The sequence below is a fragment of the Macrococcus brunensis genome (assembly GCF_022343725.1).
Lineage (GTDB): Bacteria > Bacillota > Bacilli > Staphylococcales > Staphylococcaceae > Macrococcus > Macrococcus brunensis.
Window position 1 is genome coordinate 115,344 of sequence record NZ_CP092179.1, and the last position, 57,671, is coordinate 173,014.

General features: G+C 42.7%; 63 protein-coding genes (2 of these 63 cut by a window edge). 43 read left to right on the forward strand and 20 right to left on the reverse strand.

The genetic code is table 11. The features are described from left to right. The 5 genes from MGG13_RS00575 to lrgB all read left to right on the forward strand — a co-directional run. On the forward strand, positions 1-1,053 hold the 3' portion of the coding sequence (locus tag MGG13_RS00575; protein ID WP_239034998.1) for an MFS transporter. It extends 231 nt beyond the left edge of the window; 1,053 of the gene's 1,284 nt are visible here — the last part of the coding sequence; its start codon lies off the left edge, out of view; its stop codon occupies positions 1,051-1,053. Between the two features lie 50 nt (positions 1,054-1,103). Beyond that, positions 1,104-2,846: a sensor histidine kinase gene (locus MGG13_RS00580; RefSeq protein ID WP_239034999.1), complete on the forward strand. Its 1,743-nt coding sequence runs from the start codon at positions 1,104-1,106 to the stop codon at positions 2,844-2,846. Next, positions 2,847-3,536: a LytTR family transcriptional regulator DNA-binding domain-containing protein gene (locus MGG13_RS00585; RefSeq protein WP_239035000.1), complete on the forward strand. Its 690-nt coding sequence runs from the start codon at positions 2,847-2,849 to the stop codon at positions 3,534-3,536. Positions 3,537-3,652: 116 nt separating this feature from the next. Beyond that, entirely contained in the window at positions 3,653-4,048 is a 396-nt protein-coding gene (gene lrgA / locus MGG13_RS00590; protein ID WP_239035001.1) for an antiholin-like murein hydrolase modulator LrgA, read from the forward strand. A 1-nt stretch (position 4,049) separates the two neighbouring features. Then, positions 4,050-4,751 carry an antiholin-like protein LrgB gene (lrgB, locus tag MGG13_RS00595; protein ID WP_239035002.1) on the forward strand — a complete coding sequence of 234 codons (702 nt, stop codon included), beginning with the start codon at positions 4,050-4,052 and terminating at the stop codon, positions 4,749-4,751. 33 nt (positions 4,752-4,784) lie between these two features. On the opposite strand, the gene MGG13_RS00600 is transcribed toward lrgB, so the two are convergent. Further along, positions 4,785-5,210: a 6-pyruvoyl trahydropterin synthase family protein gene (locus MGG13_RS00600; RefSeq protein WP_133431330.1), complete on the reverse strand. Its 426-nt coding sequence runs from the start codon at positions 5,208-5,210 to the stop codon at positions 4,785-4,787. 90 nt (positions 5,211-5,300) lie between these two features. On the opposite strand from MGG13_RS00600, the gene MGG13_RS00605 reads away from it, so the two are divergent. Genes MGG13_RS00605 through MGG13_RS00615 form a run of 3 tightly spaced genes read left to right on the forward strand, consistent with a single transcriptional unit; the run spans position 5,301 to position 7,207 of the window. After that, entirely contained in the window at positions 5,301-6,164 is an 864-nt protein-coding gene (locus MGG13_RS00605) for a PPK2 family polyphosphate kinase (protein WP_239035003.1), read from the forward strand. Positions 6,165-6,176: 12 nt separating this feature from the next. Further along, entirely contained in the window at positions 6,177-6,542 is a 366-nt protein-coding gene (locus MGG13_RS00610; protein ID WP_239035004.1) for an iron chaperone, read from the forward strand. 50 nt (positions 6,543-6,592) lie between these two features. Further along, positions 6,593-7,207 carry a GNAT family N-acetyltransferase gene (locus MGG13_RS00615; protein WP_239035005.1) on the forward strand — a complete coding sequence of 205 codons (615 nt, stop codon included), beginning with the start codon at positions 6,593-6,595 and terminating at the stop codon, positions 7,205-7,207. Between the two features lie 10 nt (positions 7,208-7,217). On the opposite strand, the gene MGG13_RS00620 is transcribed toward MGG13_RS00615, so the two are convergent. Beyond that, positions 7,218-7,385, reverse strand: a complete 168-nt coding sequence (locus tag MGG13_RS00620) for a hypothetical protein (protein ID WP_239035006.1) — start codon at positions 7,383-7,385, stop codon at positions 7,218-7,220. A 29-nt stretch (positions 7,386-7,414) separates the two neighbouring features. Continuing rightward, positions 7,415-8,809, reverse strand: a complete 1,395-nt coding sequence (locus MGG13_RS00625; RefSeq protein WP_239035007.1) for a protein adenylyltransferase SelO — start codon at positions 8,807-8,809, stop codon at positions 7,415-7,417. 128 nt (positions 8,810-8,937) lie between these two features. Between MGG13_RS00625 and MGG13_RS00630 the strand changes: the two genes are divergently transcribed. The 6 genes from MGG13_RS00630 to MGG13_RS00655 are packed head-to-tail and all read left to right on the forward strand — an operon-like array spanning position 8,938 to position 15,349. Further along, a complete protein-coding gene (locus tag MGG13_RS00630; RefSeq protein ID WP_133431335.1) occupies positions 8,938-9,441 on the forward strand; it encodes a glycosyl-4,4'-diaponeurosporenoate acyltransferase CrtO family protein in 504 nt (167 codons plus the stop codon). Continuing rightward, positions 9,413-10,453: a type 2 isopentenyl-diphosphate Delta-isomerase gene (fni, locus tag MGG13_RS00635; protein WP_239035008.1), complete on the forward strand. Its 1,041-nt coding sequence runs from the start codon at positions 9,413-9,415 to the stop codon at positions 10,451-10,453. The genes MGG13_RS00630 and fni overlap by 29 nt, the downstream gene beginning before the upstream one ends. Beyond that, positions 10,450-11,946: a phytoene desaturase family protein gene (locus tag MGG13_RS00640; protein ID WP_239035009.1), complete on the forward strand. Its 1,497-nt coding sequence runs from the start codon at positions 10,450-10,452 to the stop codon at positions 11,944-11,946. Before fni ends, MGG13_RS00640 begins: the two co-directional genes overlap by 4 nt. Positions 11,947-11,958: 12 nt before the next feature. Then, positions 11,959-12,825, forward strand: a complete 867-nt coding sequence (locus MGG13_RS00645) for a phytoene/squalene synthase family protein (protein WP_133431338.1) — start codon at positions 11,959-11,961, stop codon at positions 12,823-12,825. Further along, the gene (locus tag MGG13_RS00650) at positions 12,822-14,300 is read left to right on the forward strand and encodes a phytoene desaturase family protein (RefSeq protein ID WP_239035010.1); all 1,479 of its coding nucleotides are present in this window, start codon (positions 12,822-12,824) and stop codon (positions 14,298-14,300) included. Before MGG13_RS00645 ends, MGG13_RS00650 begins: the two co-directional genes overlap by 4 nt. Further along, positions 14,297-15,349, forward strand: coding sequence for a glycosyltransferase family 2 protein (locus tag MGG13_RS00655; protein WP_239035011.1), 1,053 nt, complete (start codon positions 14,297-14,299; stop codon positions 15,347-15,349). The genes MGG13_RS00650 and MGG13_RS00655 overlap by 4 nt, the downstream gene beginning before the upstream one ends. Before the next feature lie 23 nt (positions 15,350-15,372). Here MGG13_RS00655 and MGG13_RS00660 read toward each other — a convergent pair whose 3' ends face one another. Continuing rightward, on the reverse strand, positions 15,373-15,864 hold the full coding sequence (locus tag MGG13_RS00660) for a pyridoxamine 5'-phosphate oxidase family protein (RefSeq protein WP_239035012.1): 492 nt from the start codon (positions 15,862-15,864) through the stop codon (positions 15,373-15,375). Positions 15,865-15,928: 64 nt separating this feature from the next. Further along, positions 15,929-17,689, reverse strand: coding sequence for an acyltransferase family protein (locus MGG13_RS00665; protein WP_239035013.1), 1,761 nt, complete (start codon positions 17,687-17,689; stop codon positions 15,929-15,931). 162 nt (positions 17,690-17,851) lie between these two features. Between MGG13_RS00665 and MGG13_RS00670 the strand changes: the two genes are divergently transcribed. After that, positions 17,852-18,097, forward strand: coding sequence for a hypothetical protein (locus MGG13_RS00670; protein WP_239035014.1), 246 nt, complete (start codon positions 17,852-17,854; stop codon positions 18,095-18,097). Here the strand turns inward: MGG13_RS00670 and MGG13_RS11300 are convergent. The 3 genes from MGG13_RS11300 to MGG13_RS00680 form a co-directional block, all read right to left on the reverse strand. Then, positions 18,081-18,212: a hypothetical protein gene (locus tag MGG13_RS11300; protein ID WP_275416124.1), complete on the reverse strand. Its 132-nt coding sequence runs from the start codon at positions 18,210-18,212 to the stop codon at positions 18,081-18,083. The genes MGG13_RS00670 and MGG13_RS11300 overlap by 17 nt on opposite strands. Beyond that, entirely contained in the window at positions 18,209-18,436 is a 228-nt protein-coding gene (locus MGG13_RS00675; RefSeq protein ID WP_239035015.1) for a hypothetical protein, read from the reverse strand. The genes MGG13_RS11300 and MGG13_RS00675 overlap by 4 nt, the downstream gene beginning before the upstream one ends. 318 nt (positions 18,437-18,754) lie before the next feature. Then, a complete protein-coding gene (locus MGG13_RS00680) occupies positions 18,755-19,543 on the reverse strand; it encodes a TerC family protein (protein ID WP_239035016.1) in 789 nt (262 codons plus the stop codon). A 331-nt stretch (positions 19,544-19,874) separates the two neighbouring features. Here MGG13_RS00680 and MGG13_RS00685 point away from each other — a divergent pair, with 331 nt between their 5' ends. Then, positions 19,875-21,875, forward strand: coding sequence for a catalase (locus MGG13_RS00685; protein ID WP_275416125.1), 2,001 nt, complete (start codon positions 19,875-19,877; stop codon positions 21,873-21,875). Between the two features lie 28 nt (positions 21,876-21,903). On the opposite strand, the gene MGG13_RS00690 is transcribed toward MGG13_RS00685, so the two are convergent. The 6 genes from MGG13_RS00690 to efeO form a co-directional block, all read right to left on the reverse strand. Next, complete coding sequence (locus MGG13_RS00690) at positions 21,904-22,989, reverse strand: hypothetical protein (protein WP_239035017.1); 1,086 nt, start codon at positions 22,987-22,989, stop codon at positions 21,904-21,906. A 96-nt stretch (positions 22,990-23,085) separates the two neighbouring features. After that, positions 23,086-24,267 carry an NAD(P)/FAD-dependent oxidoreductase gene (locus MGG13_RS00695; protein WP_239035018.1) on the reverse strand — a complete coding sequence of 394 codons (1,182 nt, stop codon included), beginning with the start codon at positions 24,265-24,267 and terminating at the stop codon, positions 23,086-23,088. After that, positions 24,267-24,884 carry a DedA family protein gene (locus MGG13_RS00700; RefSeq protein WP_239035019.1) on the reverse strand — a complete coding sequence of 206 codons (618 nt, stop codon included), beginning with the start codon at positions 24,882-24,884 and terminating at the stop codon, positions 24,267-24,269. The genes MGG13_RS00695 and MGG13_RS00700 overlap by 1 nt, the downstream gene beginning before the upstream one ends. A gap of 103 nt (positions 24,885-24,987) precedes the next feature. Next, complete coding sequence (locus MGG13_RS00705; protein ID WP_133431350.1) at positions 24,988-26,673, reverse strand: FTR1 family protein; 1,686 nt, start codon at positions 26,671-26,673, stop codon at positions 24,988-24,990. After that, positions 26,648-27,883, reverse strand: coding sequence for an iron uptake transporter deferrochelatase/peroxidase subunit (gene efeB, locus MGG13_RS00710; protein ID WP_239035020.1), 1,236 nt, complete (start codon positions 27,881-27,883; stop codon positions 26,648-26,650). Before efeB ends, MGG13_RS00705 begins: the two co-directional genes overlap by 26 nt. A 5-nt stretch (positions 27,884-27,888) precedes the next feature. Then, on the reverse strand, positions 27,889-28,740 hold the full coding sequence (gene efeO, locus MGG13_RS00715; protein ID WP_239035021.1) for an iron uptake system protein EfeO: 852 nt from the start codon (positions 28,738-28,740) through the stop codon (positions 27,889-27,891). A 142-nt stretch (positions 28,741-28,882) separates the two neighbouring features. On the opposite strand from efeO, the gene MGG13_RS00720 reads away from it, so the two are divergent. Beyond that, positions 28,883-29,212: a hypothetical protein gene (locus MGG13_RS00720; protein WP_239035022.1), complete on the forward strand. Its 330-nt coding sequence runs from the start codon at positions 28,883-28,885 to the stop codon at positions 29,210-29,212. Between the two features lie 22 nt (positions 29,213-29,234). Here MGG13_RS00720 and deoD read toward each other — a convergent pair whose 3' ends face one another. Beyond that, a complete protein-coding gene (gene deoD / locus MGG13_RS00725; RefSeq protein ID WP_239035023.1) occupies positions 29,235-29,951 on the reverse strand; it encodes a purine-nucleoside phosphorylase in 717 nt (238 codons plus the stop codon). Positions 29,952-30,084: 133 nt separating this feature from the next. Between deoD and MGG13_RS00730 the strand changes: the two genes are divergently transcribed. Further along, positions 30,085-30,966 (forward strand): SDR family oxidoreductase, encoded by an 882-nt coding sequence (locus MGG13_RS00730; RefSeq protein ID WP_420827900.1) that lies wholly within the window; start codon positions 30,085-30,087, stop codon positions 30,964-30,966. A 33-nt stretch (positions 30,967-30,999) separates the two neighbouring features. Here the strand turns inward: MGG13_RS00730 and modB are convergent, their stop codons facing one another. Further along, positions 31,000-31,653 carry a molybdate ABC transporter permease subunit gene (gene modB, locus MGG13_RS00735; RefSeq protein ID WP_239035024.1) on the reverse strand — a complete coding sequence of 218 codons (654 nt, stop codon included), beginning with the start codon at positions 31,651-31,653 and terminating at the stop codon, positions 31,000-31,002. Further along, entirely contained in the window at positions 31,634-32,365 is a 732-nt protein-coding gene (modA, locus tag MGG13_RS00740) for a molybdate ABC transporter substrate-binding protein (RefSeq protein WP_239035025.1), read from the reverse strand. The genes modB and modA overlap by 20 nt, the downstream gene beginning before the upstream one ends. A gap of 146 nt (positions 32,366-32,511) precedes the next feature. Between modA and MGG13_RS00745 the strand changes: the two genes are divergently transcribed. The 7 genes from MGG13_RS00745 (at position 32,512) to MGG13_RS00775 (ending at position 38,314) form a co-directional block, all read left to right on the forward strand. Next, complete coding sequence (locus MGG13_RS00745) at positions 32,512-33,660, forward strand: zinc-dependent alcohol dehydrogenase (RefSeq protein WP_133431356.1); 1,149 nt, start codon at positions 32,512-32,514, stop codon at positions 33,658-33,660. An 80-nt stretch (positions 33,661-33,740) separates the two neighbouring features. After that, on the forward strand, positions 33,741-34,883 hold the full coding sequence (locus tag MGG13_RS00750) for an acyl-CoA dehydrogenase family protein (RefSeq protein ID WP_239035026.1): 1,143 nt from the start codon (positions 33,741-33,743) through the stop codon (positions 34,881-34,883). Between the two features lie 139 nt (positions 34,884-35,022). Continuing rightward, positions 35,023-35,556, forward strand: a complete 534-nt coding sequence (locus MGG13_RS00755) for a DUF1361 domain-containing protein (RefSeq protein ID WP_239035027.1) — start codon at positions 35,023-35,025, stop codon at positions 35,554-35,556. Further along, a complete protein-coding gene (locus MGG13_RS00760) occupies positions 35,553-35,843 on the forward strand; it encodes a hypothetical protein (protein ID WP_239035028.1) in 291 nt (96 codons plus the stop codon). Before MGG13_RS00755 ends, MGG13_RS00760 begins: the two co-directional genes overlap by 4 nt. 127 nt (positions 35,844-35,970) lie before the next feature. After that, positions 35,971-36,891, forward strand: a complete 921-nt coding sequence (locus tag MGG13_RS00765) for an ABC transporter substrate-binding protein (RefSeq protein ID WP_239035029.1) — start codon at positions 35,971-35,973, stop codon at positions 36,889-36,891. Between the two features lie 108 nt (positions 36,892-36,999). Then, entirely contained in the window at positions 37,000-37,551 is a 552-nt protein-coding gene (locus MGG13_RS00770) for a biotin transporter BioY (protein WP_133431361.1), read from the forward strand. Positions 37,552-37,573: 22 nt separating this feature from the next. Further along, on the forward strand, positions 37,574-38,314 hold the full coding sequence (locus MGG13_RS00775) for a GNAT family N-acetyltransferase (protein ID WP_239035030.1): 741 nt from the start codon (positions 37,574-37,576) through the stop codon (positions 38,312-38,314). Between the two features lie 17 nt (positions 38,315-38,331). Here MGG13_RS00775 and fdhD read toward each other — a convergent pair whose 3' ends face one another. Then, on the reverse strand, positions 38,332-39,117 hold the full coding sequence (gene fdhD / locus MGG13_RS00780) for a formate dehydrogenase accessory sulfurtransferase FdhD (RefSeq protein ID WP_239035031.1): 786 nt from the start codon (positions 39,115-39,117) through the stop codon (positions 38,332-38,334). 92 nt (positions 39,118-39,209) lie between these two features. Then, the gene (locus MGG13_RS00785) at positions 39,210-40,133 is read right to left on the reverse strand and encodes a nuclease-related domain-containing protein (protein ID WP_133431364.1); all 924 of its coding nucleotides are present in this window, start codon (positions 40,131-40,133) and stop codon (positions 39,210-39,212) included. A gap of 263 nt (positions 40,134-40,396) precedes the next feature. Between MGG13_RS00785 and MGG13_RS00790 the strand changes: the two genes are divergently transcribed. From MGG13_RS00790 to MGG13_RS00840, 11 genes are all read left to right on the forward strand, one after another. Continuing rightward, the gene (locus MGG13_RS00790) at positions 40,397-44,071 is read left to right on the forward strand and encodes a nitrate reductase subunit alpha (protein ID WP_239035032.1); all 3,675 of its coding nucleotides are present in this window, start codon (positions 40,397-40,399) and stop codon (positions 44,069-44,071) included. Beyond that, positions 44,061-45,611: a nitrate reductase subunit beta gene (narH, locus tag MGG13_RS00795; RefSeq protein ID WP_133431366.1), complete on the forward strand. Its 1,551-nt coding sequence runs from the start codon at positions 44,061-44,063 to the stop codon at positions 45,609-45,611. Before MGG13_RS00790 ends, narH begins: the two co-directional genes overlap by 11 nt. After that, positions 45,604-46,173: a nitrate reductase molybdenum cofactor assembly chaperone gene (gene narJ / locus MGG13_RS00800; RefSeq protein ID WP_133431367.1), complete on the forward strand. Its 570-nt coding sequence runs from the start codon at positions 45,604-45,606 to the stop codon at positions 46,171-46,173. Before narH ends, narJ begins: the two co-directional genes overlap by 8 nt. Then, positions 46,166-46,843, forward strand: a complete 678-nt coding sequence (gene narI, locus MGG13_RS00805; RefSeq protein ID WP_133431368.1) for a respiratory nitrate reductase subunit gamma — start codon at positions 46,166-46,168, stop codon at positions 46,841-46,843. Before narJ ends, narI begins: the two co-directional genes overlap by 8 nt. Before the next feature lie 16 nt (positions 46,844-46,859). Beyond that, positions 46,860-47,330, forward strand: coding sequence for a GAF domain-containing protein (locus MGG13_RS00810; RefSeq protein ID WP_239035033.1), 471 nt, complete (start codon positions 46,860-46,862; stop codon positions 47,328-47,330). Between the two features lie 4 nt (positions 47,331-47,334). Further along, positions 47,335-48,342 (forward strand): sensor histidine kinase, encoded by a 1,008-nt coding sequence (locus MGG13_RS00815; RefSeq protein WP_239035034.1) that lies wholly within the window; start codon positions 47,335-47,337, stop codon positions 48,340-48,342. Next, on the forward strand, positions 48,339-48,986 hold the full coding sequence (gene nreC / locus MGG13_RS00820) for a nitrate respiration regulation response regulator NreC (RefSeq protein WP_133431370.1): 648 nt from the start codon (positions 48,339-48,341) through the stop codon (positions 48,984-48,986). The genes MGG13_RS00815 and nreC overlap by 4 nt, the downstream gene beginning before the upstream one ends. Positions 48,987-48,998: 12 nt before the next feature. Beyond that, a complete protein-coding gene (locus tag MGG13_RS00825) occupies positions 48,999-49,499 on the forward strand; it encodes a hemerythrin domain-containing protein (protein ID WP_239035035.1) in 501 nt (166 codons plus the stop codon). 152 nt (positions 49,500-49,651) lie between these two features. Next, positions 49,652-50,809, forward strand: coding sequence for a nitrate/nitrite transporter (locus MGG13_RS00830; protein WP_133431372.1), 1,158 nt, complete (start codon positions 49,652-49,654; stop codon positions 50,807-50,809). A gap of 2 nt (positions 50,810-50,811) precedes the next feature. Beyond that, the gene (locus MGG13_RS00835) at positions 50,812-51,807 is read left to right on the forward strand and encodes a ThiF family adenylyltransferase (RefSeq protein WP_239035036.1); all 996 of its coding nucleotides are present in this window, start codon (positions 50,812-50,814) and stop codon (positions 51,805-51,807) included. A gap of 10 nt (positions 51,808-51,817) precedes the next feature. Beyond that, positions 51,818-52,303, forward strand: a complete 486-nt coding sequence (locus MGG13_RS00840; RefSeq protein ID WP_239035037.1) for a MogA/MoaB family molybdenum cofactor biosynthesis protein — start codon at positions 51,818-51,820, stop codon at positions 52,301-52,303. On the opposite strand, the gene moaC is transcribed toward MGG13_RS00840, so the two are convergent. Next, entirely contained in the window at positions 52,304-52,783 is a 480-nt protein-coding gene (gene moaC, locus MGG13_RS00845; protein ID WP_239035038.1) for a cyclic pyranopterin monophosphate synthase MoaC, read from the reverse strand. It abuts the gene before it with no gap. A gap of 59 nt (positions 52,784-52,842) precedes the next feature. On the opposite strand from moaC, the gene MGG13_RS00850 reads away from it, so the two are divergent. From MGG13_RS00850 to desA, 7 genes are all read left to right on the forward strand, one after another. Then, positions 52,843-54,087, forward strand: a complete 1,245-nt coding sequence (locus tag MGG13_RS00850; protein ID WP_133431376.1) for a molybdopterin molybdotransferase MoeA — start codon at positions 52,843-52,845, stop codon at positions 54,085-54,087. Beyond that, positions 54,081-54,521, forward strand: a complete 441-nt coding sequence (gene mobB / locus MGG13_RS00855) for a molybdopterin-guanine dinucleotide biosynthesis protein B (RefSeq protein ID WP_133431377.1) — start codon at positions 54,081-54,083, stop codon at positions 54,519-54,521. The genes MGG13_RS00850 and mobB overlap by 7 nt, the downstream gene beginning before the upstream one ends. 12 nt (positions 54,522-54,533) lie before the next feature. Beyond that, positions 54,534-54,980, forward strand: coding sequence for a molybdenum cofactor biosynthesis protein MoaE (locus MGG13_RS00860; RefSeq protein WP_239035039.1), 447 nt, complete (start codon positions 54,534-54,536; stop codon positions 54,978-54,980). Then, a complete protein-coding gene (locus MGG13_RS00865; protein ID WP_133431467.1) occupies positions 54,980-55,213 on the forward strand; it encodes a MoaD/ThiS family protein in 234 nt (77 codons plus the stop codon). The genes MGG13_RS00860 and MGG13_RS00865 overlap by 1 nt, the downstream gene beginning before the upstream one ends. Beyond that, positions 55,210-55,761: a molybdenum cofactor guanylyltransferase MobA gene (mobA, locus tag MGG13_RS00870; protein WP_133431379.1), complete on the forward strand. Its 552-nt coding sequence runs from the start codon at positions 55,210-55,212 to the stop codon at positions 55,759-55,761. Before MGG13_RS00865 ends, mobA begins: the two co-directional genes overlap by 4 nt. Positions 55,762-55,765: 4 nt before the next feature. Further along, on the forward strand, positions 55,766-56,779 hold the full coding sequence (gene moaA, locus MGG13_RS00875; RefSeq protein WP_239035040.1) for a GTP 3',8-cyclase MoaA: 1,014 nt from the start codon (positions 55,766-55,768) through the stop codon (positions 56,777-56,779). Between the two features lie 239 nt (positions 56,780-57,018). Further along, on the forward strand, positions 57,019-57,671 hold the 5' portion of the coding sequence (gene desA, locus MGG13_RS00880) for a Delta(5) desaturase DesA (protein ID WP_133431381.1). The gene runs 346 nt beyond the window's last position; the window shows 653 of its 999 coding nt (coding positions 1-653); its start codon is at positions 57,019-57,021; the stop codon falls past the right edge of the window.

The window sequence follows — 57,671 nt, forward strand, 5'->3', positions numbered from 1 at the left end:
TACATAGACCGGACGAATAAAAAGAAAAAATGGGTCATTATCTTCACGCTCATTGTATTTGCCTGTACATATCTCATGGGCTATATCAACAGTATGGATTTAAAGCAATCAGTATTTGGACTTCCAGTCGCATTCTTAATTACCATCCTGCTTTTTACCATTGCCAAGTTCACTTATAACTCCAGCCTTGTCTTTTATGATGCCATGATGAGTAGTCTCGCACAGAAAGAAGACCATTCAGTGATTTCAGGGTTTGGGGTTGCCTTAGGTTATCTCGGGACGCTTGTCGGAGTATTGAGTGTTACATCGTTAGTAGGTAAAGGGCCGACAGCTGAAACGTTTATCCCGACGGCTATTCTTTTCCTGGTGTTCAGCCTGCCGATCTTCATTTTTGGTAAAGACGGTAACCGTGAAGTGAAAAGAGAGAAGTCAATCGGTGGTTACAGAGAAGTATGGGAGACATTTAAACTCGCTCGGAAAGAGCCTGCTATTTATGTGTTCCTGATTGTTTACTTTTTCTTAAATGATGCACTGGCAACAGCTATCAGTATGATGCAGCCTTATGCGACGACCGTTGTCGGTTTCTCGAACAGTCAGTTTATCAGCATCTTCATGATTGCGACAGTTTTCAGTGTAATCGGGGCTTTTATCTTCGGCTATATTGCGAAACATATCGGTTCAGCGAGAGCGTTACAGTGGGTCGCGCTTGTCCTGATGATTGCTTTAGTACTGGCAAGTCTGCCTCTAGCTAAAGAATGGTTTTATTTATGTGCGATTCTCTTTGGCATTGCGATGGGTTCTATCTGGGTGATTTCACGCACGCTTATCATCGAATTGTCACCTGCTGAACATGAAGGACAGTTCTTCGGTTTGTTCTCGATGAGCGGTAAATTATCAGCTGTTATGGGTCCCTTTATATATGGGACTATTACCTGGCTGCTGAGTGACTACGGTGCTACGGCAAGTCGGGTAGCCATTCTCTCATTATTTATTATGGCGCTTGGTGCCTTTATTCTGCATTTCAAAGTCATCAGACTTTTGGCAAAGGAGTAACTTCGGTTATTCCTTTTTTGCGTTATAATGGGAATGATAGGAGGCATTCTATGCTAAGTCTTTTTATATTGCTTCTGGAACGTGTCGGTCTGATTATTCTCATTGCCTATTTATTGATGAACGTGCCCTATTTTAAGAAAGTCATGACAAAGAGAGAAAAAGATTCGACACAGCTCCAGTTACTGCTGATCTTCGGTCTGTTCGCTGTTATTTCTAACTTTACAGGTGTGGAGATAAAGAATAATCAGATCATTTCAAGTGAAATCTTCTACAAATTGTCAGAGGATACGTCGCTCGCAAATACACGCATCTTGATCATCAGTGTCGCTGGACTTGTCGGTGGACCTTATGTAGGTATCGGGATTGGTATTATATCGGGATTATCCCGGTATTTCATGGGCGGAGAAGCAGCGTATACTTATATTATTTCTTCTGTGATAGTCGGTATCATCGCAGGTTATTTCGGTCATAAATCAATTCGGGAGAACCGTTATCCGACTATTGTACAAGGTATCATCATCGGCGCTGCTTTAGAGATGATTCAGATGTTCTGTATCACTTTGTTTTCTCCGGACAAAGCAGCATCAATTGAGCTTGCGCAGTTCATCGCACTGCCGATGATTTCGATCAACAGTCTGGGCTCTGCTATTTTCTTATCCATCATCATCTCCACACTGCAGCAGGAAGAACGTATGCGTGCTGTTCAGACACATGACGTATTAGCAGTCGCGAATCAGACACTGCCTTATTTCAGAGCAGGCCTTACTCAGGAGTCAGCTACTGAAGCGGCGACAATCATTCGAGACTTGCTCAAACTGTCTGCTGTCTCCATCACCAACAAGACAGATATTCTCGCGCACGTCGGAGCAGGGAGTGATCATCATGTACCTCAGAAAAAAATCATCACCGATCTCTCGAAGGATGTCATTAAATTAGGTGAAGTGAAAGAAGCGCATTCTAAAGAAGCAATCGGCTGCACGCATCCAAACTGCCCACTGGACGGGGCGATTGTTATTCCACTCTACGCTGAAAACCAGATAGCGGGGACGCTGAAGTTTTATTTTACGGATAATCGTAAAATGACTTATGTCGAGCGTCAGCTGGCTGAAGGACTCGGCAATATCTTCTCCAGTCAGATCGAACTCGGGCGTGCTGAAACACAGAGCAAACTGCTGAAGGAGGCAGAAATTAAGTCGCTGCAGGCACAGGTCAATCCTCATTTCTTCTTTAACGCGATTAATACCATTTCAGCCCTGATCAGAATGGATAGTGAACGTGCGCGGGAACTGCTTCTCAGTCTTAGTCATTTCTTCCGCTCTAATCTGCAAGGTGCCAGAACACCGACGATTACGGTAGAGAAAGAATTGCAGCAGGTCCATGCTTACCTTGCACTTGAACAGGCAAGATTTCCTGACCGTTTCAATATCCAGTTCGATGTTGATGACAACTGTCTGCAGGAATATGTGCCGCCATTTCTCATTCAGATATTAGTTGAGAATGCCATTAAACACGCATTCAGCAATCGTAAAAAAGGTAATGATATCGATGTACGGGTCAGAAAAGCGCATTGTCTTTATATTGAAGTGAAAGATAACGGCTTTGGTATCTCAGCTGATAAGAGAAAACTGATCGGTCAGTCACTCGTTCATTCAGAATCAGGGACAGGAAGCGCACTGGAAAACTTGAATAAAAGACTTGTGGGATTGTTTGGCGAGAAAGCTAAGTTACAGTTTGAGACCTCTGTGACCGGCACTCGTTTCTACAGTGAACTGCCGTTAAAAGGAGGCCAATAGATGAAAATATTAATAGTAGATGATGAACCACTTGCAAGAAATGAACTGAAGTTTCTGATTGAACAGCTGGATGATATTGATTTAGTGGACGAAGCAGACTGCGTCGAAGATACACTGACTGCACTCTTATCAGAACGCTATGATTTATTGTTTCTGGATATCAATCTGATTGATGAAAGCGGACTGGACCTCGCAGAGAAGATTAATAAGATGAAGCGGCCGCCGCAGATTATCTTTGCCACGGCTCACGATACATTTGCGGTTAAAGCATTTGAACTGAATGCGCTGGACTACGTGCTAAAGCCATTTGAATCCGCTAGAATTGAGCAGGCAGTAGCGAAAGCACGAACAGAAAAACAACAGATTACTGCTATTTCTATACAGTCAGATGATAAGATCTATGTGCTGAAATTTGATGAGATTGTCGCGCTTTATGTCGAAGAAGGACAACTGCATATTGCGACAGTAGACAGACAATATTTACTCAACGAGCCACTCAGTAACTATGAGAAAAAACTACCGGATTATTTCATGCGTATTCACCGCTCAAATATTATCAATACGAGACATATCATCAGCGCAGAACACTGGTTTAATCACACTTACCAGGTCAAACTGACCGGCAATATCAAGCTGCAGGTCAGCCGTTCTTATATCCGTGCATTCAAGGAAGAAATCGGTTTAATTTAAGCCGGTTTCTTTTGCATTTCAACCTGCTATTTTTGCATCTCAAATGAATTTCGTCTTATGAGCTGAAAAACCACGATATACTGACCTCAAGATAAAACATACGGGAGGTCATTCACATGACAAAAACTTATTCATTCTTTCATCAGGTAGCAGTCATCACACTTATTCTGCTTATCTCAAAAGTACTGGAAGGCATCATGCCGATTCCGATGCCGGCGTCAGTTATCGGACTTGTACTGTTATTCATCGCACTCTGTACAGGTATCGTCAAGCTTGGCCAGGTTGAAACAGTAGGCAGTGCACTCGTTAATAACATCGGTCTCTTATTCGTACCCGCGGGAATTTCAGTGATCAATTCACTCGGCATTATCAGTGCACATCCATTCCTGATTTTAGGTCTGATCTTCATCTCAACTGTGATGCTGCTCGTGTCAACAGGCATCTTCTCACAAGTTCTCGTAACTAAATCACCAGTGATGACAAAAGCACCTAAAGAAATGGAGGTACATTAATATGTGGGAAGCACTCGGCGCTCATACACCGTATTTCGGTATTCTTCTGACGATTATGCCATTTATGGTCGGACAATATTTGTTCAAGAAAACAAACGGCTTCTTCCTATTTGCACCACTCTTTGTCGGAATGGTCTTCGGCATCTTCTTTCTGAAGATGACAGGTATCAGTTATGAGAACTATCAGGAAGGCGGTAAGATCGTAGGATTCTTCCTGGAACCTGCGACCATCTGTTTCGCGATTCCGCTCTACAAAAAAAGAGATGTACTGAAAAAGTACTGGATGCAGATTATAGGTGGAATTGCGCTCGGTACAACAGGCGCGCTGTTCATTATTTATGGTGTCGCAAAACTATTCGGCTTTGATACTGACATCATCGCTTCAATGTTACCGCAGGCAGCAACAACAGCTATTGCCTTACCTGTAGCTGAGAGCATTAATGGTATACCTGAACTGACTTCACTCGCAGTCATTCTCAATGCAGTCATCATCTATGCACTCGGTAACAAGATGCTGAAACTTTTCCATATCAATCATCCAATAGCACGTGGTCTCTCACTCGGGACAAGTGGACACTCATTAGGGGTGTCAGCGGCACAGGAACTGGGTGAAGTTGAAACGTCCATGGCAAGTATTGCGATTGTACTGGTAGGCGTAATTGTCGTTATCGTCGTACCGATACTCGCAACCATACTTTTATAAGCAGAAAACGGATGCGAAGAGGGCATCCGTTTTTTAATGTCTATTTTGTTGGGTCAGAATCACACTGTGTTCTGCTGTTTCGAATAATTCAAGTGCTTCGATAGTCGTGTTGACTGGTAGATGTGCCTCGAATGTCTGATAAAGCCAGTGCCCGATATTCTCAGCAGTCATGTTCATAGCGGGTAAAGTCTGATTCAGTAACTGATGATCAACTAGAGGCTTGATATGATTTTCAAAGATATGTTCCACTTCAAAGAAATCCACACCCATCCCGATATCATTGACTGGACTGTTAACCGTCACATAGAAAATATAGAGGTGATTTTCAAGGTCCTTATATTTCTCAGGAGTGAAGAAAATACGGCAGTGCGCACGGAAAGCGAACTTTAGTTTTAATGAAGGCGTCCCGCTGAAGGCTTTGAAAGAAGCAGGCACTTTAATATCGTTAAACAGGTTCATTGAGATTACTCCTTTAATTGCGTCTTCTCTTATTTTACATGTTTAAGGACTATAGTTAATAGGAATAAGTAGGCAACAGGAGGGATAGCTATGAACATAGATTCATATAGAGTACCGGTAAAGTCAAATATCAAACTAAAAGATTATCCAACAAGTGAAGATAAAAAGAAATATAATGAAGATATTAAAGAAAAAGAAATACCTGCTCTGGTCAGTGAACTGAAAGACCTACACCTGAAACTGCATGCGGAAGAAAAAAAGGGTATTTTAGTTGTTCTGCAGGCACTCGATGCGGCTGGTAAAGATGAAGTAATCAGCTATATCTTCTCAAACTTGAATGCCCAGGGCTTAAAGACAACGTCATTCAAAAAGCCGTCTGATGAAGAGGCGAAACATGACTATATGTGGCGTTTACATGATGGTCTGCCGGCGCGAGGTGAAATCGGTATTCTGAACCGCTCTTACTATGAAGAGGTCATTGTGACAAGAGTTCACGACTTACTCGGAGAAGAACAGGTGCCGGACGATAAAAAAATAGAAGATATCTGGGATGTACGCTATCGTCAGATCAATAATTACGAGGAATACCTCCACGAAAATGGGTTCCATGTCGTGAAGTTCTTCTTCCACATGTCGAAAGATGAGCAACGTGAACGTTTACTTGAACGCATGAAAAACCCTCAGAAAAACTGGGAATTTTCATTTAATGACGTCAAAGAACGCGAACACTGGGATGAGTACCAGGCAACATTTGAAGATATGCTGAATCAGACTTCAACAGCACACAGCCCGTGGTATATTCTGCCTGCGGATGATGAATGGCATGGAAGACGTCTCGTGTCTGAAGTGATGATTCATGTATTGAAAGAAATTGACCCGCAGTTTCCAGAAATAACAGGTGAAGATAGAAAGACATTACAGGCATATATTGATAAACTAGAAGCAGAAAACTAAGGAGATAAGCTGATGGTCTTTGAATCTTTTCTGAATGACTTGCCACCTGAACAATCACAACGCTTAAGTGAAGTTTTTAACTGGATTGAAAATAATTATCCGGAGCTAGATCCTGTCGTTAAATGGAACCAGCCGATGTATCAGCATCATGGTAGATTTATTATCGGTTTCAGTGTCGCTAAAAAGCATATGGCAATTGCACCAGAAAAAGAGACACTCGTGCAGTTTAAAGATCAGATTGCTGCCGCAGGGTACTCGCAGACCGCCATGCTCTTCCGTATCAAATGGGAAGAGGAGATCAATTATCAGTTACTGTCGTCGCTCATTGACTATAATATTGAAGATAAAAAAGATTGTCAGACATTCTGGAGAAAATAAAATCGTGTCCTTATCTGGGCGCGGTTTTTTAACACTTGGAGATGATGGAAATGGAGATAGAAATAGTTGAAGCAACACCGGATAACCCTCTGGGAGGGGCCTTAAATTATGCTGCGCTGAATGACATGAGTGAAACGATGCTGGGTGTTTCGTCAAAAGAGCAGGCAATAGAGGGCCTGCAGTATTTATGGCAGCAGGCAGGCAATCGTTTCAGCCACGAATATACGTTAGTGGCGACAATTGAGAGTCAAACGGCTGGCGCGATCACGTGTATGCCTGTAGAAAAAATGGATCGTGCCTTTTATAAGACTTTTATTGATATAGTGAGGTACAGAAAACTCGGGGTTATTTTATATGCCATCAGAAACTTTAAAAAGATGATGTTACTCTCGACGATGAAAGAAGGGGAAAAGGGAGAATACCATATCAGCATGCTGGCGACACGACCTGACTTTAGAGGGCAGGGTGTAGGCTCCGCACTACTTGAAGCAGCAGAGGAGAGAGGCCAAGCAGAAGGCTACGATTCTATTTCTCTGACGGTCAAAAAAGATAATGATCAGGCGCTGAATGTCTATGAAAGTAAAGGCTATAAAATTGTCGGTGATATTGATTTAGAGGATATCCAACTTTATAGAATGAGAAAAATAATAGCAGCAAAGCCGTAAGGCTCTGCTGCTATTTTCTGTTTTTGGCGCGAGTCATCAGCTTTAAGCCGGTTGCAAAAATACCGTAACCGACAGCTGTAGAAGCACCCCATGTTTTGTAGCTGTTTCTAGAGAAAAGTTGTGGAACTAATGTACTGAACACATAAAGTAGAAGGACTTTTTGATAACGTTTCAGCATGATAATCACTTCCTTTACTTCATTATAACTTAAGTTCCGCAGTATGTCTGGAAGACTTGTTCAGTCTCTTCGGGCGGAGTTGAATACAGTTCTGGATGGTCATCACTATATGGATTTTCAAGCTGGGCGAGCAGCTCTTTAAAGAAGGCTAGATCTGAGCTGTTCACTGCTTTTTCAACAAGATGATTCCGCGGGATAATAGCGGGATTCACTTTTTTCATGAGCTTATAAGGCGCGTCTTCCGTAGTGATTCGCTCCTGCCAGCGCGTCTTCCAGTCATCAAGCGCAGAATCAACTGGCTGCTGCAGGCTCAACTGGCGGAACGTCCGTGTGAAGTCTAGTTCCAGGTCTTCCATCACACTGAGCAGTTCGCCTATCAGCTCACGGTCTTCAGTCTGAGGTGTCTGTATACCGATTTTTGCAGCCATTACACTCAGCCAGTACTGGTCGAACTGAGTCTCGTAGTAAGTGAGAGCGTCTTTAGCTGTTTCGATAGCTGCATCAGTCTCCTGACTGAAGAGTGGAATCAGACTTTCTGCAAAACGAGCCAGGTTCCATTGTCCGATGCCCGGCTGATTATAGTAGGCATAGCGGCCCCCGCGGTCGATTGAACTGAAGACGGTCGCCCGGTCGAAGCTGTCCATAAAAGCGCACGGGCCGTAATCAATGGTTTCCCCGCTGACGGTCATATTATCAGTGTTCATGACACCATGTATAAAGCCGATGCTCTGCCACTTGGCAATCAAAGCAGCCTGACGGTCAATGACCGCATAAAGAAAATCAATATATTTTGTGCTTGAAGCGGCGAGTTCAGGGTAATGACGATTAATCGCATAATCAGCGAGTTCCTTGACGATACCTTGACGCACTGCATATTCAAATGTACCTACACGAATGTGACTGCTGGCGATTCTTGTCAGAACAGCGCCTGGCAATTCGGTTTCTCTTCTGACAGTATCACCCGTTGCAGTGACAGCAAGACTTCTTGTGGTCGGTATACCGAGCGCATGCATCGCTTCACTGATCAAATATTCTCTCAGCATCGGAGCGAGTGGCGCACGGCCGTCACCCATTCTTGAAAAAGCGGTCCGACCGGAACCTTTCAACTGGATATCATAACGAGTTCCGTCAGGCGTGACATGTTCGCCGAGCAGAACAGCACGCCCATCACCGAGCATGGTGAAATTCCCGAACTGATGACCTGCATAGGCCTGCGCAAGGGGTTCAGAATGCGGAAACTTTTTGCTTCCAGCAAGTTCTTCTGCTGAACTCTTTAATGTTTGTATATCAAAGCCGAGCTGATCTGCTAGTTTCTCGTTGAGTATGAGAATGGCTGGATCAGATACCGGATTCAGTTCAGCTAAATCATAAAAATCAGTTGATAGCTGACGATAGCTGTTATCAAAATTAAAGTATGTGTTCATCGTTTATCACTCCTTAGTTGTTATCATGACAGAATTAATCGAGAAAATATAGTAATTCAGAATACAAGTGTCTATCTCCCATTTATGGTAAAGTTAAAGATAATTGTAAGTCAATAAAGGAGCATAAGATGAAGTTAATCAGATTATTTATTCGTAATACGATAGCCTGGATGCTGATTCAGTTATCTTTGTCCTATACGATCATGCATGTTCCGAGAAAGTTATTTCAGCATCAAGGCTATTTATTTAAATCACACACTTTCGAAGATGGAGGACATTTCTGGCAGCGTTATTTTAAAGTGAAAAAATGGAAACAGCAATTGCCGGACAGTTCTTCCATTTTCCCGTCAAGCTTTAATCATCGTCAACTTGTTTCTACTGATTTAAATGCACTTCAGACATTCAGCACCGAAACCAATCGCGCAGAATTTACGCATTGGCTGTCTCTTTTAATATGCCCTCTATTTTACTTGTGGAACCCCAAATGGGCAGCAAGAATCAATATTTTTTATGCTTTCTTCAGTAGCCTGCCTTTCATTATTGTCCAGCGATATAACAGACCTAAACTGCAGCAACTTATTACCAAAAAGGAAAGGAGACTTTATGACAACACGGGAACAAAGAAAAGATGACCATATTCGCTTAGCGTTAGGTCATCCTGTCACACATTCAAGTTTCGATGCTGTTCAGTTGGTGCATCGCTCTATTCCTGCTATTAAGCGCTCTGATATTTCACTCGAAACACCTCTAGATTCACTGTCTCTGAACTTCCCGCTCTATATCAATGCCATGACAGGCGGCAGTAAATGGGCGGGTGAAATCAATGAGAAACTGGCGATTATTTCACGTGAAACAGATATTGCAATGGCTGTCGGATCGATGCACGCAGCCCTTAAAAATTCAGAATTGATTCCTACTTATCGTATTATCAGGGAAAGAAATCCTCATGGCAAAGTTTTTGCTAATATAGGTGCAGATGTGCCACTTGATTTGGCTGCACGAGCAGTTGAAATGCTCAACGCAGATGCACTTCAGATTCACATCAATGCGCCTCAGGAAGTGGTTATGCCTGAAGGGGGTCGGGATTTCACAGACTGGCTGACGAATATAGAAGAGATTGTCCGCACTATCGATGTCCCGGTTATCGTTAAGGAAGTCGGATTTGGGATGAGTAAGGAAACACTGGAACAGCTGTACGGCATAGGTGTTAAAACAGTGGATGTCAGTGGTCGAGGCGGTACGAATTTCATCCATATTGAAAATGAACGCAGGCCAAAGAAAGATCAGAGCTATTTATCAGAATGGGGTCAGACGACACCAGTTTCTCTGCTCGAAAGTCAGCCCTTCCAGCAGAACATGACGATTCTTGCGAGCGGTGGTATTCAGTCGCCGCTTGATGCTATTAAATCTATTGCGCTCGGGGCCCGTGCTGTCGGTCTATCGCGGGCTATCCTGACAGAAGTGGAATCGAATGGACTGGCTGCTGCTATTCAGTTTATAGAAACATTTAAAGCACACATGATTGATATTGCACTTATACTAGGTGCGAAGAACTTAGATGAGTTACAGCAAGTGCCCTATGTCCTGTCCCCTGAACTTGAATCCTGGCAACGTCAACGGAAACTGAAGGAGAGAAGTAAATGAAAAAAGTAATCGTGATTGGCGCAGGTGTAGCAGGTCTTGCATCTGCCATTCGTCTGCAGCATGCAGGTTATGATGTCGAAATATATGAAAAAGAAAGTATGCCAGGCGGTAAGATGCACCGCATCAAAAAAGAAGGTTATGAATTTGATTTAGGACCGACTATCGTCATGATGCCAGAGCTTTACAGAGAAATATTTGAACTCGCCGGCCGCAATCCAGATGACTATATTCCGATGCAGAAACTCACGCCGATGTATAGTGCCTATTTCAAAAACGGCACAGAAAAGCTGGACGTCTCAAACGATTTAGTCCAGCTGATGGAGTTATTTGAAGGGGTGAATGAACAGGACGCAGCCGGATTCCTTAGATATATCAGTGACCTTTATCAGCGTTTTACGATTGCAAAGCATCATTTTCTGCAGCGCCCTTTCCGTCAGCAGAAAGACTTCTATAGCCTGGAGACATTGACTCAAGGACTGAAGCTTCGCACCCTAGGCAATGCAGAGAGCAGTATGGCGAAGTACATTAAAGATAAACGTCTGCGTGATGTGATCAGTTTCCAGACGCTCTATATCGGAATTGCACCTTCTAAAAGTCCGTCGCTTTATACGATTATTCCGATGATCGAGTTCCTTTATGGCATCTGGTTTATAGAAGGCGGCATGCATCGTATGGCAACTGCTATGGCTCAGCTTTTCGAGGAACTCGGCGGAAAAATACATTTAAATACACCGGTCGAAGAAATCATGATTCAATCCGGCAGGGCGACAGGCATCCGTACAGCAGATGGCATGGTTTATGCGGATTATGTGATGTGTAATGCAGACTTTCCTTATGCGAAAAAAGAGCTCGTCAAAAATATAGCTGCGAAAGGGAAGTACACCGACGATTATATCGACAAGATGGCATACTCCTGTTCATGTTTTGTTCTCTATCTCGGCATGGATAAAAAATATGAAGAAGTAGACAATATGCATAATTTTATTTTTTCGGATGATCTGGATGAGAATATCAAACAGATTTTTGATGGTCGAAAGCTGACGGATCCTTCTGTCTATATGTATATCGCTTCAAAGAAAGAGCCGTCTATGGCACCAGCTGGTAAAGACGGGCTCTATATATTGATGCCTATCTCTGAACTATCTGTTGCACAGTACGAATGGAATGAGGAGACAATTGCTTATTACCGTGATAAAGCGTTAGCCAAAGTAGAAAAGCTGCCAGGCATGAAACAGATAAGAAATGAAATTATCACTGAAACATATGTGACCCCGCAAGAGTTTAAGAAGAGCTTCAATGCCTATAACGGTGCAACTTTTGGTCTGCAGCCTACGCTTCTGCAGAGCAATCATTTACGTCCGCAGAGTAAGGCGACGCATTGTGAAAATCTTTATTTCACAGGCAGCAGTACACATCCGGGCGCTGGTGTGCCGATTGTTCTGCTCTCTTCTAAAATTGCAACAGATGAACTGATATTAGATGACAGAGAGTAAAGGAGATGCTGTATGACCATTGAACAGGATTATGAATACTGCAGACAGATCATCAAGCATCATTCCAAAACCTTTTATTACGGGTTCAGTACATTGCCACGTGAAGAAGCGAATGCAGTTTATGCTATTTATACTTTCTGCCGAACAGCAGATGATCTGGTTGACCGTCCCGGTACAGCGGCAGACAAAGAAGCGGCCCTTGAGAAACTGATGCAGGACATCGACTGCTTTGAAAAAGGGCAGCACCGTGATACTGCGATGTGGCGAGCGCTTGCTGATGTCAGGGAACGCTTTCCGCTCGATATCGCTATGTTACGTAAGCAAGTGGCCGGTCAGCAGATGGACATAGCATTCAGGCAGCCGGATACACTGGAGGCACTCTATCTTTATAGTTCTCATGTAGCGGGGTCAGTCGGTGAGCTTTTATATCCGATTTTAGCCGGGGAAGATACACGAGAGGGCAGACAGGCAGCAGACAGTCTTGGGATTGCGATGCAGCTGACCAATATACTGCGTGACATTGGTGAAGATTACCGGGAACATCAGCGCATCTATATACCGGCTGAACTGATGCAGCATTATGGCTACACGCAGGAACAGATACAGCACCATGAAATTACAACTGCATTCACCGCGTTATGGGAGTCACTTGCAGAAGATGCTGAAGCGAGGTACGAAGCGTTTTACCCATTGATCACTACCTACAAAAGAACGTGCCGTAAACCGCTGCTCACTGCTGCGATGGTCTATGCAGAGATATTGGAAGAAGTCAGAAAGCATCACTATGACTGCCTGACACAGCGGAACAAAGTCAGTCTCATGAACAAAAATCGTATCAGTCAGCGGGCAGTCCGTTACTTGAAGGAGGTAGAAGCATGAAAAGTGTTATTGTCATCGGTGGCGGTCTTGGAGGTCTGTCAGCAGCTGTCACGCTCAGACAGCAGGGATTTGATGTGACTTTATACGAAGCTAATGACCATTTAGGAGGAAAGCTCAATCGGCTGGAACAAGATGGTTTCGGCTTTGATTTAGGCCCCTCAATTTTGACGATGCCCTATATTTTTGAACGTTTATTTGAACGAAGCGGCAGACGGATGCAGGATTATCTGAAAACGACTCGATTAGAACTGGAATGGCGTGGTTTTTTTGAGAGTGGCCATGTCTATAATCTATACGGTGACCTCAAAAAGATGAAGAAAGAAAATGAGCATTTAAGCAGAAAAGACATAAAAGACTATAAACGTTTTTTGAAGTATGCAGGGAAAATACATGACCTGACCATCGAGAGCTATTTTGAGAAAGGGCTTGATTCCACCTGGCCGCTCATCAAGCATCATGGACCGATAGAAGCATTGAGAGGCTTTGATTATTTCCATACGATGCAGGAAGGCATCGATAAACGCGTAAAAAACGCGGAGTTCAGAACATTACTCGGCTACTTCATCAAATACGTGGGTTCATCTTCTTACGATGCACCGGCTGTTCTGAATATGATGATTTATATGCAGCACGAACAAGGTGCGTGGTATGTGCCAGGCGGTATGAACAAAATTGCGGATGCCATTGTTAAACTGGGCAAAGAAATCGGTGTTAAGTTTCATACGGGTGTCAGCATCAGTTCAGCACAAGTTGAGAAAGGCCGTATTGTCAGTGTAACGACAGCAGCAGGTGACAAACTCATTGCTGATTATATTGTCTCCAATATGGAAGTCATTCCATTTTACGAAAAAATGCTGGAGAAACCGCCCGTGATCAAGAAAGAGAAAGAAAAGTTTGAACCTGCTGCTTCCGGTATTGTGATGCATATTGGTGTTAACCGAAGTTATCCGCAGCTTGCACATCATAACTTCTTTTTCTCTCGTGACTCAAAGAAGAACTACCAGCAAGTCTTTCATGACCGGGTTCTGCCAGATGATCCGACGATCTATCTGGTCAATACGAATAAGACAGATCCAGGTCAGGCACCCGCAGGCTATGAGAATATCAAGATTCTGCCGCATGTGCCTTATAAGCAGGATGAGCCTTTCACTGAAGCGGATTACAGACGTCTCAGAGAACGGGTTTTAATCAAGCTAGAACGAATGGGATTGACCGACTTACGACAGCATATCGTGACAGAAGATTTCTGGACACCTGATGATATCGAAGCGACATATGGCTCTGACCGTGGCGCTATATATGGTACAGTTTCTGACAAAAAGAAAAACAAAGGATTTAAGCATCCAAAAAAGAGTGCTTACTTTGATAATCTTTACTTTGTCGGCGGTACGGTGAATCCAGGTGGCGGTATGCCGATGGTGACGTTAAGTGGCCAGCAGGTAGGCCGGATGATTGCGGATAGAGAAATCAAATGATCATAGCAGGCATTTTAGTGCTGGTCACGATGTGTGCAGGCAGTTTTGTCTTCTACAGAAAACCTTACATTAAAGGACAGCAGACGGAAATCGGTTCAGTGACAGTGATTATCCCGGCACGTGATGAAGCACATAATCTACCGCATCTGCTGACTTCTCTGAAGCAGCAGGACATCCCGTATGTTTGTCTGGTCATCGATGACGGCTCTACTGATGGAACAGCCGCAATTGCCAGACAGTTTGATGCGACGGTTCTGACGCCGCCAAAAAGAGAAGACTGGCAAGGCAAATCAGCAGCCTGTTACTTCGGCGCTGAACATGCAGAGACCGATTATCTGTTGTTTTTAGATGCGGATGTCACACTTGATCATCCGCAGGCACTCAAAAATCTGCTGACTTGTTACGACGGAGGTCTAATGACAGTTCAGCCTTATCACCTCACTAAAAAACCTTATGAGCAGCTTTCTGTCTGGTTCAATATCCTGACAGTTGTCGGCCAGAATGTTTTTACAGCAGTCAGAAGTAGGGAGACGGCTGCTTTTGGCCCAGTCGTTCTGATTTCAAGAGCACATTATTTTGAGACAGGTGGTCACTATGAGGCTCGTGACCAACTAATTGAAGGATTTGGTCTGGCGACGCAGTTTACTCAGCATCATCTGCCCGTCACAGCGTTGCTGGGTAAAGAAAACATCAGCTTTCGGATGTATGACAGTTTTAAAGCGATGACGAAAGGCTGGGCCAAGCATTTCGCGTCTGGAGCAGCTGCTACTAAACCTTGGGTAATGGCGCTTATTGTGATATGGATGCTGGGCAGTATCATCAGCTTAGGGCTGCTCTTCTACTCACATAATGCATACGGCGTTACTATATATCTGCTTTATAGTCTGCATTTCTATATGTTAAGTAGGCGCGTCGGACGATTCAGTTTGCTGACAGCACTCCTTTCAAGCATTGCCTTCGCTTATTTTCTCTATGTCTTTACAAGGTCTTTCATCAACACCTTTATCTTTAAAAAAGTGAAATGGAAAGGCCGCAATTTAAAGCTATAAAAAAAAGAGCCCGAGGGCTCTTTTTATAATTCTACTGTATCATTCATGCTTTCATCTTTATCTTTCTGGTCACCTTGGAAAAGACGTTTGAAGCCATCAATGACAGTCTTCACAGTCTGGTCTGTGCTCCAGTATTCCGCTGATTCAGCTTCTACTTTCAGTAAGATGACATTCGGGTCATCACAGCTGGTATGAAGGAAAGCTTCCATCGGCTTACTCCATAATTCTTTTTTCTTCGCATCGTCTTCAACGATATGAACTGTTCCTGAGATAGATGCATAGCCTTCTTTTGAGAATGAGACATTGACGCGGTTATCTTTCTGGATTTCATCTGCTTTGTCTGTATCTTTCAGAGTGAAGAACCACAGATCTGCATCATCTTCAAGGTGCTTATAACCCATTGGACGAGCGACCAGTTTGTTATCAGAAATCGTTGTTAACATCGCAATATCGTTCTTTTCCAGTAAATCGTATAGACGCTGACGTTTTTCTTCGTTTGAAATTTGTTCAGTCATTCTAACACCTCCGCTTTTAATACTTCAAGCGTATCGGTTTTGGATAAAACTTTCAAATAATATGCTATTTAATAGAATCACTCAATAATTTAATCATCGCCTGGATACCTGGATATTCAAGGTGAATACCGTCCGACGCGAAATACTCAGAATGGTCACTAGAGACTGCATACCAGTCGATGACTTCAACATTTTTATAGTTTTTAGCAGCTTCTTTCATCAGCTGATTAACATGAGATTCATAATAAAGTGGTACGCGGGCAGTAACCAGATAAACTTTTGCTTTATTGAATTTAGCAAGTAAGCTTTCAAGCTGAACTTCCTCGAAATCACCGTTTGTACCGATACCTAGAACAACTATCTGATCTTTTTTATTGAGATAACTGTATTGATCAGCAAGTGGAATCGCTTTATAAATACTGCGTCCGACTTCGCCGTCTATAGTGGCGTTCGGATAGATCTCTTTTAACTGCTGGTTGATATCGACAAGGACTGAATCGCCGATAAAGAGCGGTGAAATATATTGCTTCACTTCATACTGAGGTTCATCGCCGTTACTATTTTCATCAACCCAGCTGACAGGCCCCAGTAATTTCGGTGGTGTCACACCACTCATGGTCTGAGTAGTGTAGACTTTAGGTGCTTCAGATGTCTCTGTCTGGAAAAATGAATAGCCTGAGAAACCGACAAGGGCAAGTAACATCAGGACGACTGGCCATCTCGTTTTCAGACGAGCAGGTTTGAAGTAACTGAATCCTTCACGTCTGAAAGGTTTCTCAATAAATTCATAGCTGAACCAGGCAAATAGAATAGTCAGTGCGATTTCAATGATATAAGCATAAAATGGAACTTGCCCTTTAACGAAATGGTGCTCGACCATAACGATGACAGGGAAATGCCATAAATACAGACTGTATGACAGACGACCGATATAAGTTAAAAACGGTAGACTGAGCAGCTGCTTAAGCAGACTGCCAGGATGTACACATGACGCAATCGTTGAAATCGTGATTAGACCGAGAATGAAGAAGCCACCTTGGTATAAAAAGCCGGTTGCTTCAGTGATCTGAGTGAAGCTGATAAGCAGAATCACAAAATTAATGATTCCGATGGCGCTGATTGTCACTCGCATAGCAGGAGGCACTTCACGTTTAAGACGGAATGCCGGCCAGATAAACGCGAGTAAAACACCGAGCAGCATCGTCTGTAATCGTGTATCTGTACCGAAATAAAGTCGTGACACCTGCATGCCGGGATGATAGAGTACCGCCATCCAGATCGCTGAGATAACAGCAAGAACAGTGAAAGTAATAATGGCTGTCCGACGAGAAAACTTTTTAAGTAAGATGAGTAAAATAAGTGGAAAGAAAATATAAAACTGTTCTTCTATAGCAAGTGACCAGAGATGTTGAAGTGGTCTTGGTTCGAGCGCCTGAAAATAATCGACTTTATCAAAGATATACCACCAGTTTGAAACATAAAAAAAGGCAGCTATGATATCTTTTTTCAGCTGGTGAAGAATAGACTGTTCAAATAAAAGACAGTAAGCGAACAGTGTGACCAGAAGAAACCAGATAGCAGGAAACAGCCGTTTAATCCTCTTCGTATAAAATTTAAAGAGATTGACAGAACCCGTTTCACGATATTCTTTGAGTAAAATCGTGGTAATTAAATAACCTGAAATGATGAAGAATGTATCAACGCCGAGAAATCCGCCTGGCAGAAATTTAGGGTTTAAGTGGAAGATAATGATAGCAATAACCGCAATAGCCCTTAACCCATCTAAGCCAGGTAAATATTGTGTATCTTTTTTCGTAGAAGTCATTGGAACGCCTCTTTTAATCAATTTGTAATGCTATTGTAATATATAAGGAATTTATTGTTAAGTATTATCTATATATTTACCATCTATATATTTTCACCAAATTCTCAAAAAATGCTAGCTACTTAGGGTATATAATGGGCAAGTAGTAGAGGAGTGAAAGCGATGAATATTTATTATTTATTACATACTATTCAATTACATCATCATGAACCATTCTCTTATCAGCAGCTTAAAAATCTGACTGTCCATCCATTGACTGAACTATCAGAGAATGAATTTGAAGAGGCGTATATGCAATTAAGAGAAGAAAAACTAATTGAAGAGGGTGACAATCTTACTTTATCTTTCTTCGGTGAAACTATATTGAAAAAACATCAAAAAAAACAACAGTTTAATCATGTAGATTAAACTGCATAGCTGTCAGTTGCGTCAACTGCTCGCTCAGTTCATCGACTGAAAGGTCGAAGCCGTTACTGACCCAGAGCTCGTATGTCAGAAAAAGACCCGATAAGAAAAAGTTCACTGCATTGTAGTAAGAGGCGTATCAAACTTCAGTTTTTTAAACTGATCAAGAAAATGCTCTTTTGAAAAATCGATGCCACTTCTAATAGCCGCTATACGACTTTTAGCAGGAATCTGATTAAAGATATGCTGATGATTATAAAGCTGATGAAGCGTACGGACATAGTCTTCCTTGAATTGTTTTAAAAATTCCTGGTTAGAACTAAGTGCCAGGTTAAAACTCAAGGTATTGATGATTTCAGAATAGATATACAGGACTAAATCTTCAAATAACGCATATTTGTCTTTGTAATGTGTTTAAAAAGTAGAGCGGGTAATGCCGGATTTTTGAACGATGGAAGTGGTCGTGATGTCTTCAATGGTCACATCTTTTAACATTTCATCGAGTGTATTGATCAATAATATTTTAGTCTTGGGGAATGAATGTGAGGGAATAATGATAAACACTTTCCTTTCTAATATGCTTAAGCTTATTATACATTAGTTAACAGTGTAATATGTACAAATAAAAAGCAGCATTCTCACGAATGCTGCTTTTTTTCATTAATGTGATGCTTTTTTCTCTTTGAACTTCCCAAGGAGGAAACCGCCTAATGCGATACCGATGAGAACAGTCCAGAAAATTAACTGCCACTGCCAAGAATGTGGGAATTCATGTGGCAGTACATGAATTTTGTCATGGGCTAAGACGAGGACGACCAGTTTAATCCCCACCCAGCCGACAATCGCGAATGCCGCTGCTTCAAGCGATGGATATTTAGCTAATATCGCTACAAAGTAATTAGCTGCAAAACGCATCAGGATAACACCGATCATCCCCCCGGTGAACATGACGGCGAACTGGCCTGCATTTAAGCCAAGAAAATCAGGTCCAACGTGAGGCAATGTCACAGCAATCGCAATTGCAGCAAGCATAGAGTCAATAGCAAAGGCGATGTCAGCAAACTCAACTTTCAGAACAGTCATCCAGAAGCCATTGCCTTTTGTATCTTCTGCCTGTTCTTCAGCTATATCTGGTACAGTTGTATCATCACCATGGTTTTTCTTCTTGAAGTAGTCATATAGATTTTTAACGGACATGAAGATTAAATACGCAGCACCGAGTGCTTGAATTTCCCAGTACTGAGCAAGTACAGTAATAAGGAACAGTGAGATGATTCTGAAGATAAAAGCGCCGACTAGCCCATAAAATAATGCTTTCTTTTGCTCTTCCGGCTTTAAATGTTTAACCATTACAGCCATGACTATCGCATTATCGGCAGCAAGTAAACCTTCTAATACAATTAATACAACTAACACCCAGAGATAGGACAATAAAATACTTGGATCCATTTAAGGAGCCTCCTTCATTATTATTTTTCCAAATAAAAAGACCTATGCCAAAAAAATTGGCAAAGGTCTCACTGAACATAAAAGTTCTATAATCCCGGAAAGCAGGCTTTCGTAATGACGAGATTATACCCGGAAATCAATTCCTTGAGTTACTCCCCTTCGACTATGTCGTAGGTATTTATTTATTTCATTATAACATGAAATATCAGAAATACGAGTAAAAGACTCATATTTAATAAAAAATAAATATGTAATATAAATGTTTCTGTCGAATTGAGACGGGTAAATGATTTAGGTACATTATAAATTGGTTTAAGGGGGAAATATCAGAATGGCTAACGAAAAAGATAAGCAGTTACAGGCACACACAGTAGATACAACCCAAAAAGCAGCGTTGACAACAAATCAAGGTCTTAAAATGGCTGAAGATGAGTTTACATTAAAAGCAGGAGAGCGCGGTCCTTCTTTACTGGAAGATTTCCATTTCAGAGAAAAAATGACACACTTCGACCATGAACGCATTCCTGAAAGAATTGTCCATGCTCGTGGCTACGGGGCACATGGTGAATTTGAACTATATGAATCACAGGAAAAATATACAAAAGCAAAATTTTTAAACGACACATCGAAGAAAACACCTGTCTTCGTTCGTTTCTCGACTGTTCAAGGTTCAAAAGGATCCCCTGAAACAGTACGTGATGCTCGTGGTTTCGCAACGAAGTTTTATACTGAAGAAGGCAATTACGATTTAGTGGGTAATAATATTCCGGTATTCTTTATTCAGGATGCTATTAAATTCCCTGACTTAGTTCATGCACTTAAGCCAGAACCGCATAACGAAATTCCTCAGGCTGGTAGTGCGCACGATACATTCTGGGATTTCTTCGCACAGAACCCTGAATCGACTCACATGACAATGTGGACAATGAGTGATCGCGGTATTCCGAAAAGTTTTCGTACCATGGAAGGTTTCAGTGTCAACACATTCCGTTTAATTAACAATGAAGGGAAATCTCATTTCGTTAAGTTCCACTGGAAACCTTTACTTGGTACCCATTCATTAGTATGGGACGAAGCACAGATTATCGCGGGTAAAAATATTGACTTCAACCGTGAAGATTTATACGAAGCAATTGACAAAGGCGATTTCCCGGAATGGGAACTGGGACTTCAGCTTATACCGGAAGAAGATGAGTTCAAATTTGATTTTGACATTCTTGATCCGACAAAAGTATGGCCGGAAGAAGAAGTACCTGTTCAAATCGTAGGTAAAATGACGTTAAACCGCAATGTCGACAACGTATTCGCTGAAACAGAACAAGTCATGTTCAGCCCAGCTCACGTAGTGCCAGGTATCGACTTCAGTAATGACCCATTATTACAAGGACGTCTGTTCTCTTATACAGATACGCAGTTATTACGTCTTGGTGGTCCAAACTTCCATCAGATTCCGATTAACGCGCCAATCTGTCCATTTGCTAACAACCAGCGTGATGGCTTACATCAGCATCAGATTCATAAAGGCATGACAAGCTACCATAATAATGGCATCAACAATAATGAGCCACATACAACACCTGCTGAAAAGGGCGGTTATGAACATTACTATGAACGCATCGATGCGCACAAAGTACGTGCACGTAGCGAAAGCTTCCTTGATCACTACTCTCAGGCAAAAATGTTCTTAAATAGTTTATCAGAGCCAGAACGTCAGCATTTAACAGATGCTTTCAGCTTTGAAATCGGTAAATGTAAATTAGACTTCGTTAAACAGAATGCAGTCAACAACTTAAACAAAGTAGATAAAAAGCTTGCTGAAGAAGTTGCATTACGTGTAGGCGCTGAAGTACCGGCAGGCGATGAAGAATCTAAAGAAACAAAAGTGTCTAAAGCACTTAGTACATTAGATACGATCAAAAAACTGGATACTTTATCAGTGGCAGTGTATGTTACAGCTGATTCTGATGCTAAGCAAGTAGCAGACTATGTTAAAGAACTTGCAGCTAACAAAGTAAACTATAAATTAGTATCTGACCGCGCGATGAAACTCGGTGAACTGAAAGTGACTGAAACATATGATACAGTTCACTCTACATTATTTGATGGCCTCTTAGTTGCTGATGCAGCAGAACCGCTTGCACCACCAGCTAAAGATGCGATTGAAGCAGCGAATCGTCATTATAAGACAATCGGTTATACTCAGAAAGTACAACCGCTTCTTGCACAGACGGCTGTTAAAGAAGGACAACCAGGTATCGTTTTAGTTGGTACAGACTTAAAAGATTACCTGAACAACCTTGTAGAACAACGTCATTGGTCTAGACAGCTTTAATCATCAGAAAAAGGATTGATCATTATGATCAATCCTTTTTTATTGCTTTTATATCATTAAAAGCAACGACTTTATTCATTTTGATAGAGCGTTTGACTGCTTCACGGTCAAGTTCCATCTGTTCAATTTCACTAGGGGTATGACCACCAAGAACCCATTGTCTCGTATGCTGAAATAAATCTTTATATAGAGTGTCGAACTGTTCTCTGTCTTCTCGAGAGAGCTGTCCTTTGATCAGAAGACCGATTTCATGGTCAGCACTTTCAAAATCGGGTGCGCCCATTGTATAGACTTGTATGCCTTCAATCAAATGGTCCCATTCATCTGGAGACAACTGTGCTTCTTTCTTCAGAAATTTAGCAAGATTTTTCATCTGCGGTGTCTGCAGATGATGGTCCGGGCCGACAAAATCATAGACTTCCTGAGAATCCTTGAATTCGTAATAAGGAAATTGCTGCAGTTCCTGGAAAGCCTCTTTATCCTCTATCCATGAATCAAGCAAGCCATCAACAATATAACCGTCATGAATCTGCAGGTCATAGATCGACAGAAAAAGATTGATACTATCTGTTTCAAAGGCATCTTGATAAGTTTTCCTGTAATGTTCTTCCAGGTGTTCACGAGTGACAAAACCGTAAAGCATCAGATTGCTGGAGATGAAGGTGAAGTCCTGTTCATATTTATCTTTTTTCTGCTCGATTTCATCTAAAGGTAGTTTCATAAGCGCTTGTTTTGTATCTTCAGGAATAACGAGTTTCTTGTCGATATCAAATATGATAAGCGCAGTCACCATCTGTTCAAAATCTTTAGGAGAGAGATGGATAATATTATGGTTTACTGACAGGGCATCGGCGAGAAGCTGGATATCCAGTATTTCTTCCTGTATTAAGAGCTCATAATAGAGATTCCCTTTTTTGTGAAATCGTTCTGACAGCATCTCTATCAATGTCTGCCTTGAAGTTTCTTCATCAAAATCCAGCTGATAGTACATCGCACTATGACGCAATTCATCTATCGAAAGTCTTTGGACCAGTTCATCAAATGTTTGATGATAATTTGAGTCATGACTGCTGAGTACTTTTTTGTGAAGAGGTGCAAGAAACTTTCTAAACATATAGCTCACTTCCTTAATGTGTATTAATGGTATTGTACCTAATTTAAGTGAAGTGAGGTAGAGAAAACAAAAAAGCAGTCCGATTTGGACTGCTTTTTAGCTGCGACCTTTGAGCATGCCGTACCAGTACATGAACGGTATCGCTCTTTTTTTAAGCTGGTAGAGCAGTGGATTAGTCTTAGACTGATCGAGCGGTAGAGATTCTTTTGGCTTCAGATCGTAGCTGAACTCTGCCATGATCGCCTGACCATATTCTGTTGCGATAGGACAGGCAGTCATGCCGTCGTAATAACCTGGCAGTTTTTTACCTTTAATCTGAGCGACTAAGTTCTCTGCAAGAACAGGCACTTGCTTACGGACTGCAGAGCCCATCTTCACAGTTGGCAGGTTCGTGCAGTCACCGAGACCGAAGACATTCTGATGACGGACATGCTGCAGAGTATGTTTATTGACATTTAACCAGCCTTCTTCATCGCTCAGTGTAGACTGCTTGACGACATCCGGTGCGCTCATAGGTGGCGTCACAAGAAGCATGTCAAATGGCGTGGAATAAGTCTCTTCTGTCTGCAGATTTTTAAATATAGCGGTTTGTTCAGGTCCATTGACTGCGATCAGTTCATGCTGCAGATCATAAGAGATGCCTTTATCTTCAATCTGCTTTTCAATCTGTCTTCTGTATTTCTCAACAGGAAAAAGAGAATCCAGTGCTGACTTGAGAATCAGAGTCGGCCGGCCCTTTTTCTTGTCCTTGAAGAACTCATCGAAGGTAAACAGGGAGTTCTCAGGTGCAACGCCGCCTTTAATCGGCGTTGAGGGCTTAGTCACGATGACATTGCCTGCCTTCACTTTTTTCAGTGACTTGTAAGTATAGTCTACGTAATCATATAAATAGTTGGTGCAGACTTGATTTTTGCCGAGTGTTTCCGACAGTCCTGCGATTTTATCAAAGTCAAGTTGGAGACCGAGTGCGACAACAAGATATTCATAGTTCACCTGTTCCTTGTTGTCCAGTCTGATAATGCGTTCGACTGCCTGGATTGCTGTGACTTTCTGCTGCAGAAAATCTGCCCCGTGTGGAACGACTTTCTCCATTTTTTTGCGGCTGTTCTCTTTTTTCTCTGCTCCGCTACCGACAAGTGGCCATGATGGCTGATAAGCATGATAGTCTGCGTGATCGATGATCAAGATATCTTTAATACCTGCTTTGATGAGGCGACTGGCAGTTGAAATACCGCCTGAGCCACCACCTAGAATAACGACCTGATACTTTTTATTCATTATGATTCTCCTTTCGGTTTTCGTTTAAATAAATAGATAAGACCTGCGACAATAACGACTGCCATCAGAATATAGAAGAAGTTTGAGTACGTATCAAAAGTGTGCAGGACTTTCTCCCAGTTTTCGCCAAGAGAGTAGCCCAAATAAATCAGTACAGCATTCCAGATAACTGTGCCGACAGTCGTATAGAGTGTGAACGTCACAATATTCATACGATTGATCCCGGCAGGAATAGAAATCAGACTGCGCACAAGAGGAACGAAGCGGCAAAGAAAGACAGCGATACCGCCATATTTTTTGAACCAGTTATCGGCTTTGTAAAGATCATCCTTCGTCAGTCTTAAAATCCAGCCATAACGATCAACGATTTTTTCGAGCCTTTTTAAGCCGAGAAGATGTCCCAGGTAATAAAGAATAAGTGCGCCCACGACAGCACCAAGTGTTGAAGCAATCAGCATACCAATAAAATTCAGCTTTTCAGACTGAGTGACCATGAAGCCGCCGAACGTCAAAATGACTTCTGAAGGAATAGGTGGAAATACGTTTTCAAGAAGGATAAGAAGGAAGACACCGAAATAACCGAACTGTTCCATCACATCCATAATCCATTGCTGCATAACAAACTCCTTTACCAATGTTATACCCTGAGTGTAACGAATCAGACAAATGAATGCGAATATTACGATAATTACCAAAAAAAGACCTCGAAATTCGAGGTCTTTACTGACGTTTCAGTTTAAAGAGATAAAAACTAATTACAGCAATGAATATGAGCTGCGGAATTAACGTTTCTACTGTCGGATAAAAACCGATAAGTGAAATAAAAGGCAGTCCTTTGATTGTTGTCGTAGGTAACATATTCAGGACTTGGAATGTGTGCAGACTGACGCCTAAAATCTTGAAAGCGAGCAGGAAAATCAGCACAGACATCCAGAAGAAGAGCTGTCTGATCGGAATAACGCGTGTCAGCTGTTCAAAGAAGACGGCGATGAGTACTAGTATAATAAGAGCCAGACCAATACCTGTCAGCAGCTGTCCTGTTGAGATTTTACCTGCTATTCCTGCATAGAAAATAATGGTTTCAGCACCTTCTCTGAAGATAGAAAGAAAACTGACGAAACTGAATGACAGAATGCTGCCTGACGTCATGGCCTGTGCCATGTTCTTATCGATAAATCGCTGCCAGTTTTGAAGAGAAGACTTGGAATGTAACCACATACCAATCGCGAGCATCATCAGAACGGACAGAAGACCAACAATCGCTTCTATCAGTTCTCGTCCTTGTCCGATGCCGGAGAAATAACGGTTGAAGATAAAGGCTATCACAATACTCATTAACAGCCCGATTAATCCTCCGACGATAATCCAGCGTGTGCCTTTTGGCTGGCGCGCTTTTTTTGTCACAGAAATAAGAGCCATAATAATGAGAAGTGCTTCAACACCTTCACGTAGCATGATGAGTGCTGCATCAATAAATGTGTAATTCGTCTTACTGATAGCCAGTTGGATTTTCTGATTTAATTGTTTCAGATCCTGCTGAATGTCTGTTTTATTATTATCGTTCAGTGAGCCGGCATAATCCGGCACTTTCTGCTCGATTTCAGTATAAAGGGCGGCATTGCTTGTTCTGATATCACCTTCAACGTTAGGCCAGTCTACTACAAACTGGGATAACGTCGCTTTCGCTGATTCAAGATCATTATCTTCAATCTGTTGATCAGCATCTTTCAAGTAAGTTGATAATATAGAGACATCTTTCTTCTCGGTTGTTTTCGCTTCTTTACCGGACAGATAATCTACGAGTTCTTGTTTAAGCTGATTCAAATGCTGAACAGCACTTTCTTTATCAGGTGTTTCTTTTGATAAGGCAATCCGCGTCATCATCAGTTCAGTCTCGATCTGACCATAACGCCCGATATCTTCACTGCGGACAATCTTTTCGTTTGCTGTCCAGGCGCTGTTTAAATCTTTGTTATATTGCATAGCCTGATCGATTTCACCGGATTTTATTGCTTTGATAAAATCATCGATAATGGGATAAAGGGCGTTCTTTAATTTCTGTCGCTTCTCATTCTTATCGACAGGATTCAGTTGTTTTTCGTATTCAACAAGATTTTCAGACAGCGACTGTAAAGTAGCCGTACGTTTATCAGAATCATGAGCCGATTTCAATTTGGCTATTTGTCGGGTGATATCCTTTTCCAGCTTAATATTCTTCTTCGGTACTTTCTGGTAGGCACTATCCAGCTCTTTAATATGCTTTTTGTAAGCTTGTTCATCGTTATCTTCCAGCGCAGATTTGCTGTCTGTAATCGCGATAAACAAGTCACTCAGCGAAGCCTCTGCATAGCCTGCACGAGGCAGGAAACAGAGCAGGAGACTAAAGACGATTAAATAACGCTTCACCAATATAGCCTCCTTCTTTAATACCTGGGAATGCTAAAAAGACGCCTGACCCCCGGTGAGTGATGTATTCATTCAGACGATCGACACGGCCCATCATTGACTGCAGCTTGATAAACTGTTCAGGAGATTTCTGGAAAGAGACAAAGAGTAAACCGGCATCGAACGTGCCTGTCGCTTCATTGATACCATCAGAATAAGAGAATGACCGGCGCATAATCGTCGTATTGGCTTTTTTAGCAAGGTGGACATGTGAATCCTCAGGGATATTCAGCTCGCCTTTGTCATTTTTACTTTTAATATCTATTTCATCATATTCCTTCTTCATGCCGATAGGTGCACCAGAATCACGATGGCGACCGAATGTACGTTCCTGATCCTCGAGAGAAGTGCGGTCCCACGTCTCAATATGCATCTGAATTCTTCTGACAACAAGATAACTACCGTTCTTTGCCCAGTCCTGGTCAATGAAGACAAAACGGTCAAGCGTCTCTGTATCTTTGAATTTCGGGTTACCTGTGCCGTCTTTAAACGAGAACAGATTGCGCGGTGTATCAGGTGTTTTTTTAGTTTCATCATATGAATTGAAGCCGGTCTGACTCCATTTCATAGAGACGATATCACGGGAAGCACGGACAAGATTACGGACTGCATGGAAATTCACTTGTGGATCATCGCTGCAGGCCTGAATGAAAATATGTCCACCCGTATATTTCGGGTTCAGCTGGTCTTTCGGGAAATGAGGAAGATCGACAAAATCTTTCGGCTTCAAATGCTCAATGCCTAGTTTTTTGAAGAATTCCGCACTGATACCATAAGTAAGGGTTAATCTGCTCGCATCTAAACCGACTGCTTCGCCTGTATCGACGCTTGGCAGTAAGGTGTTTTTAGAGGTTTCAGCGAGGACATCACCATTCATCAGCTTGACTGACTGAGTTGTCCAGTCCTGAAACATTTTCTTCACTTGTTGTACATCATCAGTAGACAGTTCTAGAACGACAAAATAGACGTGCTTTTGCACGTCTGTCACAATCCCTGATTGATGTTTGCCGTAAAAATTGACTTTGTTCTTTGAATGCTGGTTATCGCGGCCGAAATGATTAAGCGCGTAAAGAGAAGTACCAAGTCCGGTTGAACCGACGAGAACGCCGGCACCGCCGATACTTGCGAGTTTCAGGAAATCTCTACGCGAAACACTGTTTTCTTTAGTCACTATTCTCACTCCATAATAATAGCCATCTGGCTTAAAGGTTCACCTAATTTATCCACTGCGTCAGCCAGGGCTTTTGTATCTTCTTTAGTCAATGCTTCATAGCTGACAAACTCACCATTTTTCTGATGTTTGTCGAGCAGCTGATTGACGTTTTTAAATTTGTCTTCGATATTCGTTGCAAGTGCTTTGTCTTTTGCTATGATTTTTTCTTTAAAGAGGGAGAAGATTTTTTCAGCGCCTTCAATATTCGCTTTGAAGTCATATAAGTCAGTATGAGAATAAATCTCTTCTTCACCTGAAATCTTCGAGGTTGAAACCTCGTTCAGCAGATCAATCGACCCTTGTAACATCAGCTTAGGCGTGACTTCAGCAGTATCGACTTTAGCACGCAGTTCTTTAGCATCTTTCAAGAGCTGGTCTGCTGTCCCTTCTAAGCCTTTAGTTGTTTTATCCTGCCATAATGCTTTTTCAAGCTTATGATAGCCGGACCATTCTTTTTCTTTGCCTTCTGCTTTCATATCAGCAAGACGGGCATCGATGCGCGGATCTAAATCTCCGAAGCTCTCAGCTACTGGCTCAGAACGTTCGAAATACATCCGGGCTTTTGGGTAGAGTGCTTTTGCTTCTTCAATGTTACCGGCTTTAAATGCGGTAACAAATTTATCTGTTTCTTTAACAAACTGATCGATCTGGTCAACAGTGTATGCTTTATATGCGTCTGTTTCTTTAGATAAAGCTACACTTGCTGTTTTTTCTGTCTCTTCAGTTACCGGCTTCTCTTCTTTCGTTTCCTGTCCACATGCTGTCAGAAGCAGAGTGCCTGCTAAAACTGCGGGAAATAAAATCGATTTATTCATATGTATGCTCCTTGTGAATGATAATCATTTTCATTTAAAGTATTAAACGTTTCGTAAGCGTTGTCAATAGTAAATAAAATTTCAAGGCTATTTTACTTCATTAGGGGTATAGATAAGAGTTAATAATAAAGGAGGCAATAACATGACAGAATTATTCAATGCATCAGAACTGAGTCCGACTGAAAAAAGAGGGCCAGGAGTAGTAGGTATCATCGAATTCGCTGTAGGCAATCAAAAAGAATTCACAGGTGAATATATTCCGACTGATATGCGATTCTTTATGGTAGCAGATATGAACGGCCAGCCGTATCAGCGTGTGATCAGCTATGATGATATTAAAGGTGTAGAAGTAGAAGATAGTGCTTTGACAGTGAACTTTGATATGGGACCGATTCGAATTCGTGATATCGGTAACGGCACAGCACAAGTATTCGCGGATTTTGTCAATGAACAGCTGGATAAACGCAAATAAAAAAAGCCCCGTGGGGCTTTTTTTATTCGACGATTTCGAGTGCGATTTCCATCATTTTAGTAAATGATGTCTGGCGTTCTTCTGGTGTTGTTTCTTCATGTGTTAGTAAGTGGTCACTCACTGTGAAGATACCGAGCGCTTTGACATCTCCGCCTGCATAAGCCGCGTTCATGTAAAGACCAGCAGATTCCATTTCTACTGCTAAGATACCCATAGAGCGCCATTTGTCTGTTGCCTGTTCGTTAGCATTGTAGAAAATATCTGATGATAAGACATTACCTACGTGATTCGGCACACCTTTTTCATCTGCTAATTGTTTCGCACGTGCAAGTAAGCTGTAGTCAGCGATAGGTGCGAAGTGACCTGGCAGACCGTATTGTGCGACGTAGTTAGAATCTGTAGATGCACCTTGTGCTATGATGACATCATAGACGTTGATACCTTCCTGCATCGCACCACATGAACCGACACGAATCAGGTTCTTCACGCCAAATGTGTGAATGAGTTCGTAAGAATAGATACCGATTGACGGGATACCCATACCTGTTCCCATAACAGAGATTTTTTTACCTTTATAAGTTCCTGTGTAGCCGAACATATTACGCACTTCATTGAACTGAACGACATCTTCTAAATAAGTGTCTGCAATGAATTTCGCGCGTAACGGGTCGCCGGGTAAGAGAATCGTTTCTGCGATTGGATTATTTTCTGGTTTGATATGAGGTGTAGATTTAGTCATAGCTCATTCTCCTTTAGTTAAGTTGTGTTCAACTTCAGTCTACCGATTGGTTATTCTTTTTTCAAGAGAAGACCTGATTCGTGTTTAATCCATCTGATACGTGCAATACTATTACATATAAGGAGTGATAGTAGTGACAAATGAAAATCCATTAACTAAGCACTATAACGGTAAATTCGAGAAGCAGGAACAGCAGGCCCCTGGTCTACAGCAAAAAATGACACCAGTGCCGGACTGCGGTGAAACATCATATAAAGGGACAGGCAAGCTGACAGGTAAGAAAGCACTTGTAACAGGCGGTGATTCAGGTATTGGCCGTGCAGCTGCCATTGCCTACGCGAAGGAAGGCGCAGACGTCGCAATCAACTATCTGCCATTTGAAGAAGCAGATGCACAGGAAGTTAAAGCCGTCATTGAAGAAGCGGGACAGAAAGCTGTCTTGATTCCTGGCGACTTACGCGATGAAGCATTCAATAAAGAACTTGTCGAGCAGGCTGTCAAAGAACTTGGCGGTATCGATATTCTCTGCAGTGTGGCAGGTGAGCAGACAGCAGTGGATCATATCGAAGATTTATCGACTGAACAGTTACGTTCGACTTTTGAAACGAACGTATACTCTTTAGTCTGGCTCGTCCAGGCAGCATTGCCTCATCTTAAAGCAGGCGCTTCTATTATTACGACTTCTTCTGTACAGTCTTATAACCCAAGTAAAAACTTGGTTGACTATGCAGCAACGAAGAGCGCCATCGTTTCTATTACAAAATCACTGGCAACTCAGTTCGGCGAAAAAGGTATCCGTGTGAACTCTGTCGCACCAGGCCCTATCTGGACTGCGCTTCAGATTACAGGCGGACAGCCACAGGAAAAAATTCCTGAGTTCGGTCAGAAAGTGGATCTAAAGCGTGCCGGTCAGCCGGTTGAACTGTCTGATGTCTATGTATTTTTAGCATCTGACAGCGCAAGCTATGTGACAGGCCAGGTTTATGGTGTCACAGGTGGCGTACAGATCAACTAGACAAAAAGAAGCAGTTTTTAAACTGCTTCTTTTTTATGTGTTTTTTTTGAGGTTGTGTATGATGAGCATGAGTATGAATGAGAAAACAATCATGAGCGCCACCCATAAACCGGCCAGGAACAGTTCGTTATTGTCGATCGCGATGTAGATGGCAGTCGCCATCGTCTGCGTGACACCTGGAATATTGCCGGCAAAAATTAATGTCGCACCGAATTCTCCCAGAGCACGTGCAAATGAAAAAAGTATCCCTGTTAATAATGCGCCTTTTGATAAAGGGAGAATAATCTTTTTAAATATAGTTAGATGACCTGCGCCGTCGACTTTGGCGGCATCCAGCACATCTGTTGAGACATTATCAATGCCGATTTTAAGCGATTGATACATGAGTGGAGTGGCGACGACTGTAGCTGCGATAATCGCCGCATAAATGGTAAAGACAGGGCTGAAACCCAGCTGTCCCAGTCCTTGTTTGCCAAACAAAAGTAACAGTAAAAAGCCGACAACAGTGGGCGGCAGTACCATCGGCAGCATAATGAGTGTTTCAACGACCGATTTCCCAGGGAATGGGCGAGCGGTCAGCAGAATGAACAGAATACTGATGATTAAGCTTCCTAGTGTAGCGATGAGAGAGACTTTAAGCGACGTCAGTATCGGTGGCAGAAATGTCTCACTTAACATTAAATCCATATGATTGATAAACTTTCTTTGCTGCATCGGATTGAAGATAATCATAAAATGCATGCGATGATTGATTATCTTTTATGAGTGCGAGCGGATAAGTGATGGGACTATGTAGAGCGTCCTGGATGTCAGTTTGTTTCAGCTGAGTTCCTTTGGCATCTGTAGCATAGACGATTCCGGCATCTGTATTACCTGACTCAACATAAGTAAGTGCTTGCCTGACGTCTTTTGTAAAGACGATTTTTTTCTGTACATCCTGCCAGGTGTCTGCTTTTGTTAGCGCTTCTTTAGCATAAGCACCGGCAGGTACCGTTTCAGGCGTTCCGACAGCGATTTTTTTGATGGATGCCTGCTTAAGACTGTTTAAGTCTTTGACGTCTGACTTACTGACGATGACAAGTTTGTTTTCCAGGATAGTCTGCTGGTTTTCTTTTTTAACAGTACCGGCTTTCACCAGATCATCCACTTTACTTTGTGCGGCAGAGAAGAAGAGGTCGACAGGGGCACCTGCTTTAATCTGATTGGCGAGTGAGCCTGAAGCCCCGTAATTGAATTTGATATCAACATCGTAATCTTTTTCATAGTTTTTTTCAATTACCGAAAGAGCATCTTTTAAACTGGCAGCGGCGGACACTGTAATCTCTGCTTTTTCTGCTGGTTTATCATTACTGCAGCCTGCAAGCAGTAAAAGTGAGAGTGCTAAAGTTGTTTTTTTCATGATGAACCTCCATTCATGTAATTGACCCTATTGTATCGCATATGGAAACCTTTAGGAATATACTTTTAAAGCATGCATTCTGAGTTTAATTGTCTGAAAGCGGGTATAAGGTAAAAGGTCAAAAAAATATAAAGAGGTGTCCAACTATGAAGGCAGTTACGTTCCAAGGCAAAAAGAAAATGGAAGTCAAACAAGTTAAAGATCCGATTATTGAAGCACCTACTGATGCGATTATTAAAATTACAGCGACAGGTATCTGTGGCTCTGACTTGCACTTATATCACCAAGGTGATCTGATGATGGATCCTGGATTCGTGATTGGTCACGAACCGATGGGTATCGTTGAAGAAGTCGGCAGCCAGGTCACTAAACTGAAAAAAGGGGACCGTGTTGTCATCCCGTTCAATATCGGCTGCGGTGAGTGCTACTACTGTACACACGATATGGAATCACAATGTGACAATTCAAATGAAGAACAAGCGAACTGGAAAATGGACAATGGTGGGTTGTTCGGTTTCGGTAAAATGCATGGTAACCACTGGGGTGGTCAGGCTGAGTATTTAAGAGTCCCATTTGCTGATTTCTCTTCATTTGTAGTGCCAGACAGCGATATGAAAGATGAACAGGTACTCTTCTTATCAGATGTCGTGCCGACTGCTTACTGGAGTGTTGAACATGCAGGCGTTAAAGCCGGAGACACAGTTATCGTTTTAGGCTGCGGTCCAATCGGTCTGATGGCTCAGAAATTTGCGAAACTGAAAGGTGCAAACCGTGTTATCGCTGTCGATAATGTAGAACATCGTTTAGAACATGCGAAGAAATACAACCAGGTTGAAGTCTATAACTTCGATAAAGAAAAAGAAATCGGTAAATTACTGCGTGAAGATACAAAAGGCGGCGCGGATGTCGTGATTGACTGTGTGGGTATGGACGGACAAGTGAAGTTAACTGAACGTGTCTCAAACTTAGTGACGCCACAGCGTGGTTCAATCAGCCCGATTGAAACAGCTGCTGAAGCAGTTCGCAAATTCGGTACGATTCAGATTACAGGTGTCTATGCGACTCCGGCAGCGAACTTCCCGTTACCACTTATCTTCAACCGTAATGTTATCGTCAAAACAGGGCAGGCACCTGTTATCCACTTAATGCCTAAACTCTATGAGATGATTCGTGACGGCGTCTTTGATCCGACAGAAATCATTACACATAACATGTCATTAGACCAGGCATCAGAAGCTTATGAAATCTTTGATGAGAAGAAAGATAACAACATCAAAGTAGTACTTAAACCTTAAGATTTAAAAACCGACTTTTGAAGTCGGTTTTTTTGTTTGGGTGATTTTAACAGTGGTAGTATGTCTATGAGGTGATAAAAATGGATCGTGAGTTATTTGTAACAAACGATATTGAACAAGAGTGGATTAATAAAATCCGGCAGAACCGGGAATGGATCGAACAGACAGCGAGAGAAGCAGATACAGCGGGGAAGCTGAATCACAGGTTAATCGACTGGCTGATAACAGAAGGATACAGCAAGCTGTCTTTACCGGAAAAGTACGGTGGCTATGGCTTAAGTATCAAGTCTGTCATTTTACTGCAGGAAACGCTGGCCAGCTACGATGAGTCGACAGCTTTATCCATCGGCTGGCATCTGGGAATTGTCGGCGAAGTATTCCAGTTTAAGCTGTGGTCTGATGACATGATGACAGAGTTTGCAGAAGCAGTGCAAAATGGCGCACTGTCTAACCGTGTTGTTTCAGAGGCGCAGACTGGCAGTCCGACAAGAGGAGGTCGTCCTGCGACGCATGCAGTTCGTCAAGGAGAGGGCTGGCTATTAAATGGTGTTAAGACTTATACATCGATGAGCCACAGATTGACACATTATATCGTCGGTGCTTACGTGGAAGAAAAAGAAACACTATGCTTTTTCTATGTGCCGGCAGATAAAGAAGGCTGTCGCATTGAAGAAAGCTGGGACGTGACGGGTATGCGGGCGACCGAAAGTCATGATCTGATACTTGACGATGTCTATGTAGAAGACCGTTATTTAGTAGAAGCAGGGCGCGACAAAGTGGATAATCCATGGCTCATGCATATTCCGGCAGTCTATCTAGGTATCGCTCAAGGCGCAAGAGACGACGCAGCTATTTTTGCGCATAGTCATTCACCGAATTCAATTGAAGGGACGATAGCAGATATTCCGCACATCCAGTCGAAACTTGGTGAGATGGAATTGAAACTGATGACAGCGAGACACTTCCTTTATCATGCTGCTGATCTCCATCAATCAGGCGCGCGTGGTCTGGCGCCGACTTTCGGTGCAGCAAAACATATTGTCGTGAATAACGGCATCAACATCGTGGATATTGCGATGAGGATAATAGGTGGGAAGAGCCTGGAGAAAGCAGGCATCATCGAACGACGTCATAGAAGTATGCGTGCGGGACTTCATAATCCACCTATGGATGACGCTGTTATCCGTATGCTGGCAGCAGAGACACAGGACATCAGTCGATAATGTCTTAATTTTATTGTAGAATGAGGGTTCAAAACTGTAATAGAATTGAGGGTTTTTGATGTACAGCCGAAATATCGGTCGTTTGTGTTTTGTGTTATACCTGTTGATTTCGTTTCTTATTCCCACCCAATATTTATTTATGGTGCAGAATTTGATTCTGGCTTTTATCCCTTATGAAATCAGCCAATTGTTACCACTCTTTAAACCGAAAAGTAGAAGGGAATGGCCGCTTTTCCTGGTCGTTTCACTAGTGTTTGTACTGATGTCACCTAATATTTTTTATGTGGTGACAGACTTGATACACTTAAATCTCTATTCATTTGATTTTCTTAAGACATTAAATTTATCTGAGTGGATAGATTTTACTTACCTTTCAGCGGGTGTGATGTTAGCACTATATTATTATGTGCAGGTCATTTTAACGTTATACCATCTGGTTTCAGATCGATTACTTCAGCGAGTCGTTATTTTGATGTTCATGATTCTCTCGAGCGCGGGTATTTTTATTGGTCGCTTCCTACGCTTCCACTCTGTGCATATCTTAACGAACCCGTTGCAGGTCATTGTTGATTCTTTAAGCGCTTTAAATAGTGAGGCTATTTTATGGATGGCACTGATTACAGGACTTCAGTTCCTTCTGATGCTGTTAGTGAAAGGTGTGAGGAAAATATGATTGATATACAGACAGCGTTTCTTTCCATCATCATTCTCCTCTGCCAGTGCTATATAGGGTACACGATTTTTCATATTACTCATGAGAAAGTCGCGGCACTAATCGCCTGGGCATTACCACTTGGTTTGGGTTTATATTTCGTTCAAGTTGGACTGCTGGAGCGTATTTTTCCCGACTGGCATCTTCCGGATAACGATAGATACTGGCTGCAGTGGAGTTATGCTTTCGTGATGATTCAATATATCGCAGCGGCTATCATATATATGGACTTTTTTACCTATAGCTAGTCTAAGAACACTGCCCCGAAGCAGTGTTCTTTTGATTAAATTCATAAAAATGTTGCACGAACGTAAGGATACAGGTATGATTAGCCTTGTATTATTAATGAGAATGAATCTCAATTGGAGGAAAACAATGAAGAAGTGGTTATTCGTTTTAGTAGCATGTTTAATGACGCTTGCTGCATGTGGCAACAATGCAGATAAAAAAGCTGAGGATACAGAAAAAAGCAGTACAGTTGATTACAAATTAGATAATGGCAAAACAATTAAGATTCCTTCTGAACCTAAACGCATTGTGTTAATGGGCGCAAGCTATACAGGTAACTTACTTGATTTAGGTGTCAAACCAGTAGGGGTTGACGAATATGCATTCCAGTCAGAAATTCTGGCTCCGAAACTGAAAGGCGTTGAAAAATTAGGCGCTGGTGATGTTGAGAAAGTTGCGACGTTAAAACCGGACTTAATCATCTCATTTGATACAGATAAAAATAACTCAAAATATGCTAAGATTGCACCGACAATTCCGGTTGCGTATGCCAAACATAACTACCTGCAGATTCATGAGGAACTCGGCAAAATCGTAGGTAAAGAAAAAGAAGCGAAAGTATTTGTAGATAAATGGAAAGAAGAAACAGCGAAAGACGGTAAAGAAATCAAAGCCAAGTTAGGCGATGATTTAACTTATACGATCTATCAATTCTTCCAAAAAGAGATATATGCATATGGCGATAACTGGGGACGCGGTTCTGAGATTATCTACCAGGCATTCGGACTGAAGATGCAGGAAGATGTTGTCAAAGACGTTAAACCGACAGGCTGGAAGAAGATTTCAGCGGAGGAAATCAGCAAGTATGCAGGTGATGTCGTACTTTATTCAAGCGATGCAGGTAAAGATGCGAACAGTGTTGTTAAATCAAATGTCTGGAAAAACATGGACGCTGTGAAAAATAATCGCGTCGTGCAATATGATGCAGAAGATTTTTGGTTCAATGATTCGATTTCACTGGAGCATCAACGTAAAGTACTGAAAGAAGAACTGCTGAAACTGAAATAATAGAAAGATGCACGGCAGTGCATCTTTTTTTATTTACAATGTAAACTTTATATTTTAATAGGTTAACAATTAAGTTATAATCAGTTTATTGTCGAAAGGAGATTGAAGATGAAAACGAAAGATTTAGTAATTATTGCGATGTTTACAGCACTTATTGCAGTGCTTGGTTTACTGCCAGCCATTAACTTAGGTATTGGTGTACCCTTTACTTTTCAGAACTTGGGCTATATACTCGCAGGATGTCTGCTGGGAAGTAAGCGCGGCGGATTAAGTGTATTATTATTTGTTATTTTAGTTGCGCTCGGACTCCCACTCTTATCAGGCGGACATGGTGGCTTTGGATTGTTCTTTGGACCGACAGGTGGCTATATTTTATCATTCCCACTTGTTGCTTATCTGATTGGTTTACTTACTGAACGTCAGTTTCATCAAATGAGTGTCTGGCAGATTTTCCTGATCAATGGTCTGATCGGCGCATTACTCTGTAATTTGATTGGTGGAATTTTTATGGCCTTTAATTTACATATGCCGATTTTAAAAGCTTTAAAAACCGTTATCGTCTTTATACCAGGCGACCTTGTTAAAGGATTGATTGCAGCTATTCTGGCAGTTCGCCTGCGAAATATTCCATCCATCAAACGCTACTTAAATACGCTATAATTCTCTTAAAGGGGATGATAGGATGGTTTCATTTAAAGATACAAAACAAGTAGCAGAAGTTTATAGTGAGAATACACGTTATACTCATTTCCATACACCAAGCCAGTTGATTCGTTACTACTCTAATTACTTTGAGTATCAGGTCATGCCGTCACTTGAAACATTTAAGGATGACGAGAAAATGCAGACTGATTTTCACGAGCAACGCGGGCAGAAGCATCTCTTATTTATCTTTCCTGAAAATGTACCGTTACCACAGGATATCAAGGACTATGCTGAAGACGCGGGCTATACAGTAGAGAAAATGGAACTTTATCAGACAGAACAGCTGACGCTCGGTAAGCGGGCAGGAGAAGTGAAGATAGTAGGGGACGATCAGACGTTTAGAGATTTTCTCTCTGTCTGTCGTGTCGGTGAGCTCGAATATGGTGAAGAATTTGCTGACCTCAAAATTGATATGCATACAGCTGACAGGGCTGATGATACAGTCATTCAGCTGGTGGCGTATGACAACGGACAGCCGGTCGGTAAATTAGAAGCGATATTAAACGGAGAGTTAATAGAGCTCGATGATTTTTACGTGCTAGAGACGTCCAGAGGAAAAGGGATAGGGACAGCCTTGCAGGAGAAGGTGCTTGATTATGGTCAGTCCCTTATCCTGATAGCAGATGGAAATGATACACCACGGGACATGTATGAACGCCAAGGTTATCGTAAAGTCAGTGAACGATATGAATTACTGAAAGTCAAAAGCTCGAGCTGAAATCGCTCGAGCTTTTTTTAGATGATACGCTCTGGATGGCTGTAAATATTAAATGTCTCGTTTCTGATGAATCCGACCGCTGTAATATTTAAGTCATCTGCAAGTTTGATTGCAAGGTCAGTCGGTGCTGATTTAGAGAGAATGATACCGACGCCAATTTTAGATGCTTTAATCAGGATTTCCGAGGAAATACGGCCTGAAAAGATAAGGACTTTATCACGAATTGGAATACGCTTTTCAATACAGTAACCAAACAGTTTATCGAGTGCATTATGACGACCGATATCTGACCGGTGGATGTAGAAGTCTTTACCATCACTGATTGCTGCATTGTGAAGGCCGCCTGTCTGCTTAAAGTCTGTGCTTTGTTCCTGTAGGGCATCCATCATACTGAAGATTTCCTGTGCTGTGATCTTTGTCTCGGTCATAGAGACTTTAGAAGTCGCTGCATCATTAACGAAATAGAACTGGCGGCTTTTCCCGCAGCAAGAACTGATCATCCTTTTCGTATACTGGCCGTAATGTTGTTCAATTTCTCTGTTCAAAGTGATATGGCAGAATCCTTTGCTGTCGTCAAGATGAATGTTTTGAATATCTGCTCGTCTGAAAATAACACCTTCAGACGCTAAAAAACCAAGAACGAGTTCTTCCAGGTTTGTAGGACTGCAGACGATAGTCGCAAATTCCTGCTGATTGACATAGAGTGTCAGAGGAAATTCAGTTGCGATATCATCGCTTTGATCTATAAATGCACCGTTATGATACTTAATAATCGGCTGGTTGAAAGTAATATCTTCAGGCAAGTGACGCGCCCCCCTTTATATGATTATTATACATGAGGAGAAGAGAGAAAGTGTCGTGCTTTACGCAAAAAGTGCGACACTTTTCGATGATTTCAAGTTATTTCAGGTAGAAATGTCGTACTTTCTTTAGTTTTCACGACATTTTTAAGGCTGTAGCAATACTTTTCCTGTCTTTCGCAGTATTTTTGCATGAAACGTTCAATCGTTTTCCGGTTCAACCCAGTCCATTCAACTAGAGTTGTTATTTTCAATGGGCCCACTTTTAATATTTCGAGTTCATCAATTACTCTGAAAATAGTCGAGTCTAATTTTTCAGTGTAACCACAGTAGCAGGAAGTATAATGCATATTTTTTACATGACATAAGCTGAGTTTCCTGCATTTTGGACATCTCATTTCTTTCTTCATTTCTGTAACAGGATAATATTTAATTCGCTGATATTTATTATGTGTCCTATGCTGTTTGATCAGATACGCAGCTAACTCGTAATCTTCACGAGTGACCTCGCTATTCTTGAAATAATCAATCACTCCATCAAGCTGATGATGGAACAATACATTCGAATGTCCACGCCATCCTTCAACTCTGAAACTCGGATTTATAAATACAACCCGACTGATGACCTCATAACGAGTCGATCGGACGAGTTCTTTCAGCTTATAGTCTGCACGCATAAGCTGGGACAGTACATCTTTATATACATAGCCATGTTCACTGACTAAATTTCCGTGCATAAATGAATAATTCCCGCTAAAATTCTTGATTTCAAAGTGATAAATCCGGCCATCACTGATAAACAGAAAATCAAATTGCACAGACCCTTTCATTTCCACACTTACATCCCATAACTGCAGGCACGAAAGACTCTGAGTCATCTCATAAAAAAGCTGCTCTCCGTCCAGACCCTTCACATAATTTCTCAGTACGCGGTCATCATATTCATCCAGTAATATTCGTCCATCTGCTGCCAGAATATACTTTATATAAGTATCCTGCGCATGCTTTTTCAGAAACATCTCCCACCTCCCAACTTCACCCTAACCGGGACGCTTACACCAGGCAAAAAGCAGAAAATCCTCAATTCTTCTTCCAAACACCACTGTTTCTCATCAAAAAGTCACGTTTCATTAAATTCTGCATCATAATCCGTTCTTTTCAGCAAATTTATCATTTAAGGGAATCCCCCTATATCGATAGGTGTTTCCCCAATAGGTTTCGTTTGTGAATTCTTTCATAATGATGAGTAAGAGGACAAAACTGTCGATAAGGAGTTGGAAAAATGGCAATTGGAACTGGGTTACGTTTTTTTAAGCCAACAGAAAGATTCAACGGAAACTGGTCAGTACTTGAAGAGAAAAGTAGAGAGTGGGAAAAAGTTTACCGTCAGCGCTGGAGTCACGATAAAGTCGTCAGAACGACACACGGCGTGAACTGTACAGGATCATGTTCATGGAAAGTATTCGTCAAAAACGGCATCATTACTTGGGAGAATCAGCAGATTGATTATCCGTCCTGTGGACCTGATATGCCTGAATTTGAACCGCGTGGCTGTCCACGTGGCGCATCATTCTCCTGGTATGAATACAGCCCGCTGCGTATTAAGTTTCCTTATGTGCGCGGCGTTTTATGGCGTCTCTGGCAATCAGCACTTGAAGAATACGGTGACCCTGTCCGTGCCTGGCAGTCTATCGTAGAAGACGAAGAAAAAGCACGTAGCTACAAACAGGCGCGCGGTAAAGGGGGACATGTACGAGTGAGCTGGCAGCAAGTAACACAGCTCATTGCGGCACAGCTCATCTATACGATTAAGAAGTATGGTCCAGACCGTATCGCCGGTTTTACACCAATCCCTGCGATGAGTATGATCTCTTATGCGTCTGGCGCAAGATTTATATCTCTGTTAGGTGGCGAAATGCTGTCATTCTATGATTGGTATGCCGATCTTCCACCTGCATCTCCGCAGATCTGGGGAGAACAGACAGATGTGCCGGAATCGAGTGACTGGTATAACGCTGGATACATCATTATGTGGGGCTCAAATGTCCCGCTCACTCGTACGCCTGATGCTCACTTCATGACTGAAGTTCGTTACAAAGGAACTAAAGTCGTCTCTGTTGCACCTGACTATGCTGAAAATGTGAAGTTCGCTGATAACTGGCTGGCACCGCATCCTGGGACTGACGCAGCTGTCGCTCAGGCAATGACACACGTTATTCTGGATGAATTCTATGAAAAACGTCAGGAACCGATGTTCTTAAATTATGCAAAACAATATACAGATATGCCATTCCTGATTCGTCTTGATCCGCACGAAGGTTCGCTAAAAGCAGGACGCTTCTTACGTTCAAGTGATTTTGGTGACACTTCAGAACATAGTGAATGGAAACCGGTTGTCTTTGATCATCTCTCCGACCAGATTGTGGTCCCGAATGGAACGATGGGGCAGCGCTGGGAGAAAGATGTGAAATGGAACTTAAAACTGGAAACACCGGACGGTACTCAAATTGACCCGGCATTATCGCTGAAAGAAAAAGATGCGCAAGTAGTCGAAATAGTATTCCCGTTCTTTGATAACGCAGGAAACGGCACATTCAAACGTCCGATTGCTGTCAAACAGCAAGTACTAGCTGACGGTGAAACAGTCTATTACACAACGATTTATGACTTGATGCTGGCACAGTACGGTGTTAACCGCTATAACACGGCACTTGAAGCAAAAGGTTACGATGATGCCGAGAGCATTTACACGCCTGCATGGCAGGAAGGTGTTGCAGGTGTCAAAGCTTCTATTATTACGCAGATTGCCCGTGAATTCGCACAGAATGCAATTGATACAGGAGGCCGCTCAATGATTATCATGGGAGCGGGTATCAACCACTGGTTCAACTCCGATACAATTTACCGTTCTGTTCTGAACTTAGTGACACTCTGTGCAACACAAGGTGTGAATGGCGGCGGATGGGCTCATTACGTCGGTCAGGAAAAATGTCGTCCGATAGAAGGCTGGTCAACAATCGCATTCGCGAAAGACTGGCAGGCACCTCCTCGTCAGCAGAACGCAACAAGCTGGTTCTATTTCGCGACTGACCAATGGAAATACGAAGAGTCAGGCGTGGATATGCTGACTTCACCACTTGCTGAAAATGTGAAACACCAGCATCCAGCTGACTATAATGTAACAGCTGCTCGTCTCGGCTGGTTACCTTCATATCCTCAGTTCGACCGTAACAGCTTACTGTTCGGTGAGGAAGCGCGTGATGCAGGAGAATTCGATAATGAAGCGATCTTAAAACGCGCTGTAAACAGTGTCGCTTCACGTGAAACAAAGTTCGCGGTCGAAGATCCGGATAACAAGAAAAACCATCCTAAGACACTCTTTGTCTGGCGCTCAAACTTGATTTCAAGTTCTGCAAAAGGTCAGGAATATTTCATGAAACATTTACTAGGTACTAAACATGGTCTTTTAGCTGAACCGAATGAAACAGAAAAGCCAGAAGAAATTGTCTGGCGCGAAGATACAGAAGGGAAGCTCGATTTACTGGTCGCACTCGATTTCCGTATGACCGCGACACCGTTGTATGCGGATGTAGTATTGCCTGCTGCTACGTGGTACGAGAAGCATGATATTTCATCTACTGACATGCATCCCTTCGTCCATCCATTCAATCCGGCAGTTGACCCGCTCTGGGAATCACGTAGTGACTGGGACATCTACAAAACAATTGCTAAGACATTCTCTGAAATGTCAGAACGCCATCTGCCAGGCACATATAAAGATGTCGTGACAACACCGCTTGCACATGACTCGGTACAGGAGATTGCGACACCAATGGGTAAAGTACGCGACTGGACAAAGGGCGAAGTAGAACCGGTACCAGGTAAAACAATGCCAGGATTTGCTGTTGTAGATCGTACTTATACAGAAACTTATGACAAGTACATTTCTGTCGGCCCACTTCTTGAAAACAGCAAAGTCGGTGCACACGGTGTCTCCTTCAGTGTTAAAGAACAGTACAACGAACTGAAATCAATGGTCGGTACTTACTATGATGAGACCATTAAAAATGGTTTACCTAAAATAGATACAGCACGCCGCGTCGCTGATGTCATCCTCAATGTTTCATCTGCTACAAATGGTCGTGTATCACAGAAATCTTATGAGGTGCTCGAAGAACAGACAGGGATGTCACTGAAAGATATCTCAGCAGAACGTGCGGCAGAAAAAATCACATTCCAGAACATTACGGCTCAGCCACGTGAAGTCATTCCGACAGCTGTCTTCCCGGGTTCTAATAAAGACGGTCAGCGTTATTCTCCATTTACAACGAATATCGAACGTCTTGTACCATTCAGAACGTTAACAGGGCGCCAGAGTTACTATATCGACCATGAAGTGTTCCAGCAGTTCGGCGAAGCACTGCCTGTCTATAAACCGACATTACCGCCGATGGTCTTCGGTACTAAAGATAAACAGATTAAAGGCGGCGTCGACAGTCTAGTGCTGCGTTACTTAACGCCGCATGGTAAATGGAATATCCACTCAACATATCAGGATAATCTCCATATGCTGACATTATTCCGCGGGGGACCGACCGTCTGGATGAATAACGAGGATGCTGCTTCTAACGACATCAATGACAATGACTGGTTGGAAGTCTACAACAGAAACGGACTTGTAACCGCTCGTGCAGTTGTCTCACATCGTATGCCACGTGGCACGATGTTCATGTACCATGCACAGGATAAACATATTGAAACACCGGGTTCAGAAATTACAGATACACGCGGTGGCTCACATAACGCACCAACACGTATTCACTTAAAACCGACACAACTTGTCGGTGGATATGCACAAATCAGCTACGGTTTTAACTACTATGGACCGATCGGTAACCAGCGTGACGTCTATGTAGCAGTACGTAAGATGAAGGAGGTTGACTGGCTTGAAGATTAAAGCTCAAGTAGCAATGGTCATGAATTTAGACAAATGTATCGGCTGTCATACATGTAGTGTGACCTGTAAAAGTACCTGGACAAACCGTCCAGGTGCCGAATACATGTGGTTCAATAACGTAGAAACAAAACCAGGTATTGGATATCCGAAACGCTGGGAAGACCAGGAGCAATATAAAGGCGGCTGGCGTCTTGGCCGTAACGGTAAACTGGAACTGAAATCAGGTTCTAAACTTTCCAAAATTGCGCTAGGTAAAATTTTCTACAATCCGGATATGCCGGAGATGAAAGATTACTATGAGCCTTGGACCTATAACTATCGTCATTTGACGACAGCAAAAGAATCACAGCATTCACCTGTTGCGAAAGCAGAATCAATCATTACCGGTAAAAAAATGAACCTTGAATGGGGTCCTAACTGGGAAGATGATTTAGCAGGTGCACATATTACTGGACCGACAGATCCGAACATCCAGAAGATTGAAGAAGAGATCAAATTTAATTTTGAACAGTCATTCATGATGTATTTACCTCGTCTCTGTGAGCACTGCTTAAACCCAGCCTGTGTTGCGAGCTGTCCGTCTGGTGCGATGTATAAACGTGATGAAGACGGCATTGTCCTTGTCGATCAGGATGCATGTCGTGGCTGGAGATACTGTATGACCGGCTGTCCTTACAAAAAAGTCTACTTCAACTGGAAAACAAACAAAGCAGAAAAATGTACATTCTGTTTCCCACGTGTAGAAGCAGGTCTGCCAACAGTCTGTTCAGAGACTTGTACAGGCCGTATGCGTTATTTAGGCGTCATGCTGTACGATGCTGATAAAGTACTTGAAGCAGCTTCAGTAACAGACGAGAAAGATTTATACCAATCACAGCTTGATCTTTTCCTGGATCCAAACGATCCTGAAGTCATCGCACAGGCTGAACGTGACGGTATCGCGCAGGACTGGATTGAAGCGGCGCAGAACTCACCGGTCTACAAACTGGCGATTGAATACAAACTTGCATTCCCGCTTCATCCTGAATATCGTACATTACCGATGGTGTGGTACTGTCCGCCACTCAGCCCGATCATGAACTACTTTGAAGGTAAAGATTCAATCAAGAATCCGGACATGATCTTCCCGGCGATAGAAGAAATGCGTCTGCCTGTTCAGTACTTAGCGAACATGCTGACAGCAGGGGATACACAGACAGTCAAAGAAGCACTTCAACGTATGGCAATGATGCGCAGCTATATGCGTGCAGCGTCCAGCGGCAAAGAATTCGATCTGACAAAACTCGACCGTGTCGGTATGACTGCTGAACAGATCAAGATGATGTACCGTCTTCTTGCAATTGCAAAACACGAAGACCGATTTGTCATTCCGACTTCTCATAAAGAAGGTTACGTGAATACATATAGCGCTCAAGGTGGCGAGGGCTATACGAGTGATAACTTTGGTGCAGACTGTGATGGTTGTGGCCCGGTTGCAGTCGGCAAGTCAGGTAAGGAAGTCTATGAAGATAACTTCTACGGAGGTATCTGGCGTGATTAATCTCGATAAACTCTATCAGTTCAAAAAATCATTTGGATTTTTTAGCCACCAGCTGATCTATCCTGAAAAACTGAACTTTCATCCCCGGGAATTTGAAGGTATCTTTACGCCTGAACATCCGGCATATGAAGCAGTGAATCAGTACTGGAAAGACATGCATGAAATCAGTCTGTCAGAAATTCAGGAAGTGTATACACATACGTTTGATTTTGAGCAGAAGACGACGCTTTATATGACGTTCGTCAAGTTCGAAGATAAAAAAGAGAGAGGACAGATGCTGGCACGACTGAAAGTCCTCTATGAAATGTTTGGTTTAGAGATGCCTTCTTCTGAACTCTCTGACTTTCTGCCGCTGATGTGCGAATTTATTTATGCGGCTGAATGGCGCGGAGATGACCGGGCAGAAGAAAGCATGAATTTAGTGTTGATGGTTATAGAGGATGGCACTTATAATCTGCTTCAATCTCTGGAAGCGATCGGAAGTCCTTATTACAATCTCGTACTGGCGATACGTGAGACATGTAAAGCCTGTCTGAAAGAAGGAGTGGAGACACATGCTTGATCAATTTATCTGGGTCATCTTTCCTTATCTGTGCATTGCTATCTTTATCATTGGTCATATCTTCCGTTTTCGTTACGATCAGTTCTCCTGGACAGCAAAATCCAGTGAGTTCATAGAGAAGAAAAGTCTGATGTGGGGCAGTCTGCTCTTTCATTTAGGCATTATTCCAGTGATAGCAGGACATGTCATGGGACTCGGTGTTCCTGCTAACTGGTTACGTGCAATCGGCATCAGCGACCATATGTATCACATTGGCGCTGTTTATATCGGTAGTATCTTTGGTATAGTGACTTTGATCGGCATGCTTCTTTTGACGGCGCGCCGTATTACGAATGAAAGTGTTAGAAAGTTAAGCACATTATCTGATATACTCGTTAATATTCTATTACTTCTTATTGTATTTTTAGGTTGCTATTCTACAATCGTGACCAATGCGACGTTGCCAGATTTTGATTATCGTCAGACTATCTCTGTCTGGTTCCGCGGATTACTTGCGCTTCGTCCGGAAGCAAGCTACATGCTGGATGTGCCTTTGGCGTTTAAATTGCATGTACTGACTGGATTTTTAATTACCGCACTCTGGCCATTTACGCGACTTGTTCACGTATGGAGTGTACCTGTTAATTATGTGGGACGCAGTCATATTCTCTATCGTAAACATAAAGTCTAGATAGGAGGGGCTGAAGATGCCTTTCGATTTTCAATCTCATTTAAACCAATTAAGAACTGAAATGAAAGTGGATTTCGCAGGCATCGCTATGCCGGTGGATTTAATCATGCAGAATGATATCCGCTGGCTCCACGTTTCGGGTGCGGATAATGAACGTTATCAGCGCATTCATCTGCAAAAAGGTAAAGGTATCGCAGGTATTGTCATGAAATCGGGCCGAAACTGGCTGGAACGAGAAATCAACAATCAAACCTTTACAGAGGACCTTTTCAACTATCCGATTATTCGCTCGGAGAAGCTGACCAGTTTTCTGGCAGTGCCGCTCTGGAAATATAACCGGGTAGCCGGCGTGCTTTTGATTGGCAACCGGGCGCATCGTCATCTTGCAGAACAGATTGAAGATGACATGGAACACTATTTGGCAGAAGGCTTTGGTCCATTTTACGGAAAGGATGTTTTTAACAGTGAACAGCCCGTCCTTAAATAAATGGATGCTGCAGTTTTTTGAAGAGTCATCAGATCTCATCCTGTTCTTAAGACAGTCCAATCAGATTCTGTATATGAATCAGGCGGCAAAAGAGGTACTGACGACTCAGGATAATATGCAGCAGATTATTGATGTCCTATGTTCTTATTGTCAGGGCTACATGAATGACGCGGAGATGATGACTTGTGTGAATTGCTTTGCGAAGCAGCACCAGGCTTCTTCTGAGACATTCCAGATTTATATGAAAGACAAATCACAGCATATTGTTCCTTATTCTGCTTCTTATGTTGAATTATCAGGTGATGATTCCGTCAAAGTGCTGAGTCTGCAGAATATCTCCCCGCAGTTAAAAACACAGGCGATTCATCATCAGAAAAACCTGACCCAGAAGATCATCAATGCGCAGGAAAGTGAACGTAAGAGAATATCACGGGAACTCCATGACAGCGTTGTACAGGAACTGCTGAATGTGGTCGTCGATTTTCGCCTTCTTAAATATAAAAAAGAAGAAGAGCTGTCGAAGCATATTCAACTGATAGGCGGTACGATGACGAGACTGATTGATGACATCCGAAATCTTTCTCTGGAACTTCGACCGTCAGCACTCGATGACTTCGGCCTTGAAGCGGCTTTTCGTTCTCATTTTAAACAGCTAGAGAAAAACTATGGTTTAGAAGTGGAGATGATGTCTGACCTAGATGGACATCGTTTCAGCAGCGAGATAGAAACTGTGGTCTATCGTGTCACGCAGGAGGCCATTCTGAACGCGCTGAAATATGCCGAGACTGATATCGTCTATGTCACACTCTCTTATGATCAGCATGAACTGACAGCTGAAATCGCTGATCAGGGCAAAGGTTTTGATATGGATGCGCCGCCGCAGGGGACAGGTCTAGGTCTTTTTGGTATGCAGGAGCGTGCGGAGATTGTCGGAGGACATGTACAGATCAACAGTGAATCGGGCAGAGGCACACAGGTCATGCTGACGATTCCGGTAGGAGGACACTCATGAATATAGTGATAGCAGACGATCATGCAGTAGTAAGGACAGGATTTTCGATGATTCTCAACTATCAGGAAGATATGGAGGTCGTCGCGACAGCTGCAGACGGCATCGAGGCACATCAGATGGTAGCGAAACACCGCCCGGATGTCCTGATTCTGGATCTGAGCATGCCGCCTGGTGAGTCCGGCCTGATTGCGACAGGGAAAATCAAAGAAGATTTTCCTGAGACTAAAATTCTGATATTAACCATGTACGATGACGAAGAATATCTGTTCCACGTTCTTAGAAACGGCGCAAACGGCTATATCCTTAAAAATGCACCGGACGAAGAGCTGCTGCAGGCCGTCAGAACAGTTAATGCAGGCGGTACTTACATCGATCCGAAGATGGCGACATCACTGGTCAACGAACTGATGACGCATGACAATGCTAATAACAAGAACGATCCATTCAAGATTCTCTCTAAACGCGAACTTGAAATACTGCCTTTAATCGCTAAAGGCTATGGCAATAAAGAAATTTCTGAAATGCTTTTTATCTCAGTCAAGACCGTTGAAGCCCATAAGGCACGGATCATGGATAAACTAGAACTTAAATCAAGACCTGAACTGGTTGAATATGCAATGAAGAAAAAACTACTGGATTTCTAAAGAAGGTATAGAATGTTCAATTCAAAAATGAAAGCTTTACGCATACTGGAAAATGAGCACCTATTAATCAGACATCTGATGCAGGAATGGTTTGAAGAACTTCAGGCAGCGACTCATGCGGAATCAGAGATGGTCGCGAGACTTCATATGAAGAAAATCAAGGATCTGCTGGTTGCATTTGCACCTGTTCTGACAAAACATCAGCAGAAAGAAGAGCGATTTTTCTTTCCGATTCTCGGTGCATACGTCGGCACTAATCAAGGGCCGGTTGTAACAATTGAAGCAGAGCATGATGAGATGAATCAGTATTTTGAGCACTTCATGTCTCATCCTTCAGTGGAGTTATCGCTTGAGCAGATGAAGCTGTTACTGAAAGACTTGAATGAAGGCTATGAAATCTTGATGGTCCATATGTATAAAGAGGAAAGTGTACTCTTTCCGATGGCTGAAAAAGTATTTAAGATCAAAGACGAAGAAACCTTGCTGGATGCCGTAAATACGAAAATCTATTAAAAAGAGAGTTTATCTGTTGAAGATAAACTCTTTTTTGACTTATAGGGAAATTATCCCGGTTATTGGGGCAGTTCCCTAATAGGAGAAAGCTGAGCTTAACCTTAAAATATATTTGTATAGTAAATCACAAACTTATAGAAAAGGTGAAGCATATGAACAGATCAACAGGTAAAATCCAGCTGCCACTTCAAACATTCAGTTTAATGGCAGGATTTATGGCATGGACGATCATTGCACCATTACTGCCATTTATGTCTCAGGACTTCTCAATTCCTGAAAGTGAAAAAGCAATGATTTTAGCAATTCCCGTTATTTTAGGTTCCGTCCTTCGTATTCCAATGGGCTATTTCGCTAACTTAATCGGTGCAAGAAAAGTCTATCTATTCAGTTTAGTATTCCTGCTCGTACCGATATTCTTTTTAAGTGAAGCATCCTCTACAACAGCATTGATGATTGCAGGCTTGTTTCTTGGGATCGGCGGCGCGATTTTCTCTGTCGGTGTCACCAGCGTTCCCAAATATTATCCGAAAGAAAAACATGGATTTGCTAATGGTGTTTACGGGATGGGGAACTTAGGGACAGCAGTATCAGCCTTCGCAGCGCCCGCTATTGCGGCAAATATCGGCTGGAGCAACACTGTAAAGTCTTATTTAGTCGTCATGATTATTTTTGCACTGCTTAACTTCTTTTTAGGTGACAAAGATGAGCCGAAAGTCAAACAACCGTTGATGCAGCAGATTAAAGGGGTGCTGCCAGACTATAAACTCTATTTACTCAGTTTCTGGTACTTCATTACCTTTGGTTCATTTGTCGCCTTCGGTTTATTCCTGCCGAACTTCCTAGTCAATAACTTCCAGTTAGACAAAGTCGACGCGGGTATCCGTACAGGAACTTTTATTGCACTTGCGACGTTCCTTCGTCCTGTTGGCGGGATGTTAGGAGACAAATTACGCGCGATGGATGCGCTGAAAGTGACTTTTATCGGTCTGATTATAGGCGCCGCGCTTTTATCTATCAACCATCAGATTTTCTTCTTTACAGCAGGCTGTCTGATTATCGCAGCATGTGCGGGTATCGGTAACGGGCTCATCTTCAAAATGGTTCCCTCATACTACACAACTGAAGTGGGGACAGTAAATGGTATTGTCTCAATGATGGGTGGTCTAGGTGGTTTCTTCCCGCCGCTGGTTATCGCAGCAGTAACAGCTGCATTTGGTACAAACAAGCTTGCTTTCTTCTTCCTCGCATTGTTTGGTATAATAGCTTTACTCACTATGATGTGGATGGATAAAAAAGAACAGAGGGTTTAACTATGAATCGCTATGACAGACAGGAAAAATTTAAAGGCATCGGCCAGCAAGGGCAGGCATTGATCAAGGAAAAGACGGTCGGTATTATCGGCATTGGGGCGCTCGGCACGCACACTGCGAACACACTGGCCCGAGCCGGTGTCAAGAAACTGATTCTCGTCGACCGGGATTATGTAGAAGCATCGAATCTGCAGCGCCAGACACTTTTCAATGAACAGCATGCGGTGGATATGACGCCGAAAGTCATAGCGGCACGAGACGAGCTGCTGAAGATCAGATCAGACCTTCAAATAGAGACTTATATTGAACATTGCGATGCGCCGCTTTTAGAAGCGGCGTTTTCAGCATGTGATCTATTAATTGATGGCAGTGATAACTTCGATGTCCGTCAAATAATGAATGATTTCAGTTACCGCTATCAGATTCCGTGGATATACGGGGCTTGTGTGGAATCTACTTATGCGGCATGCCCATTTATCCCAGGACTGACGCCATGCTTTAACTGTGTCATGGGCATATTGCCGGTGATGAACCGGACATGTGATACTGTCGGAGTCATCGAACCTGCTGTAGGTCTGGCTACAAGCTATCAGGCGATGTATGCGCTGAAGATTCTGGCAGAAGAACCCATCGACCCGCGACTGATATTCGGTGATGTCTGGACGCTTGAACATAGCGCCATGAAGTACAGCAGGATGGGCGAGGCGAAGTGTCCGACATGCGGCGAGCGACCGACGTATCCACATCTGCAGAGTAGAACGATTCAGACGATGCTCTGTGGTCGTGACACTGTACAGTTTGCTTCACCTGTCACCGACATTACTCAATTGACTGAATTTCTATCAAAACTGAACATCCCATTTCAGGAGACACCTTACTTTGTGCGCTTCTTTGTCAATGATAAGCCGGTGATTTGGTTTAAAGGTGGACGACTACTCGTTCATGAAGTGAAAACAGTCGCTGAAGGACAGAAGATCTATTATCAATTATTCGGATAGGGGGATTATGATGCATACCAATGATTATAGAGAGATAACAGCAGCCGTCATTACGGTCAGTGACACCCGTACAGAAGAGACGGATAAAGGAGGACAGGCTGTCATGGATCACCTGAAGGATAGCAAAATAGAAACAGCGGTCTATCAGATAGTGAAGGATGACTTTGAAGAGATTCAGTTCGCTGTCACCGCTGCACTTAAACAAGTGGACGTCGTCATCACAACGGGCGGTACAGGCGTCGCTAAGCGTGATGTGACGATAGAAGCGGTACGACCGCTGATGGACAAAGAAATGGAAGGGTTCGGAGAGATTTTTCGTTACTTAAGCTACACGGAAGACGTAGGGACGAGAGCGATACTGTCTCGTGCATTCTGTGGTACAAAAGACCAGACAGTCGTCTTTTCGATACCAGGCTCTGTCGGTGCCGTGAATCTGGCAATGAAAAAGCTCATTACACAAGAAGTCTTTCACATTGTGCATGAGCTGAATAAATAATTAGCGGCTGAAGTCACCGTTTTTACCGCCGGACTTGGACTGAAGGTGAGTCGGGCCGATGATCATGCCTTTATCGACTGCTTTTGTCATATCGTAGACTGTCAGTGCAGTAACAGAAGCACCGGTTAAGGCTTCCATCTCAACGCCTGTCAGTCCTTTTGTTTTGACGGTACAGGCAATCTGCAGAATGTAGCGGTCATCTGAGTTCTGCCAACTGAAGGAAATATCGATGCCGCTTAAGTTTAACGGATGACACATCGGTATAATGCGGGACGTGTCTTTCGCAGCCATAATACCGGCTACTTGCGCCACAGCGAGAACGTCACCTTTCTTAGCGGTATGATTCGTAATCTGCTGGTAGATAACTTCATTTACTTCAATTGAGCTGATGGCAGTTGCCGTTCTGGATGTCACTTCTTTATCAGAGACATCAACCATACGGGCACGTCCTTCGTCATTGAAATGTGTTAATTGATTCATTCGCTTCACCCTTTCGTTTATAATTATTATAGCTTATCAGTAAAGAAAGTGGGATGACTATGCTGGAAAAAAGAACGCCGCTCAATGTGCAGGAAGCCATTGAACGCTGTATAAATAAAAGTCAGAAAATGCTGATAGTAGATATTTCGATTGACGACAGTCTCGGCTATTATCTTGCGGAAGATATCATCGCGACATATGATATTCCGATGTTTGATAAGTCGCCGTATGATGGCTATGCCATCAGAAGTGCAGCTTCCAAAGGCGCAAGCGGAGATAACCGGCTGTCATTTAAAAAAATCGATCATATAGGTGCTGGAGCAGTCAGTGAATCTGTACTGTCAGACAATGAAGCAGTGCGCATTATGACAGGTGCACAGATTCCTGAGGGCGCAGATGCAGTCGTCATGCTTGAGCAGACAGTTGAGACAGACGATGGCTTCACGCTGCGTAAATCTTTTGAATCGGGCGAAAATATCTCAAAACAGGGCGAGGAATGTACAAAAGGTGAAGTTGTTCTGACAGCAGGCACAAAAATCACGCCAGGTGTTATTGCCGTCCTTGCTACTTTTTCCTATCAGTCGGTTAAAGTCAGACGAAAACCGACTGTTGCTTTAATCGCGACAGGGAGTGAACTGGCCGCACCGGATGAAGAACTGGCTCCCGGGAAAATACGCAATTCAAATGGACCGATGATAGCGGGTCTTCTGCATGATATGGCAATTGAAACGGAAAGTTACCGCGTAACAGAAGACCATTATGAGCATCTTCTGGCAATCGTTGAAGAAGCGCTCAGTCAGCATGATATTGTCATCACAACGGGCGGGGTTTCTGTCGGTGACTTCGACTTTATGCCAGCTATTTACAAGGCATTGTCAGCAGAAGTCCTGTTCAATAAAGTGGCCATGCGTCCGGGCAGTGTCACAACAGTTGCTGCGAAAGGCAGTCAGCTGCTGTTCGGCCTCTCTGGTAATCCGAGTGCCTGCTACTCCGGTTTTGAACTGTTTGCGAAGCCTGCGCTTAAAGAAATGATGGGCGCAGCAGACGTTCACGCTCCCGTCATCAAAGCACGACTTTCGTCTGACTTTACGAAAGCTAATCCTTTCACACGTTTTATCCGTGCAGAGCTGGATATCGTGAGCGGCACTGTGCGTCCTGCCGGCTTCAATAAAAGTAATGCAGTGATTGCGATTGCTCGAAGTAACAGTATGATTATTCTGCCGGGCGGAACAAGAGGATTTAAAGAAGGCGACTTAGTGGACGTCATGGTGACACGTCTGTCTGATGTGGGGTACACATGGTAAAAATACTGCAAGTCGTCGGCTATAAGAAAAGTGGTAAGACGACAGTGGTCAATCAGCTTATCTTAGCTGCCAAAGCACAAGGCATGACGGTCAGTGTCATTAAGCATCATGGTGATAAGTCCGGACAGGAAATCGATATTCCGCTGAAAAGAGATCATATTACCTTTATGACAAGCGGTGCGGATGAAAGTATTGTTGAAGGCTATGACTATGTTCATAAACTGTCGAAACCCAAGTCACTTGAACGTATCATTGCAGAAGATGTTACATCATCACCTGATCTGATTTTAATCGAAGGATACAAAGAGGCTGACTATGATAAACTAGTATTACTCAGAGATTCAGCAGATTATGAATTGCTGGAACTTAAGAATATCATATGCACCATTAAGACAGAGGACATTTCATTGACTGATTTCAGTCAATTTTTATAAAGGATGAAGCACATGAAGCAGTTTGAAGTAGTAGAACATGAATTGATTCCGGATGACTACCGGCTTTTTACAGTGAATCCTAAACAGGGTGCTGTCTGTTTATTTGTCGGTATCGTCCGCGAGTGGACAAAAGGTATCCGTACAGAATATCTGCACTACGAAGCATACGTGCCTATGGCGGAGAAGAAACTCGCTGAAATCGGAGACGAGATCAACGACAGATGGCCGGGCACAGTTGTCAGTATCGGACACCGCATCGGTGCGCTGGATATCTCTGATATTGCTGTCGTCATCGCTGTGTCGTCACCGCACAGAAAAGACAGCTATGCCGCAAATGAATATGCGATAGAACGTATTAAAGAGGTCGTGCCTATCTGGAAGAAAGAAATCTGGGAAGACGGCGAGGAATGGATAGGCGGCCAGCGGGGCTATCATTCTTCTTATAAGGAGGAACAATGATGAAAGTCTTATACTTTGCCCATACGAAAGAAATCGTTGACCGGAGAGAAGACCAGTTCACGTTTTCTGAACCGATCAGCGTCAAAGCATTTCGTGAACACCTGTACATGACGTACCCGAAACTGCAGAGTGAGAAGTTTCAGGTGGCTGTCAATGAGGAGTTCGTGAAAGAAACAGACCTTATTATGCCGTATGACACAGTAGCTCTCATTCCACCTGTGAGTGGTGGATGATTGGGGTCATACTCGCTGGCGGTGAATCGCGCAGATTCGGCAGCCAGAAGGCCTTGTACGAGCTGGAAGGCAAGCCGTTCTATCAGCATGTTTATGACACGCTTGTGGCCAGCAGTCAGTTCGAGCAGGTCGTCATCAATACAAATGCGCAGCTGAAAGATGCCTTCAAACAGGAGGTCATAGTGGATGACAGCCGCTATCAGGGTCTCGGCCCTATGGCAGGTATTTATACAGTGATGGCTGCAGTGCCGGATGACGCTTATTTTGTCGTTTCTGTTGATACGCCTTTTCTGACGACGGAAGCTGTGAATTATCTGATTGAACATTTCCAGGGGAATACGACTGTCTACCGGGATTATGAGCAGATTCACGCGACAATTGGTATTTATCCGCACAAATTAAAAAAGACGATTAAACAATATTTAGATCATAGAGACCTTAGACTGAGAGCATTGTTTGACGAAGAAACAACTTATATAGATGTAAGTGCGGTACCGGGTCATTGGTACCAAAACATCAACAGACCGGAGGATTTGAAAGGAGTGTGAAGGCATGACAGAACAAATAACAGATAAGCTGGGGCGGCCAATCAGAGACTTAAGAATCTCAGTAACAGACCGCTGTAACTTCCGCTGTACTTACTGTATGCCAAAAGAAATATTTGGTGATGATTATGTCTTTATGCCAAAAGATGAATTACTCTCCTTTGAAGAACTCATCAGAATTGCACGTCAGTATGCGGCTCTCGGCGTTAAGAAAATCAGACTGACTGGCGGTGAACCGCTGTTACGACGTGATTTACCACTGTTAATCCGGGAACTGAACGAGATTCCAGGTATTGAAGATATCGGACTGACAACGAATGGTCTTCTTCTGAAAAAACATGGACAGGCACTGTATGATGCAGGCCTCAGAAGGTTGAACGTCAGCCTGGATGCCCTTGATGAAACATTTGAAGCGGTGAACGGCCGGGGCATTAAAGCAGATACTATACTCGAACAGATTGATTACGCGAAAAGTCTCGGCTTTGATATTAAAGTCAACATGGTGATTCAAAAAGGAATGAATGAGCATCAGATGGCGCCGATGGTCGAGTATTTCAGAGACAAAGAAATTACACTGAGATTTATCGAGTTCATGGATGTCGGCAACGATAATGGCTGGAACTTCGATAAAGTCATTACGAAAGAGGAAATGATTGACCAGCTGACAGAAACATTTGATATACAACCTGTGCCGCCTAAATATTTCGGGGAAGTCGCAAAATATTATCAGCATGTTAATGGCGCAAAACTTGGGTTCATCACCAGTGTCTCGGAATCATTCTGTTCCAGCTGTACACGGGTCAGACTCAGTTCAGACGGCAAGATTTTCGGCTGTCTGTTTGCGACAGGTGGCTTTGATCTGAAACAGTTTATCAGACAAGGTGTCACAGACGAAGCATTGCGCGAGCAACTGATTCAGTTGTGGTCAAAACGCAGTGACCGTTATTCAGATGAACGGACAGAAGAAACCGTTAAAAATAGACAGAAAAAGAAAATAAATATGAATTATATTGGAGGCTAAGGCCTCTTTTTTTATTATATTCATATAGTGACACCGAGTTTTAGAAGTTTAATTTATCTTAATTAAATATTTAATCTATATAATAATATAGTAAATAGTAGCTGTTATTAGTATCAGGTATAAATTACCTGTGCTATTCATGTCAAATGAGTGTATAATAGAGAAGTAATCTAGCTGATTTTATTTCTGTTATTTCCATCACAGTATCACGGTTTCATATTATTTTTTTGAGGTGAATTATGGAAAGAGAAAAAAAGTTACAGCTTAGAAAGTCAGTTAAGCCTTACGAACAGACCAGCCTTCAGATCAGTACGATTCAGATTCTGAATACATTGGTACCTTATATTCTACTGATTGTAATCGGATTCCTACTATATAATGTCCATCCTATTCTGTCAGTTCTGTGTGGTACGATCGGCGCTTTCTTTCTGGTCCGCAGTTTCATTATTTTTCACGACTGTACACATGGCTCGTTCTTCAAGAACAAGCAAGCCAACAAGATTCTTGGCAATATTACAGGTTTTCTGACGTTATTTCCATATGAGAAGTGGCGCAGGGAACATATCACGCATCACGCGACAAGCGGTAACCTTGATAAAAAAGGTACCGGCGACATCTGGATGATGACCATTGAAGAGTATAAGGAGGCAACGCCTGCTAAACGTCTGGCATACCGCCTTTATCGCCATCCATTTGTGATGTTTGTACTTGGGCCTATCTATCTGCTCTTCATCACTAATCGTGTCAATGTGAAAGATGCGAAGTCAGCAGAAAGACGGAATACACATCTTCATAATTTAGCGGTTATCGTTATCTATGGTCTGCTGATCTATTTACTCGGACCAGCGCGATTCTTCAGTGTGATGGGGCCTGTCCTGTTTATTGGAGGGAT

Bases quoted from the DNA above. Each gene is read 5' to 3' on its own strand.
- MGG13_RS00620 (WP_239035006.1), bottom strand. From the start codon at position 7,385: ATGCTGAAACGTTATCAAAAAGTCCTTCTACTTTATGTGTTCAGTACA.
- MGG13_RS00680 (WP_239035016.1), bottom strand. From the start codon at position 19,543: ATGGATCCAAGTATTTTATTGTCCTATCTCTGGGTGTTAGTTGTATTA.
- efeO (WP_239035021.1), bottom strand. From the start codon at position 28,740: ATGAATAAATCGATTTTATTTCCCGCAGTTTTAGCAGGCACTCTGCTT.
- fni (WP_239035008.1), top strand. From the start codon at position 9,413: ATGACAACACGGGAACAAAGAAAAGATGACCATATTCGCTTAGCGTTA.
- MGG13_RS00840 (WP_239035037.1), top strand. From the start codon at position 51,818: ATGCATACCAATGATTATAGAGAGATAACAGCAGCCGTCATTACGGTC.
- MGG13_RS00655 (WP_239035011.1), top strand. From the start codon at position 14,297: ATGATCATAGCAGGCATTTTAGTGCTGGTCACGATGTGTGCAGGCAGT.
- MGG13_RS00640 (WP_239035009.1), top strand. From the start codon at position 10,450: ATGAAAAAAGTAATCGTGATTGGCGCAGGTGTAGCAGGTCTTGCATCT.
- MGG13_RS00670 (WP_239035014.1), top strand. From the start codon at position 17,852: ATGAATATTTATTATTTATTACATACTATTCAATTACATCATCATGAA.
- MGG13_RS00865 (WP_133431467.1), top strand. From the start codon at position 54,980: ATGAAAGTCTTATACTTTGCCCATACGAAAGAAATCGTTGACCGGAGA.
- MGG13_RS00690 (WP_239035017.1), bottom strand. From the start codon at position 22,989: ATGTTTAGAAAGTTTCTTGCACCTCTTCACAAAAAAGTACTCAGCAGT.
- mobA (WP_133431379.1), top strand. From the start codon at position 55,210: ATGATTGGGGTCATACTCGCTGGCGGTGAATCGCGCAGATTCGGCAGC.
- MGG13_RS00815 (WP_239035034.1), top strand. From the start codon at position 47,335: ATGCTGCAGTTTTTTGAAGAGTCATCAGATCTCATCCTGTTCTTAAGA.
- MGG13_RS00825 (WP_239035035.1), top strand. From the start codon at position 48,999: ATGTTCAATTCAAAAATGAAAGCTTTACGCATACTGGAAAATGAGCAC.
- MGG13_RS00650 (WP_239035010.1), top strand. From the start codon at position 12,822: ATGAAAAGTGTTATTGTCATCGGTGGCGGTCTTGGAGGTCTGTCAGCA.
- nreC (WP_133431370.1), top strand. From the start codon at position 48,339: ATGAATATAGTGATAGCAGACGATCATGCAGTAGTAAGGACAGGATTT.
- MGG13_RS00580 (WP_239034999.1), top strand. From the start codon at position 1,104: ATGCTAAGTCTTTTTATATTGCTTCTGGAACGTGTCGGTCTGATTATT.
- MGG13_RS00770 (WP_133431361.1), top strand. From the start codon at position 37,000: ATGAAAACGAAAGATTTAGTAATTATTGCGATGTTTACAGCACTTATT.
- MGG13_RS00625 (WP_239035007.1), bottom strand. From the start codon at position 8,809: ATGAACACATACTTTAATTTTGATAACAGCTATCGTCAGCTATCAACT.
- MGG13_RS00785 (WP_133431364.1), bottom strand. From the start codon at position 40,133: ATGTTTCTGAAAAAGCATGCGCAGGATACTTATATAAAGTATATTCTG.
- MGG13_RS00850 (WP_133431376.1), top strand. From the start codon at position 52,843: ATGCTGGAAAAAAGAACGCCGCTCAATGTGCAGGAAGCCATTGAACGC.
- modA (WP_239035025.1), bottom strand. From the start codon at position 32,365: ATGAAAAAAACAACTTTAGCACTCTCACTTTTACTGCTTGCAGGCTGC.
- MGG13_RS00700 (WP_239035019.1), bottom strand. From the start codon at position 24,884: ATGCAGCAATGGATTATGGATGTGATGGAACAGTTCGGTTATTTCGGT.
- narI (WP_133431368.1), top strand. From the start codon at position 46,166: ATGCTTGATCAATTTATCTGGGTCATCTTTCCTTATCTGTGCATTGCT.
- MGG13_RS00775 (WP_239035030.1), top strand. From the start codon at position 37,574: ATGGTTTCATTTAAAGATACAAAACAAGTAGCAGAAGTTTATAGTGAG.
- moaC (WP_239035038.1), bottom strand. From the start codon at position 52,783: ATGAATCAATTAACACATTTCAATGACGAAGGACGTGCCCGTATGGTT.
- mobB (WP_133431377.1), top strand. From the start codon at position 54,081: ATGGTAAAAATACTGCAAGTCGTCGGCTATAAGAAAAGTGGTAAGACG.
- MGG13_RS00645 (WP_133431338.1), top strand. From the start codon at position 11,959: ATGACCATTGAACAGGATTATGAATACTGCAGACAGATCATCAAGCAT.
- moaA (WP_239035040.1), top strand. From the start codon at position 55,766: ATGACAGAACAAATAACAGATAAGCTGGGGCGGCCAATCAGAGACTTA.
- MGG13_RS00860 (WP_239035039.1), top strand. From the start codon at position 54,534: ATGAAGCAGTTTGAAGTAGTAGAACATGAATTGATTCCGGATGACTAC.
- MGG13_RS00830 (WP_133431372.1), top strand. From the start codon at position 49,652: ATGAACAGATCAACAGGTAAAATCCAGCTGCCACTTCAAACATTCAGT.
- MGG13_RS00610 (WP_239035004.1), top strand. From the start codon at position 6,177: ATGGTCTTTGAATCTTTTCTGAATGACTTGCCACCTGAACAATCACAA.
- MGG13_RS00810 (WP_239035033.1), top strand. From the start codon at position 46,860: ATGCCTTTCGATTTTCAATCTCATTTAAACCAATTAAGAACTGAAATG.
- MGG13_RS00660 (WP_239035012.1), bottom strand. From the start codon at position 15,864: ATGACTGAACAAATTTCAAACGAAGAAAAACGTCAGCGTCTATACGAT.
- MGG13_RS00765 (WP_239035029.1), top strand. From the start codon at position 35,971: ATGAAGAAGTGGTTATTCGTTTTAGTAGCATGTTTAATGACGCTTGCT.
- MGG13_RS00630 (WP_133431335.1), top strand. From the start codon at position 8,938: ATGAAGTTAATCAGATTATTTATTCGTAATACGATAGCCTGGATGCTG.
- MGG13_RS00835 (WP_239035036.1), top strand. From the start codon at position 50,812: ATGAATCGCTATGACAGACAGGAAAAATTTAAAGGCATCGGCCAGCAA.
- MGG13_RS00750 (WP_239035026.1), top strand. From the start codon at position 33,741: ATGGATCGTGAGTTATTTGTAACAAACGATATTGAACAAGAGTGGATT.
- MGG13_RS00745 (WP_133431356.1), top strand. From the start codon at position 32,512: ATGAAGGCAGTTACGTTCCAAGGCAAAAAGAAAATGGAAGTCAAACAA.
- MGG13_RS00695 (WP_239035018.1), bottom strand. From the start codon at position 24,267: ATGAATAAAAAGTATCAGGTCGTTATTCTAGGTGGTGGCTCAGGCGGT.
- MGG13_RS00760 (WP_239035028.1), top strand. From the start codon at position 35,553: ATGATTGATATACAGACAGCGTTTCTTTCCATCATCATTCTCCTCTGC.
- MGG13_RS00615 (WP_239035005.1), top strand. From the start codon at position 6,593: ATGGAGATAGAAATAGTTGAAGCAACACCGGATAACCCTCTGGGAGGG.
- MGG13_RS00720 (WP_239035022.1), top strand. From the start codon at position 28,883: ATGACAGAATTATTCAATGCATCAGAACTGAGTCCGACTGAAAAAAGA.
- MGG13_RS00600 (WP_133431330.1), bottom strand. From the start codon at position 5,210: ATGAACCTGTTTAACGATATTAAAGTGCCTGCTTCTTTCAAAGCCTTC.
- MGG13_RS00605 (WP_239035003.1), top strand. From the start codon at position 5,301: ATGAACATAGATTCATATAGAGTACCGGTAAAGTCAAATATCAAACTA.
- MGG13_RS00585 (WP_239035000.1), top strand. From the start codon at position 2,847: ATGAAAATATTAATAGTAGATGATGAACCACTTGCAAGAAATGAACTG.
- modB (WP_239035024.1), bottom strand. From the start codon at position 31,653: ATGGATTTAATGTTAAGTGAGACATTTCTGCCACCGATACTGACGTCG.
- deoD (WP_239035023.1), bottom strand. From the start codon at position 29,951: ATGACTAAATCTACACCTCATATCAAACCAGAAAATAATCCAATCGCA.
- lrgA (WP_239035001.1), top strand. From the start codon at position 3,653: ATGACAAAAACTTATTCATTCTTTCATCAGGTAGCAGTCATCACACTT.
- MGG13_RS00755 (WP_239035027.1), top strand. From the start codon at position 35,023: ATGGTGCAGAATTTGATTCTGGCTTTTATCCCTTATGAAATCAGCCAA.
- MGG13_RS00790 (WP_239035032.1), top strand. From the start codon at position 40,397: ATGGCAATTGGAACTGGGTTACGTTTTTTTAAGCCAACAGAAAGATTC.
- MGG13_RS00665 (WP_239035013.1), bottom strand. From the start codon at position 17,689: ATGACTTCTACGAAAAAAGATACACAATATTTACCTGGCTTAGATGGG.
- MGG13_RS00685 (WP_275416125.1), top strand. From the start codon at position 19,875: ATGGCTAACGAAAAAGATAAGCAGTTACAGGCACACACAGTAGATACA.
- lrgB (WP_239035002.1), top strand. From the start codon at position 4,050: ATGTGGGAAGCACTCGGCGCTCATACACCGTATTTCGGTATTCTTCTG.